Genomic DNA, 48,758 nt, shown 5'->3' on the forward strand with positions numbered 1-48,758 from the left:
CCACACCGCCCCCCCCCCCCCCTCCACTCCCTTACGCCCCCCCTTCTTCCCCCCCCCCCCCGCCGTCGTACCCCCTGGGCGCCAGCGCCAGGCCCCGGGAGAAATCACCGGACCCTAACGCTTCTGAAACGGTTCTGAAACACCGCGGCGCGAGAGTTGATGCATCAGCCGCACCAGCAAGGAGCAAGCCATGAGCGTCTCTCTCACCCGCATCACCGACCTCCGCAGCCTCACCCTGGGGGACACCGTCCAGGCCTCCCGCTTCGGCAGCCTCCACTACCGCGGACGCGTCGAGGCCACGGCCCCCGCCCTGGGCGTGGTCTGGATCCGCGACGACGCCACGGGTTGCCGCGCCATGCTGCACGGCAACGTCTTCGAGGTCTCCCTCCTGCGTCCGGCCCTGCAGTTCGCCGCCTGACCCCACTGCCTCCGGGCGCCGCCGCGTCCGGGTGGGACCGCGGCGGCGCCCGGTAGTCTCTACGCATGGCCGACGAGACCCAGAGCACGCCCGTCCGCGACTCCACCCCGGCCGGCGCCCAGCCCGCCGACGCGCCCGGCGAGGACCGCCCGGATGCGGTGGACGACTTCGCCACGCGCCGCCACCGCACGGCGTCCGGGCTGGCGTACACGACGACGACGGGGCGCCTGGTCCTGCGGCGCGAGGAGACCAAGGACGGCAAGGCGGACGGCTTCCGGCCCAAGGCCGAGATCTTCCTCGTCGCCTATACCGCGGATACCGGGGAGGATTCCGACGCCGGGGCCGCACCGGCCGCCCCCAATTCCCGGCCCGTCGTGTTCGCCTTCAATGGCGGGCCCGGGTCCTCGAGCGTGTGGCTGCACCTGGGGCTGCTGGGCCCGCGCCGCGTCGACTCGGGGGACGCGGGGGCGATGACGGACGCCCCGTACGGGATCGTGGACAACCCGGAGTCGCTGCTCGAGCACGCCGACCTGGTCCTCATCGATCCCGTGAACACGGGGGACTCCCGCGTCGTGGACGGCGGGCAGGCGGACGAGTTCCACGCCTTCATCGAGGACCGCGACCTCGTGGCCGAGGTGATCCGGCTCTGGGTGACCCGCAACAACCGCTGGCTCTCCCCCAAGTACCTCGTCGGCGAGAGCTACGGGACGCTGCGCGCCGTCGCGGTGGCGCGGCGGCTCTTCGACGCGTACGGCATGGCGGTCAACGGCCTGGGGCTCATCAGCACCGTCCTGAACATGGCGACGCTGAGTTTCGACCCGGGCAACGACGCCCCCTACGCGCTGCACCTGCCGACGTACGCCGCGATCGCCCACTACCACGGGCGGCACGCGCGGCCGCTCGCCGAGGTGCTGCGGGACGCCGAGGACTACGCCTCGGGGGACTACGTGCTGGCGCTGCACCAGGGGCGGCGGCTGTCCAAGCGAAAGTACGACGCCGTGGTACGGCACCTCGCCGAGCTGACGACGCTGTCCGAGGGCTTCATCCGCCGGACGCGCCTGCGCTGGGACTACATGGAGTTCGCGACGGAGCTGCTGCGCGAGCAGGGGCTCATGGTGGGGCGGATCGACGGCCGCTTCGCGGCGCGGCCGCCGCGGCTGCAGGAGTCCCACACGTGGGAGGACCCGAGCCTGCGGGCGATCGCGGGGCCCTACTCCGCTGCGGTGAACCACTACGTCCGCGCCGAGCTGGGTTATGAGAGCGACCTGCCCTACGAGGTCCTGACGGGGCGCGTGCAGCCGTGGAGCTACCGCACGTTCGAGGGCGCGCCGGTGGACGTGACGCGGGACCTGGAGCGGCTCCTCGTAGACCTGCCCGGGCTGCGCGTGCACGTGGACTACGGCTACTACGACGGCGCGACGCCGCACGCGGCGGCCGAGTACGTCTGGGCGCACCTGGACCTGCCGCCGGGCGCCGAGGAGCGGTTCACGCACCACTACCACGAGGCCGGGCACATGATGTACCTCAAGCCGGAATGCCGCCTCGCGCAGCTCGAGGCCTTGCGGATCTTCGTCGGCGGGGCAAGTCGGGGCTGACGCCGCGCCGGCGTGACGAACGCCGTTGACGGCGCACCGATCGGCGCAACCGCGGGCTGATAGCGCTTTCGCGCGTTAGCGTGTCGTGACCTTCCCTGCGTTGCATTCGTCATGATGGGTAATATTGTGGAGTCACACCGGCGGCCACCGTCGCCGGAGCACCTAGTACCACGGAGAACGTGGATCAAGGAGGCAACATCATGGGCTTTATCGGTTGGATTGTTCTCGGACTGATTGCCGGCGCGATCGCGAAGGCCATCATGCCGGGCAAGCAGGGCGGCGGCTGGATCGCCACCCTGTTGCTGGGCGTCGTCGGCGCCATCCTCGGCGGCTGGATCGGCAGCGCCATCTTCAACATCGGCCTCGAGGAGTTCTGGTCCTTCCAGACCTGGATCGTGGCGATCCTCGGATCGCTGCTCGTCCTGGCCATCTGGGGCTTCATCACCAAGAGGCGCGCGGCCTAGCCCGTCCCGCCTGGACCATCACGCGGCGGCCGTCCCCTCCGGGGCGGCCGCCGCCGTGTTAACAGGGGATTTTGCGCCGGACCACCCGGAAAACCGGGAAGGGGGTTGCGGCGACCCTCCGCCCACATCGCAGGAACTCGTTGCATGGGGCGCTACTGAGCCCAGCATTGCGCACTTCACAACGGTTTATTCAACGAATATCGTCGTTCAGGCCGCATGCTGCCAGCGTTCTCCCAGAATGTTTACAAGAATTTTCGGTGAAGCTATTGACCCCCTCGGGGGAGGCGGGCAAGACCGGGCACATCGGATCGGGGGATCCGGGGAAGGCGTCAGTTGGGAGGCGCCGCGGGGCTGGGCCAATTCACTCGACACACGCACCGCACGGGTGGCCGACGGCAAGGGGAGCCGTCGGCCGGCTCGTTTTAACGGGGCTTTCCGGCGCGGCTACAGTGAAGCCATGGCCTGGACCCGGACGCAGGAACACTACATCGAACGCACTCCCGAACAGCTCTGGGACGTGCTCGCCGACCCCGCGCGGCTGCCCGAGTGGAACCCCGCCGTCGCGTCCCTGACGCCGCGGCCGGCGAACGGCCCGGCACCTCTCGGTCCGGGGACGGAGCTGGACCTGGTCCCGAGGCCCGCGCCCATCGGGGAGATCCACCGCCGCACCGCGCCGGCCGCCGTCGTCACCCGCTGCGACGCCCCGCACGCCTTCGCCTGGCGCCAGCAGCAGCCCGGCGGCGGACTGCTGCTCTCGTGGGAGCTGACCCCCGCGGGCACGGGCACGCTCCTGTCCCAGCGGGTGTCCGTCGACGGCGCGGCCTCGGCCCTCTTCGCCGAGACGGCGGCCCGCCCCCTCGCCTCCCGCTTCGCCGAGAACTGCGCGCGCCTCTACCGCCTCGCGGGCGGGACGGTCACGCAGCCGCTCAAGGTGGTCATCGCCGGCGGCACGGGCTTCCTGGGCCGCCGCCTGGCCGCCGATCTGCTCTGCCGCGGCCACGAGGTCGTGGTGCTCTCCCGGCGCCCGGACGACTCCCTGCCGTTCGTCCAGCGCGCGTGGGACGGCCGCGGACAGGGTCCCTGGGCCGCGGAGCTCGCGGGCGAGACGGCGCTCGTGAACCTCGCCGGGAAGCTCGTGGACTGCCCGCCGACGACGGCGAACATCGAGGCCCTGCGTGCCTCCCGGGTGGACTCCACGCGGGCGCTCGTCGAGGCCTCCCGGCGCCTGGACGCCCCGTTGCGGCGCTGGGTGCAGGCCAGCACGACGGCGGTCTTCGGCGACTCCGGGGACGCCCGCCTCACCGAGGACTCGCCACTGCCCCGGACGGAGGCGGACGGCGCGCTGCCGCAGATGACCGGCGTCGCCCGGCCGTGGGAGGAGGCGGCGGCGGGCGCGAACGCGGAACACCTGTCCGTCCTGCGCACCTCGATCGTGCTCGAGCAGGAGTGCCCGGCCTTCGACCGCCTGGCCCTCCTGGCCCGGGCCGGGCTGGGCGGACCGGTCGGGGACGGCGCCCAGTGGTTCAGCTGGATCCACCTCGAGGACTGGCTCGGGATCGCCCGGGCCGCGCTGGGACTGGAGGCGGGCGTGGAACTGGGCTCCGGCGTCGTCATCGCCGCCGCACCGGACCCGGTGCGCAACGCGGATCTCATGGCGGTGCTGCGCTCCCGCCTGGCCCCGGGCCCGCTCAAGCGCTTCTCGCTGCCCACGCCCGCGCCGCTGCTGCGCGTGGGCGCGGTCGCGCTGCGCACGGATCCGGCGCTGGGGCTCACGGGACGCCACGCGACCTCCTCCGTGCTCGGCCCGGCCGGGTTCCGCTTCCGCCACCCCGAGCTCGGCGCCGCCGTCGCGGCCATCACCTCCTAGCCGCCATGGACGCCGGCCTGCGCCACCTCGTTCTCCCCTCGCCGATCGGACCGCTGACCCTCGTGGCCGACTCCGGCGCGCTCGCCGCCGTCTACATGGAGTCCCACGAGCGCCGGCCAGGACCGGAGCGGCTCGGCCCCGCCGCCGGCACGCCGGCCGGGGGCGGCGACGCGGGCGTGGTCGGCGACCCGGCCGCGGGCGACGTCCTCGCCGAGGCCGCCGCCCAGTTCGCGGCCTACTTCGACGGCTCCCTGACGGAGTTCTCGCTGCCGCTCGCGCCGCGGGGCACGGACTTCCAGCTGCGGGCGTGGGAGCTGTTGCGGGCCATCCCGTACGGGAGCACGCGCAGCTACTCGGACCTGGCCCGCGAGCTCGGCAGCGTCCGGCTGACGCGCGCCGTGGGGACGGCGAACGGGCGCAATCCGCTCTCGATCGTGGTGCCGTGCCACCGCGTCATCGGCGCGGGCGGCTCGCTGACCGGCTACGCGGGCGGGCTGGACCGCAAGCTGTTCCTGCTGCGCCACGAGGGCGTGCTGCCGCCGGAGGACCCGGCGCTCTTCTGAGCCGGGCGGCGCGGCGCTACCCTTGTGGAACGGGCCCGCCCCCCGCGGACCCCGATCCCCCGGAGGTCGCGCCATGGGCCGGTTCGGCATCGTCTACCACCACCGTTCCGCCGCCTGCCGCGACTACGCGCAGCTGCTCGCGGACCACCTGCACCTGATGGGCCACCTGCGCCACGCGCTGCCCGTCACGGACGCGTCGGCGCACGAGCTCGTGTACGACGACGCGGTCGTGCTCTTCTCCCCCGTGACGCTCGGCCGGATCCACGGCGCGGCGCTCGTCCAGGCGGTGGCGCCCTACCGGCCGTGCGGGGTGGCGGCCGTGAACGACGGCGCGTTCCCCAACGGTGTGCTGGGGTTGTTCTCGCTCGAAGTGCGCGCCAACTCGGAGTTCTTCTCGCTGCCGCGGACCACGCCGGACCGGGCCGCGGTGCTCCCGGTGGCCCGGTGGCTCACCGGCCTGGCGCCCGCCCCGTGAACTCGTCCATGCTCGAGTAGACCCGGAAGACCTTGGCCGCCAGGAAGTCCCACGCGGGCCGCGGCAGGACGCCGCGGGCGGCACGGCCGAGCTTGACGGTCCACGGCAGCGTGAGGATCGGCATGCCCTGGACGAGCGCGTCCCAGATCGCCTCCACGACCGCGGCCGGTTCCTGCACGGGCGTCAGGAGCATGCCGCGCGCGCCGGCGAACATGCCCGTGGAGATGTAGCTGGGGCACACCGTGGTGACCTTGACGTGCCGGTGGCCCTCCTGTTCGAGCTCGATCCGCAGCGAGTCGGACCATCCCAGGGCGGCGGCCTTGGACGCGGCGTAGACGCTCATGCGGGGGTTGGAGACGAACGCGGCGGCGGAGGCGATCGTGACGATCCGCGCCGGGGTGCGGCGGGCGATCATCGCGGGCAGCAGCGCGCGGGTCAGCTGGATCGGGGCGTAAGTGTTCACGCCCAGGGTCGCGTCGATGTCGGCGGCGCTGTGCTCCCAGAAGAGGGCACCGCGGACGATTCCCGCGTTGTTGACGAGCACGTCGGGCGCGCCCACGGCGAGGACCTCGGCGGCGGCGCGGTCCAGCGCCGCGCGGTCGGTCACGTCCAGGGCCGTGGGTACGACGTCGGAGCCGGGCTTCGCGGCGCCCCGGACCTCGGCGGCGGTCGCCTCGAGCAGGGCCGCGTCGCGGTGGTCGAGGACGAGCCTATGTTACCGATGCGTCACGTGTCAGGAGGAGCGGTCGTTGACGCAGGGCGTCGGCCGCGGGGAGCCGGGCGGCTCAGCGCCGGGTCGCGCGGCGCCAGAGCAGGACGCAGCCGGCCACGCTGACAAGGGTCAGGCCTGCGCACCACATCAGCGCGGCGGCCGGATGGCCGCCCGGATCCATGGAGAACAGCCACGCGCGCACCGACTCGATCACCGGGGTCACCGGCTGGTGCTCGGCGATCGGCCGCAACCAGGCCGGCATGGTCTCGATCGGCACGAACGCGCTCGAGATGTAGGGCAGGAACACGACGATGAAGCTGAAGCCGTTGGCGGCGTCGACGCTCTTGGCCAGCAGCCCCAGCACGGCCATGACCCAGGACATCGCGAACATAAACGCGGCCAGCATGCCGACGGCCGCGAGCCACTGCCCCGCGGACGCCGTGGGCCGGAAGCCGATCGCCAGTCCGACGCCGAAGACGAGCGCCGTGGAGACCATGTTGCGGACGACGCTGGCCACGACGTGGCCGGTGAGCACCGCGGAGGCCGCCATGTTCATGGTGCGGAAACGGTCCACGATGCCCTCGTTCATGTCCTTGGCCACGCTCATGGCGGTCATCGAAGCGCCGAACGCGGCCGAGAGGATGATGGTTCCGGGCACGATGTAGTCGATGTACCGGCCGCTCGGATCCAGGGCGCCGCCGAAGATCGCGGTGAACAGCAGCAGCATCATCACCGGCAGGATCACGGCCATCAGCAGGGCCTCGACGTTGCGGACGGTATGCAGGACGCTGCGGTGGACCATCGCCGCGGAATCGCTGGTCAGGGTCGCGACGCTCATCGCGGGGCTCCTTCGCTCGTGGGGATCGTGCCTTCGTCCGCCCCGCCGGGGACGGCTGGAAGCCGGGGTGGTCCACCGGGTGCGGCCCCGGCGTCGTCCTCCGCTGCCGCCCTCGCGGCGTGGCCCGTGAGGGCGAGGAAGACGTCGTCGAGGCTCGGCTTGCGCACGGCGACGTCCGCGACGGGCCGACCCGAGGCCTCGATCCGGTCCAGGGCGGCGCGGAGCCCGTCGAGCCCGCCGCCTGCGGCGAAGGTGCCCCGCCCGCCGTCGGAGAACTCGACCTCCACCTGGTCGCTGCCGATGCGCGCCTTGAGCTCGCGCGCCGTCCCGTTCGCGACGATCCGGCCCGCGTCGAGGACGGCGATCGAGTCGGCGAGCGCGTCCGCCTCCTCGAGGTACTGGGTCGTGAGCAGCACGGTGGCGCCGTCGGCGGCGAGCTCGCGGACGAGCGCCCAGACGTCGGCGCGGCTGCGCGGGTCCAGGCCCGTCGTGGGCTCGTCGAGGAACACCACGGGCGGGGAGGTGACGAGTCCGACGGCGATGTCGACCCGCCGGCGCATGCCCCCGGAGAGCGCGGAGACGCGGCGGGAGGCGGAGGAGGCGAGGTCGAAGCGCTCGAGCAGCTCGTCGGTGCGGCGACGGGCGGAGCCGCGCGGGAGGCGATGCAGCCGCGAGAACAGCATGAGGTTCTCCCGCACGGTGAGCAGCTCGTCGATGGCGGCGAACTGCCCCGTGGTGCTGATCGAGGCGCGGACCGCGGCGGGTTCCGCGGCGGCGTCGTGCCCGTTGACGGCGACCGTGCCGGCGTCGGCGCGCAGGAGCGTGGACATGATGTTGACGAGCGTGGTCTTGCCGGCGCCATTGGGGCCGAGGAGGCCCTGGACGGTGCCGCGCGGGACGGCGAGATCGACGCCGTCGAGCACCGTGGTGCGGCCGAAGCGCTTGGTGACGCCGGCGAGGTGGATGGCGTGCATGGGTCCTCCCGGGGGCCGCATTGGCTAACTGTGTATGCCATAGAGTGTTGTTGTGTACGGTATACGCGGTTTTGCGTTCCGGTCAAGGGCGGGGCATGAGAAGCTGGGGTCATGAGCGCGCAGGAACTCCCCCACGAGGTGCGGGTGGCGCATGGCCTCGAGGAGGCGGCGCGGCGCGGACCAAAGCCCGGGCTCTCGCTGGAGGCGATCACCGCCGCCGGCATCCGGCTCGCCGACGCGGACGGCCTGGCCGGGGTGTCGATGGCCAAGGTCGCCAAAGAACTCGGCGTCACGACCATGGCCCTGTACCGGTACGTGGAATCCAAGGACGCGCTCGTGCGGCTCATGGCGGACTCGACCGTGAGCACGCTGCGCGACTACCCGGCGGGCCCGGCCTGGAAGGACGGACTGCGGCAATGGACGCTCGACGTCATCGACAACGCCATGTCCCACCCGTGGGTCGCCGAGCTGCCCATCACCGGCGGCCCCCTGCTGCCCGGCTCGCTGACCTTCCTCGACCGGGCCCTGGCCATCCTCGACGGGCAGCCGCTGGACCTGGGCGAGAAGCTCTCCACCGTCATGCTGCTGAGCGGCCACGCGCGGACCGAGGCCGTGATGTGGTCCCAGATCGCCGCGAGCCGCGCCGCGGCCGGGGTCTCCGACGTCCAGGCGGACACCGACTACGCCGAGCAGCTCGCCTTCGTCGTCTCACCGGAGCGCTTTCCCACCCTGCACCGCGAAGTCTCGGCCGGCGGTTTCAGCGAGGGCATCGGCGACCAGGACGACGACGCCGAGATGCGCTCCTTCGGCCTGGAGCGCATCCTCGATGGGCTCGAGGCGCACATTGCCCAGCGGCACGCGGGCGGCTGAGGGCCCGCTCCCCGAGGCCGGCCCCGGCCGGCCCGCTCGGTGGGGGCACGGCGAGCCCGTTCGTCGGGCGCGCTGGGAACGGCGGCCGCAGGGGTGGGCGCCGGCGCCGCGGTGGAACGTCGATGTGGACAAGGCACTGGCGTCGCCTCGCATTGTCCAAGCTTGGTCACATTCCTAGGCCCGGGCCTGCCGAACGGACATCGGCCCTCCGCGCCGCCCGGCACGTTCGGCAAAGGCGTCCAAGGCATCCAGCATCTCCGGGGACCGCCAGAATCGTCCGCGCTTGTACTTGTCCACTCCGATGAGGATCCCGGCATCCACCAGGAGGTCCATGGCCCGCTTCATCCGCATGTAGTCGAGCCCGAGCTCTGAACTCACCACCGAGGCATTGACCACTGGTCGGCGGGCCAGGAGCCCCAGGACGTCCCACACCGCCGCGTCGCGTCGAGCGCTGATCCGTTCGGCCCAGCCCTGCGTGATCTCCACGACGTCCTCGGCGAGTCGGGAACCATTTGCCACCGCCCTCAGGGCGGCCTCCGAACACAGGGAGACGACCGGTTCGGGGTCGCCTTCCCGGTAGGCGTCCAGGGACGCGTGGTAGGCGCGTACGTCTGCGAGGAGGCCGGCGGACACCGGCGTCGAAACCGTCCTCGTGACCTCGTGATGACGCAACATGGCGTGGATCAGGGCGCGGCCGGTCCTTCCGTTGCCGTCGGTGAAGGGGTGGATGGTCTCGAACTGGGCGTGGACGATGGCCGCGTGGACCATGGGGGGCACGTCAGAACGCCGGGCGTAGCGCATGAGGTCGTCCATCAAACCCCGGACCCGAGCGTGGTGCGGCGGGACGAAGTCGGCTCCGACGGGACTGGCATTGCTCGTGCCGATGCAGACCGCCTGCCCCCTCCACAAGCCGGCAACGTCTGCGTCGCGCGTCTCTTCCATGAGCGCGCGGTGCACGGCGAGAACGCTCTCCGGCACGAGCCGGTTGGACGTCGAAAGCGCCGCCTCCATGGCCCTGACATTGCGCACCACCAGGCGCGCGTTGAGCTTTGAGTCCACGCCCAACTCGGCCTCCCCCAGGCTCCGGGCGCTGGCCGTCAGGTTCTCGATCCTCGAGGACGCTGCCGACTCGGTGCGGAGCATGATGGCGGCGAACGGACCGACATGGGCCCCGTAGCGCTCGTCGAAACGGCTGACCTCGCGCCCGGCCTCATCGGCAAGCGCCACCACGGAAGGCGACGGGGTGTAGCGGATCTCCGCGATGTCGGGAGGCAGAAACGCACGGTACCTTTGACCGCGCATGCCCGAGTGGAACCGGCTCGCGGACTGTTCGTCGAACCCGCCTTCCCAGACCAGCTCCTCCCATTGCGCGCCAGGCCAGGAAACGTGCTCCGCCATGTAGAAGCCTCCTCCGCCCGAGATCTGTCGCATCCATCCGTAGGCGTTGAGAGCTCCCCACGATTCTAACGCTTAAACGAATATCTGTAAGGATATTATCCGGACTTTGACAGATCACGGCTGGCAGCGCGGCGTCCGACCCGGAACCGGCGTCACTCCACCGACCGCGCCCCGGGACGTGCTCAGCCCGGGTCCCCCGCGTCGACGACGCAGAAGCGATTGCCCTCCGGATCCTCCATGATCACGTAGTCGGCGTCCTCCGGTCGCCCCGCCCAGTCGACGTCCCGGGCGCCCAGGGCGAGCAGCCGGCGTCGTTCCCCCTCCTGGTCCTGCGCGTAGAGGTCCAGATGGATCCGCGGGGGCAGCGCGCGCTCACGTGGCACCGCGTCGAGCGAGACGTTCGGCCCGGTGCCGGAACGCGGGGACAGCAGGACGAAGTCGACGTCCCGCGGCTCGCGCACCACGTCGTCGAGGGCCGCGGTCCAGAACGCGGCCTGGGCCTCGAGGTCCGCGACGCGGATGACGATCGATCCGATGACGAGCATGCACGCAGTGTAGGCGCGCGGCGTCCTACTCGGAACCGGCGGCCACCCGGGACGCGACGGCCCGGTTCGCGGCGCCCCGGGACCGCGAGTGCGCGTAGTACAGCGGCAGGGCGGTGAAGGCGAGCCCGCCCACGAGGTTGCCGAGGACCGTCGGGATCTCGTTCCACACCAGGTAGTCCATGACGGTGAAGTCGCCGCCCAGCAGCAGGCCGGAAGGGAAGAGGAACATGTTGACGATCGAATGCTCGAACCCCATGAAGAAGAACAGCATGATCGGCATCCACATCGCGAGCGCCTTGCCCGGCAGGTCCTTGGCGATCATCGCCCCCGCCACGCCCAGCGAGACCATCCAGTTGCACAGCATGCCGCGCACGAACAACGTGAGCATGCCCGCGGCCCCGTGCTCGGCGTAGCCCAGCGTGCGCCCCTCGCCGATGTGGCCGATCGCCACCCCGACCTCGTTCGGCGGCGTGGAGAAGCCGTAGGTGACCACGATCGCCATGAGCACGGCGACCGTGAACGCGCCGATGAAGTTCCCCACGAACACGAGCCCCCAGTTGCGCAGCACCGCGCGTACCGTCACGCCTGGCCGCTTGTCGAGCCAGGCCAGCGGGCCCAGGACGAACACGCCCGTCAACAGGTCGTAGCCGAGCAGGTACAGCATGATGAAGCCGATCGGGAACAACACCGCACCGAGCAGCGGGCTGCCCGTGGTGACGGAGACCGTGACGGCGAACGCGGCCGCGAGGGACAGCAGCGCGCCGCCCATCACCGCGCGCAGGAGCGTGTCCCGCGTCGACAGGAAGATCTTGGAGACGCCGGCGTCGATCATCTCGGTGACGAGGTCGGCTGGTTTCACGTAGGACATCGGGGCTCCCAGGGCGAGGCGACGGTGGGCTGCCGGGCGTTCCGGCACACCACCGACCCTAGGACCGGCGGATTTCGGCGCCGTGAGCGCCTCCGCCCCCGCGGGTAACGTTTGGCGCACCGCCCCCGGGCGGACCCGTGAGCCCGGCGCCGGGGACGGGCTCGAAGGAGGCCATGCCCGCTGACGGGGGCATCGGCGTCGTCCTCCTCAGCGCAGGATCCGCACGGCCCCCGGCAGGACGTCGACGCGCACCGGCGCCGCGCCCAGCTGCCCAAGCGGTTCGCCGTCGGCACCCAGCGGCATCGCGGGCCCGCAGGAGAACGCCACCGAGCGCCCCCGGAAGACGTGGACGTTGCCGAGCCCCACATGCGCCCCGGAGTAGACCTTCGGGAAGGAGCGGAGCATGTCCAGCCGGCCGATCGCGCCGATGACGACGACGTCGAGCTCGCCGTCCTCGACCGAGGCCGACGGCGCGATCCGCATCCCCGAGCCGTAGAAGGCCGAGTTCGCCACGACGACGCAGGCCGCCCCGAAGGCGTGGGCCACGCCGTCGACCTCGACCACGTACCGCGACGCCCGGAACGTCGCGAGGGACCGGATCGCGGCGAGGGGATACTGCAGCCTCCGGGGCAGGCGGCGCATGCGGTTCACGAGCTCGGCGGTGCGGGCGTCGACGCCGGCGTAGACGGATCCGGCGACGATCCGTTCGGCGCCGTCCGGCTGGACCGCGCGGAGCAGGTCGGTCGGCACGGCCGCTCCCTCCAGCAGGATCCGCGCCACGGACGCGGCGTCCCGGGGCAGCCCCAGCATCCGCGCGAAGTCGTTGCCGCGGCCCGCCGGGACCACGCCCAGCACGCCTCCGCGCCGGGCGACCTCGCCGGCGATCGAGGACAGCGTCCCATCCCCTCCGGCGCAGACCACGACGTCCCCGCGATCCAGGGCGGACTCGACGCCCTCCCCCACCTGTCCGGGGCCGGCCAACAGGACGACCTCGACGGACGCGCCACGCGAACGCAGGTGCTCCGCGACCTCCTCGGCGGCCCGCTGCGCGGAGCCCGCACCCGCCGAGGGGTTCACCAGGAAGGAGAAGGAGCGGGTCGCCCGCGGCGCTTGGGTCACGCGCAACAGCGTCACACACACCCCGGCACGGCACAATTCCCCCTTCGCGGCGACGGACCATGCCCATCTCCTGGCCTGGGGGCCGAGAGGCATCGAGGCTCGGACTGGCACCCTGCCTCCCGCAACGGTCGTGCGCAAGTGCCCCGAAGGACTTCAGTGCCCGTAGAGAGCCGTTCCCCCGGCCCTGCGCCCCTCGTCCGGGAACGCGATTAAAAACGAAGGGACTTCCCGATTCCTACGAATCGGAAAGTCCCTTGTCTCGGTGGAGGTAAGGGGATTCGAACCCCTGACCTTCTGCATGCCATGCAGACGCGCTACCAACTGCGCCATACCCCCGAGAGTGCGTCCGTCCACCGTTTCCGATGTCCGGGCCGGTGCACTAATTTACAGCACGTACGCCCCAGGGCGCCAATCGGGCCCCGCGGATCTCATCCCACAGGCCGATCCGCCGCCGCACGGCCCCGCCATAGACTGGCCGGCGGAACACATTCGTTGGGGAAACAAAGGGGAAGACGTGGGCAGCACCACTTCCGTGGAGGGCATCGACGCGCCCGCCCAGGCGCGGGACGCGGACCGGGCACAGGACGCGGACCGGGCGCAGGGCACCGGCCGGCCGAAGCCCCGCATGCCCCGCCTGGTCCTCATCGCCGTCTCGCTCGCTGGCCTCGCGTTCTTCCTGACGTTCGTCCACCAGGTCCGGGACATCGTGGCGCCCGTGTTCCTGGGCCTGAACCTCATGATCATCGCCTACCCGATCCAGCGCTGGCTCACGGCCCGCATCCAGCGCTACGTCGCCGCCGCCCTGACGCTCGTGCTCGTGCTCGTGGTCCTCGCCGTGTTCTTCGGCGCGACGGGCTGGGCGGTGACCGAGCTCCTGCGGGAGCTGCCCCGGTACAACGCCGAGTTCGCGGGCCTCTGGCGCGACCTGGCCGGCTGGCTCGCGACGCTCGGGATCAGCGAGACCGCCATCATGGACCAGTTGCGGGCCATCAACGCGACGAGCATCGTCGGCATGCTGACGCCGTTCGTCGGGCAGGTCGCCTCCGCCGCCACGGTCCTCGTCACGGTCGTCATGGCGGTGTTCTTCCTGGGCATGGACTCCACCTCGATCGACCGCCGCCTCGCGATGGCCTCCACGACACACCCCGGCTTCACGCGGGCGCTCACGAGCTTCGGCCACGGGGTGCGCCGCTACTGGGTCGTGACCACGGTCTTCGGCCTGATCGTGGCGCTCCTGGACGTCGTCGTGCTCGCCGTCATCGGCGTCCCCCTCATCTGGGTCTGGGGCGTGCTCGCTTTCCTGACCAACTACATCCCCAACATCGGGTTCGTGATCGGCCTGGTCCCGCCCGCGCTGCTGGCCCTGCTCGACGGCGGACCGGGCCCCTCGCTGGCCGTCATCGCCTCCTACAGCATCCTGAACTTCTCCGTGCAGTCGATCATCCAGCCCAAGTTCACGGGCCAGTCCGTGGGCGTCACCCCGACGGTGTCCTTCCTGTCCCTGCTCTTCTGGTACTGGGTGCTCGGCTGGCTCGGCGCGCTCCTGGCCCTCCCGGCGACCCTGCTGCTCAAGGCCCTCCTCGTGGACGCCGATCCCCGGGCGCGCTGGTTCAACGCCCTGATCTCCTCCAACCCCGCGCGGGAATCCGGGTACGACGCCGGGGCCGCGCCCCCCACCGTCCACCCGCCCGGGCACGGGGAGACCGGGGACCGTGCGCCGGCGGGCCACACCCTTCCGGAGGCCGCCGACGAGCCCGCGGACCCGGCCCCGGCGGCAGGAGAAGAGCACGCCCAGGCGGGCTCCGGCGTCGTACCCGGCAGGGGTTCCCACGACGCGGCGCACGGGTGAGAATGGCCGTGGCGCCGACCGCGCCGCTCCTCCCAGAGAAAGCGGAACCATGGCCATCGGGCTGAACCCCTACCTGCAATTCGACGGCACCGCGCGCGAGGCCGGCGAGTTCTACCACTCCGTGTTCGGCGGCGAGCTGAGCGTCATGAGCTACGCCGAGGGCATGGGCGACGAGAACCCCGAGACGAAGGACCTCGTCATGCACTCCTCGCTCTACGTCGCGCGCGGCTACCACGTCATGATCGCCGACAAGTCGCCCGAGATGCCCGCGCCGCAGAACGGCACGGTGTCGCTCAGCACGAACGGCGAGGACCCGTCCGAGGACCAGGTGCTCAAGGACGCCTGGGTGAAGCTCGCCGAGGGCGCCGAGATCCAGATGCCGCTCGAGAAGGCGCCGTGGGGCGACTACTTCGGGCAGCTCGTGGACAAGTTCGGCGTGACGTGGATGTTCAACGTCGGCGCGGAGCAGGCGTCGGACGAGGGCGAAGGCTAGGGCTATAGCTCGAGCTAGCCGCGCACGGGCGTCCCGCGGCGCTTCTCCACGGCGCCGGAGACGAGCGCGAGGGCCAGACCCAGCACGGCCAGGCCGGCACCGAAGAACGCGGGCGCCTGATAGCCCAGGCCCGCGCGGATGACCTCCGCACCGAGCGCGGCCCCGAGGGCGTTGGCGACGTTGAGCGCCGAGTGGTTCAGCGACGCCGCGAGCGACTGCGCCCGTGGGGCCGAGTCCATGAGCAGCGCCTGCAGCGCGGGCACCAGCAGCGAGCCGAGGCTGCCCATGATGAACACGAGGACCAGCGCCAGGACCGGGAACGGCGAGAGGTAGCCGAACGCCGTCATGATGAGCACCATGAGGGACAGCGAGACGTAGAGGCTACCGTGGACGGACCAGTCGGCCATGCGGCCGCCGACGAGGTTGCCCGCGACCATGCCGATCCCGTAGAGGCCGAGCACGAGCGGGACCGTGTTGATCGGCAGGCCGGTGACGTCCGTGAGGATGGGGCTGATGTAGGAGTAGACGGCGAAGAAGCCGCCGAATCCGACGACGCCCGTGGCCATCGCGAGCCAGACCCGGCCGCTGCGCAGGGCCCCGAGCTCGCGGCGGATGCTCGCCTCTTCGTGGGCCGGGGCGAACGGGACGTGGCTGCGGATCAGCACCCAGGTCAGGGCGCCGACCGCGCCGACGACGACGAACATCCACCGCCAGCCCAGCTGCTGCCCCAGCCACGTCACGACGGGCACGCCGAGGACGTTGGAGACGGAGAGGCCGAGCATGACCCACGCGATCGCCCGGCCGCGCATCGTCGCCGGGACGAGCGTGCTGGCGAGGATCGCCGCGATACCGAAGTACGCCCCGTGCGGCAGGCCGGAGAGGAAGCGGGAGAACAGCATGACCTCGTAGCTCGGGGCGACGATCGAGGCGACGTTGGCGAGCGTGAAGAACGCCATGAGCCACAGGACCATGGTGCGCTTGGGGACCTTCGCGCCGAGGGCGGTGAGGACCGGGGCCCCGACGACCACGCCGAGCGCGTAGGCCGTGATGAGCCAGCCCATGTCCTCGTTGCCGACGCCGAGGTCGGCCGCGCCCTCCTGCAGCAGGCCCATGATCGTGAACTCCGTGGTCCCGATGCCGAAGCCGCCCATGGCCAGCGCCAGCACCGCGAAGAACAGCGGGCGTCCGTAGAGCAGCGTCGAGACCGGAGGGGTGCGGGGCGCGCCGGCGGCCTGGGCGGCCGACGCGGCGGACCGCTCCGCCGGCGCGGTGGCCTGTGCGGCCGGGATGCCGCGGTCGCCGCCGGCGGGGGCCACGTCGGCGGGCGGCACGGCCTGGGACCCGGGCGCTGCGACGTCTCGATCGGGCGTGTTGGGTGAGGACATGGGGACCTGCCTGTGGATGGTGCGGGGACTGGCGTGCGGGCCTGGCTGCGGCAGCTCCGGCACATCCGTGCAACAGTCTAGGGCCGCCTCCGCATTCCCGCCCCCTCTGCGCTGCGGCTCACGGACTCGCTGCCACGCGCGCCAAGGCCACGCGCGGCGAACTGCAACGATCGGACCAATCGACGTCCATTGGACGTCGATCCGTCGAGTTCCCGCAGTTCCGTGAGGACTCCCCCCGACGCGCGCCGGGGACGCCCCGTGGTCGGGGGCTAGAGCTCGTCCAGCGGGATCGACGGATCGGCGAGGCGGTCGGCGTCGACGCTCCGGCCGATGAGCGCCCGCAGCGCGTCGTTCACGTCCCAGATGTTCACGTTCATCGCGGCCGCGACCGTCCCCGCACCGCTGGCACCGGACGCCGCACCTCCACGACCGGCCCCGGCATCGGACCCCTCGGCGCCATCGCCGTCGAGCCAGAACACGATGAACTCCCCGGCCTCGAGCTCGCCGCGCACCACGGTCCGCGCATCCGGCCCGCCGCGGCCGACGTACTCCATGCCGAGGTCGAACTGGTCGGTGAAGAAGTAGGGCTGCCAGTCGTACACCTCGTCGCGGCCCAGGATCGTCGCGGCGGCCAGCTTGCCCTGGCGGATCGCGTTGTCCCAGTGCTCCACGCGCAACCGTCCCAGCGTGGCGTGCTGCGCGTTGGCGACGTCGCCGACGGCCAGGATCCCGGGCTCGGACGCGCGCAGCCGGGAATCCACGACGACTCCGTTGCCCACCTCGAGCCCGGCCCCTTCGGCGAGCTCCGTGAGGGGCACCGCGCCGACGGCGAGCAGCACCGCGTCGGCGGGGACATCGCCGTCTGACGTTTGAAGCCCCGCGGCCCGGCCGTCCCGCTCGAGGATCCCCGTGACCGTGCTCCCGAGGCGCAGCTCGACGCCCTGGTGGTGGTGCAGCTGCGCGAAGTAGGCGCCGAGCTCCGGGCCCATGACCTTCGCGAGGGGCACGTCGTCGGGCGCCACGATCGTGACCTCCATGCCCGCCTGCCGCGCGCTCGCCGCGACCTCGAGCCCGATCCAGCCCGCGCCGACCACCGCGAGGCGACCCCCGGCGTCGAACACCTCCTTGAGCTTCTCCGAGTCCTCGAAGCGGCGCAGCACGTGCACTCCCGGCAGCTCCTCGCCGGGCAGCCCGGGGCGGCGCGGGACGGCACCCGTGGCCAGGACGAGGTGCGTGTACTCGAGGCCGGTCCCGTCGTCGAGGACCACGGTGCGGGAGGCGGCTTCGAGGTCCGTCGCGGTGCGGCCGAGCCTCAGGTCGATGCCGCGGCCGCGGTACCAGGAGGCGTCGTGCACGATCGCCTTCTCCCGCTCCTGGCGCCCCTGCAGGTAGTCCTTCGAGAGCGGCGGGCGCTCGTAGGGCGGGTCGGGTTCGGCGCCGATGAGGGTGATCCGGCCGTCGTACCCGCCTTCGCGCAGGGCCTCGACGGTGTGGGCGGCGGCGAGGCCGGCCCCGATGACAACGGTGTGTTCCTGCGGCGACATGGCGCCCTCCTTGGTCCGGCGGCGCGCAGGCCGCCCTCTCGCCAAGCTATGCCGGGCGCCCCGGCCGGTCAAGCGGAGCCGGGCGGTCCTCCTCGAGCCGCAGTTCCCGACCGGCGAAGCGGGCGCGCAGGGCGCGGTCGTGCGTCGCGAGCACCACGGCCCCCGGGTAGGCGTCGAGGGCGTCCTCGAGCTCCCCGACGAGCGCGGGCGCCAAGTGGTTGGTGGGCTCGTCGAGCAGGATCAGGTCCACGGGCTCCGCCACGAGCCGCGCGAGCTCGATCCGCCGCCGCTGCCCGTAGGAATCTCAATGATGTTGTCAACGGATTCCTGCGGGTCGGTTAGGGCCCCGGTCACAATGAGGTGATCCACCAATGGGGCTTTGGAATCACGGGTGGGGATCCCCCCTCTGGATCAAGCGATCTCCTGTAGGGTTTCCGACCTGACACGTAGGGCGGCGGCGCAGAAGGAGGGGCAAACGTCAGGGGTTGCAGTAGTCACAAATACTTGGGGGTGCGGACGTTGTATCGGCTATGTCGCGGGTGTCGTGGTAAGGGCATTTGAGGCATCCAAACGTCTCAGCACGCGTCTCGCTGGTCGGCGTACCGCATGCACTGCACTGGAGCCCCGGTACCCGGCCGACTCGCCAGAACCCTGGAGTGCCGCAGGCTGGGCACAAGGAGCGAAGCTTATGGGCAAGGTCTTCGGCCGCGAGGCCGATTACTTCCATGCGTGTTGGGTTTGCGCTGGCACGCATGTCGGTCTCGATTAAGACCAAGCCGTTTGAAGATCGAGTCAACGCTCTCGAAAAGGCGCGCTCCAGGTCCTGCCAGCTCGCGATTCCCTTGCAGATGTACGTTCCGTCCTTGCCGTCAGGGCGAACGACCAGATGGTGTCCAGGAAACTGCACTTCACGGGCGAACGCCTGGGCGGCCGCCCACTCGCCGGTGAGCAGGTGATGGAAGTTTGTTTTCCCTTCGCCTATTCCCACCACCTCGAGATTGCGCTCGTTGTCCATCCAAACGATTAGTTCGATGTTCCACGGGAACATGCCGATGTAGGGATCCGGCCCAAAGGAACCCTCGCTGGCGATACCCAGCAACAGGCCCGATAATTTCATGCCCACCGATGCCTTCTTACGGGCAGTTTCCGATTGTGTTCCTGCGCGGGAAATGTCACGTGTGAAAGTACCGAGCAAGTCCGTGTCGTAACCCGTGACATGTTCAACCCGGCACCCAAGTGCATGCTCCAGCGCGGGTCCTAGCACCCGCTCCTTCCCATGTTGGGTCAGCAGAGCGACGCGTTCACCGGCATAGATTGCATGCGGGATTGGATCATCAGATTCGGCCTTGGTCACAACTCACCTTTCATGGAGCAGCAGAGGCTGAAGTGGCCGGCACCTCATCCCAGGTGCCGAGGCCGGGACAGTCCCCCAAACCTTCGAAGACATCCTAATAGACGAATTACGTTTCATGAATAGCAATGCGTATGTATGCGGCGATTTGTGAAATGCTGGCAGCACGAGCTTGCATCTGCGGCCAGTGAGTCCAGGGGACCCGGCAGGGTTCATTACTGCTCTTGTTCACTCCGTCGGGAAATAATCAGAGAGTCCTAATGTGGTAGACCCCATCATCCTTTTCTTCATTCTTGGGGCGCTGGCCGGGCTGCTCCGGTCGGAGCTGCGCCTTCCGGCGGCAATCTATGAGTTCGTCACCATCGTGCTGCTGCTGGCCATTGGCCTTAAGGGCGGTGTGGAACTCGCCAAGCAGCCCTTTGGCGAACTGCTACCCCAGATCCTGGCCGTAGTGGCGATGGGATTCTTCCTTTCCCTTCTGGCCTTCCCGGTGCTGCGCTACCTCGGACGCTTCAAACGTGCCGACGCAGCCTCCATTGCCGCCCACTATGGCTCCGTCAGTGTAGGTACCTTCGCCGTAGCCATCGCCTACCTGGGCACTCGACAGGTCGTCTTCGAAGAGCACATGCCGCTGCTTCTGGTGATGCTGGAAGTACCAGCCATCATCGTGGGCATAGTTTTGGCGCGGGGAGTCTCCAAGGAGACCAGGTGGAAAACGGTCGCTCACGAGGTCTTCCTCGGAAAAGGCATTGTCCTGCTCCTGGGTGGCCTGTTCATCGGCTGGATCGCCGGACCCGATGGCCTGTCCTCCATCGAACCCCTGTTTGTGGACATGTTCAAAGGGATCCTTGCCTTATTCCTGCTGGAAATGGGGCTGCTGACAGCAACGCAGCTCGGAGGCCTGCGCAAATACGGCGTGTTCCTAGCGGCTTTTGCCATCATCATGCCGCTGTTCTCAGCCGTCATAGGTGCAGGGCTGGGCTGGGCATTAGGACTGTCGGTGGGCGGAACAGCTATTCTGGCAACACTGGCGGCAAGTGCCTCCTACATCGCGGCGCCGGCGGCCATGCGCATTTCCGTACCGGAAGCCAACCCCACGTTGTCGCTGGCGGCATCCCTAGGGATCACCTTCCCGTTCAACGTGGTGGTGGGGATCCCGCTCTACCACGCCCTGTCCATCTGGATCCATACCTTCGCGAGGGGATAAAGCCATGGAAAGCCACCGACGCAAGCTCCTGACCATCGTCACCGAGGCCGTCCTCGAATCAACCCTCGTCCGCGACATCGAGCAACACCACGCCCACGGATACACCATCACCGACGCGCGCGGGAAAGGCAGCCGGGGCGTCCGCGGAGCAGGCTGGGAAGCGAACAGCAATATCCGTATCGAGGTGGTCTGCGACGCCGTGATAGCGGAAGGCCTTGCTGCACACCTTCGCGAGCACTACTACGAGGACTACGCCATGATCCTGTTTCTGAGCGACGTCGAGGTCCTGCGGCCGGCCAAGTTCTAGGCCTTCGTGCCCTCCGCGGGCTGCCCCTTTTCAGGCACGAGCACAGCAAGGAGTTCGTCAAGCTGATGGCCGGCATCAACAGGGTGCCGGAACGGGCGGCCGAACACCACAGAATAGATGTTCCGCCTGCCTGCCCGTGTCCTGGTGATGTAGCCGGCCTCGACAAGGTCAGCAACAATCTTCTGGGCGGCACGCTCCGTGACCCCCACCGTGGCAGCCAGGTCACGTAGCCGTATCTGCGGATCACGGGCAATGGTCAACAGTACGTGGGCGTGGTTAGTCAGGAACGTCCACCCGATGCCGCTGCCTGACACTTCGCTTTCCTTTGCTTCAAAATCTTCAGTCGCCACCCCTTGGACAATAGCGGATCTGGGCACGACGAAAGCGCCGCCGGTCCCAATCCACAGCAAGCACCCACAACGCTTATGATCGCCAGGCGCAGGAATCGTCTCGTTACCAAGCCGCCGGTCGTAGACGGCTAGATCAGGCTGTAAGTGGTGGTGCCAGCGATACCAAGGTGTAAGTAGTGCCGTCGCGGAGCATGGCCCAGAGGACATTGAGCCGCCGTCGGGCGAGCGAGAGCATGGCCTGGATGTGAGATTTCCCTTCCACCCGTTTTCGGTCGTAATAGGCACGTGAGGCCGGGCAGGATTTAAGCGCCGAGAGCCCGGAGAGGAAGAAGACGCGGAGCAGCCGGCGATCGTATCGTCTTGGCCGATGGTGGTTGCCGCTGATCCTTCCGGAGTCCCTCGGCGCCGGCGCCAATCCAACAACACCGGCGAACCGGTCCGCAGACTGAAAAACCGTCATATCTCCGCCGGTGGCACCAAGGAATTCGGCGGCAAGGACAGGGCCAAAGCCGGGCATGCTCAACAGCACCTCGGTATGCCGGTGTTCAGTAACCTTCTCGCTGATCAGCGCATCCAGTTCTTCCAGTTCCTCGTTCAAACTTGCCACTTCGCGGGCGAGGGCTGCGACAATCACCTCCCCGATGCGTTGGGCAGGAACGACGGTCTGCTGGGACTTCGCGGCTTCTACCGCAGCCGCAGCAACCGCTGCCGAGGAACGAGCACCGTGTTTCTTCAACCACGCCTGGATTCGCGCCTGGCCGGCACGGCGGATCCCATCCGGAGTCCGGTACTTGGTCAGCAACATCAGCGCGGCTTTGGATCGGCTGTAATCGAAGGTCCGCTCCAGCGCGGGGAAATACTCCAGGAGCTGAGCTTTGAGTCGATTAATCGACCTCACCCGATCCGCCGACTTGTCAGCCCGCCGGGCCGTTAGGAGTCGCAACCCGACGCTGATCTCGTCACCGGCGCGCAAAGGCTGCAGGTCAGTCCGCATCCGGGCCTGGTCGGCGATCACAGCGGCATCCTTGGCATCTGTCTTGCCGTCACCCCTATAAATCTTCGAGGCGTGGTGCACCGTCCGCCCAGGAATATAGAGAAGGTTCTGACCATGACCGACAAGCAACGCGATGAGCAGCGCCGGTCCGCCATGATTCAAGTCCATCGCCCACACCAAAGGACCACCGTCCGACAAGTCCAGGACCGTGCCCAAAAGTTGGATGAGCGCCGCTTCGTCGTTGGGAACCTTCTGCGAGAGCAGCCTGTTTCCCTCGCCATCGATCACAACGCAGTGGTGATGGGCTTTGCCGGCGTCGATGCCGGCCCATAATTGCACCAAGAACAGCCTCCAGTCTGTTGGATGAGAAGAGCCCAGCAGATAACCGCGCCGTCGTGTCCTTATCCGGCGATCATGTCGCGTCTCTCAATCAGCGGTCGGGTCATCGCGGGGTGGCGGGCGGCCAATCCTACGGAGCCGTCACGTGCAAGCGTGCGGTCCACAGCAGCCAAGCCATACCCGCCTCCCCTGGGTAGCCACGACCCTACAATGACCGCGGAACTGAGCCCGGTAACAACATAAGGACATCTCGCCGACGCGCAGCCGCAACTCGTCGAGCGTGAACAACCCCAGCGCGAGCAACGCGTCGACGTGCTCCGCGGCCGTTCCCTCCCGCCCCCGCGCGTACGCCGCGACCATCGGCATCCGCGCGGGCCACGGGGCGCCCGCCTGCCGCAGATACCCCACCGCGGACGGTACGACGCCGGTGCCCTCCTCCGGGATCAGCTCGCCTGCGAGGACGTCGAGGAGCGTCGACTTGCCGGCGCCGTTCGGACCCGTGAGCAGCAGCCGGTCGCCGGGGCCGAGCTCGAGCCCGTCCAGTTCGAGCCGCGGCCGCCCCTCGCCGGGGACGCGGATCCCGCGCAGCGACACGAGCAGCCCCGGGCCGGCGGGGATCCGGACGGAGGGTGCGGCCCCGGCGTCGTCCTCCGCGGTGGACAGGGGAGGACGGAAGACGAGCGGCTCGGCCGGGGCGGGCACCGGGTCGGCCAGCAGCCGCTCGATGCGGCCCTTGGCGGTCTTCAGGCGGGACATCGCCCCGTGCCCGCGCGAGCGCAGCCGGAACGCGCCGTGTCCGAACGCCGCCTTCTCCATCTTCTGCGGGATCGCCGCGAGCCGGGACGCGTTGCGCTCCACGAGCGCTTCGTGCCGCGCGAGCTCGGCCCGCCAGCGCTCGTAATCCAGGATCCTGCGGCGGCGCTCGGCGGCCTTCCCCGCGAGGTAGCCCGCGTAGCCGTCGCCGAAACGGGCCACGCGGCCGGACTCGACCTCCAGGACGACGTCGGTCAGGCGCTGGAGGAACACGCGGTCGTGCGTCACGGCGACCACGGTTCCGCGATGGCCGGCGAGCCGCTCCTCGAGCCAGCCGATCGCGGAATCGTCGAGGTCGTTGGTGGGCTCGTCGAGGAGCAGCAGCTCGGGGTTCGCGGCCAGGACGCCGGCGAGCGCCTCGTCGAGGGCGTCGGCGACGGTGCGTGGTGCGGAGTTGCCCGCTTCTCGGTCCTCGGGCTCGGCGTGTCGCCGGGACACGCCGTCCGGAGTCGCCTCGTGGGCCGAGAAGTGGGCAGCTTCGCCCGGCCGCTGGGGGAGGTAGCCGGTTCCCTGCGCGGAGACGGTGACGGTCCCGTTGCCGGGGAGGTCGAGGCCGGCCATGAGGCGCAGGAGCGTGGACTTGCCGGCGCCGTTGCCGCCGATGATGCCGACGCGTTCGCCGGGGGCGATCGAGAGCGTGACGTCCTCGAGGACGGTGCGGCCCGGGAAGGAGCGCCCCACGTGGTGGAGGGAGAGCTGGGATGAGGTCATGGAAACCGCCTGGGGTCGGTGCGGAAGGGGATGTCCAGCGTCGTGCTCCGTGGACGCACGACGGCAGGGCCCGCGGAGCCAAGCTCGACGCGGTCCCGTTCCTAGAGGTACAGCGAACCCATGACGTCCACGGTAGGCGAAGTGATTGGGATTCGTCAACCACCCCTCGCGCGACACGATCCACCCACGCGTCGTGACGAGCCGCTCAGAACAACCCGGGGACGGATCGTGGTGCGGGGAGGGCGGGACGTGCGCTGCCGGGCGGGGTTAGCCTTGTGACATGGGCGCATTCCCGCGCGACGGCATCACGTGGCCGCCCCCGGCGGTTAGTCCGTCCGCGCCCGCCGCAGCGTCGAGCGCAGCGCCGTCCGTCGACCCGACGGCGACGCCGTCCCTCGACCCGACGACGCCCGCGATCCTCCCCGCCCCCACCGATGCGCCGCTCATCGGCGACTCCCTGCAGGCCCAGCCGCCGTGGCTCGCGGTCATCGTGCTCGGGCTCGTGTTCGCGTTGACGGCGCTCGGCATCGCGCGCTGGATCGTCGAGAAGGCCAGGGCCCGGAACGGCCGCGCGGACCTCGACGCCCACCACACCGTGCACTGGGACGGCGATCCCTCGGCCTACTCCCCCGGGTCCCCCGGCCCCCTCGACTGGCCGCTCGCCGCCGGCGCCGTGTTCTCGATCTGCCAGGGCTCGCCGTGGAACCGGCTGCGCAGCACCGCGGTGGAGCAGTGCCGCGCGGGCCTGGTCGAGGCGTGGGGCGTGCGCACGCGCGCGGAGCTGCTCGCCACGCTGCACTGGCTGCTCACGGAGGGGCACCGCTACCCATACGGCAACCAGCGGGACGCGTGGCTCGCCCTCGATCCGGCGGCCGCCCGCGCCGAGGAGGAGCGGCTGACGGGACTCGCGGCCGGGCCGGACGGCCGCGGTTCGCCGGCCGGGGCGGAGGAGCTGTGGCGCTTCCGCCGGGTGCGCGCGCGCAGCCGCGGGATCGACCGCGCCGACTTCACGGCGTGGGACCTGCTGCGGCTCGTGATGCTGGCGCGCTCCGGCGCCACGGTCGGGCACTTGTCCGACGACGAGGCGCGCGACCTGCTGCTCATGGTCGCCCCGGAGCTGCGCGCCGCCTACACGGGATGGACGGACCTGGGCGGGCAGTTCATGCTGGCCCGCTGGTACTGGAACGGGATGGGCGGGGAGGCCGGGCGGGCCTCGGACGTCCACGACGCGCACGCGCTGACGGCCCTGCAGGCCCCACCGGCCGGGCCGTGGGCGCGGGTGCCCTGGGAGGCGCCGTCGCCGCCGTCGCGCCTCATGCTGGTCGACGCCTTGCTGGCCGAGGAGCTCATCACCCCGCTCACGGCGTCGGAGGCGGCCGACGCGGGGCCGTGGGAGCTCGCCCTGGACGCCGCGGTGAACGAGCGCCTCGGCCGGCACCGGCAATGGTGAGCGCGGGGACGCGGAGGGGAGGCCGGGCGTGGACGCGATGATCCCGGGCGGCTGGACCGTCGGCCTGCTGCTCATGCTCGGCCTGCTCTTCGCGGCGCTGCGCTGGATGAATTCGGGGCATGCCAAGTACGGCCCGGATCCGGACCGCGGCGGGAGCGGCTATTCCCCGGCCGACCTGCGCCCGCTCGAGCCCCGCCCCCTGGACGGCCCGTCCGACGCGCGCGAGCGCTGGCTCCTGGGCCTCGCCGCGCCGTTCGTGGAGCTGCACGGGCTGCACCACGGCGCCTGGGCGCTGGCGCCGCCCGGCCCGGACGCCGCGTGGGAGCGCCGCCTCGGCGAGGTCGTGGACGCCGCGGGGGCCCGGGGGCACGGCGGGTGGCGGGCCCTGCTGGACCGGGCGCGGACGGAGTACGACGCCGCAGCCTCCACCGGCGGCCTTCCCCCCGATCCGGCGGGGCTGGCCTGGGCGGCGGCGCGGCTCGCGTTCGTGTACCGGCTGGGCGTCGCGGCGGGACATCTGGAGGAGGAGCAGGCCCGGCAGGGCACGCAGGTGCCAGCGTCCGGCGTCGTCCGGGTCTTCGGGGACTGGCTCGCGTTCGGCGACGCGTTCACGTCCGGCGTGGAGGGCTTCGGCACCATGCAGGACCGGATGCGTCTCAAGGCCTACACCCGGGCGCTGTACGGTCCGGGCGGGCCGTGGGAAGAGCCCGCGTGGCCCGCCGCCCCGGGCGGGATCTGACCCGGAAGGAACCCGCCCCCAAGCTCTGGCCCGGCGCCCGGAACGAGCGGACAATGAGGTGCATCCCCTCACCCCGAAAGCCGTGTGAATCCAATGCACACCCACGAACATCCGGCCCGCGCCGCCGTCGTCCTCGCGGCCGCCGCCCTCGCACTGGCCTCCTGCAGCCCCGGCACCGACGCCGGGGAGACGAGCCCCGCGGCGACGGAGGCGGCCACCGACACCGGGAGCCCGCCCGCCACCGAGGCCGCCACCCAGACGGCGACCGACACCGCGACGGCCGAGCCGACCGACGCCTCCGAGGCACCCGACGCCGGCGACGGCGCGGCGGCCCTCACGGCCGCGATCGGGGCGGCGCTCGCGGCCGTGCCGGGCGACCTGATCGAACTCGACCAGGGCACCGAACGCGGCACGCCCGTCTGGGAGGCCGTGGTCCTCACCGGTGCGGGCGCCGCGACGGAGGTCTACCTGGACCGCGCGACCCTCGACGTGCTCAAGCAGGAGTCGACCGAGGTGCCGGAGCTGGCCCGCGGCGGCGCCCCCGCCATCGCGGCCGCCGATGCCGTCGCGACGGTCGCGGCGGCCCGGACCTCGGCCGAGCTGAGCAAGGTCGAGCTCGACGACGAGCGCGGGCGGATCGTCTGGGAGGTCTACGCCGCCGCGCCGGGCGCGGCGGTCGAGGAGCTCCACGTCGACGCGGCGACGGGAGAGCTCCTGAGCCGCTGACCGTTACGCCCGCTCCCCCGCCTCAGCCGGGGGCGGGGGCGCGGCGGCGGGCCTTGCGTGCGGACCAGTAGCCGGAGACCGAGACCTGCTTCTTCTCCAGCGCGCGGTCGTTGAACACCCCGCGGAGCTGGCGGATCGACCCGGCCTCGCCGTGCGCGAACACGTGCACGCGCCCCTCGGGCCAGTCGTAGTCGCGCACCGCCGCGGGCAGGAGCGGGGCGGCGCCGGGCGCGGCCCCGTTGCGGAAGAGCCAGCGGAGTTCGACGCCGGACGGGGCCTTGAGTTCGATCTGGTCCTTCTCCGAGTCGACCTCGAGGAACGCGACCCCGCGGGCTCGTGGGCGCAGGGCCTCGAGCGCGGCGCCGATCGCGGGCAGGGCGGTGTCGTCGCCGGCGAGGAGGTGCCAGTCCGCGGTCGGGTCCGGGGCGTAGCGGCCGCCGGGGCCCTTGAAGGAGATCCGGTCGCCCGGGCGGGCGCGGGCGGCCCACGGACCGGCGAGCCCCTCGTCGCCGTGGACCACGAAGTCGATCGCGAGCTCGCGGGCCGCCGGATCGGACCAGCGCACGGTGTAGGTGCGGGTCACGGGCTGGTCGGACTTGGGCAGCTTCCGGCGCAGCTTCGCGAAGTCGTACGGCGCCGTGAGCCCCAACTCGGGACGGGTGAAGTAGACCTTGACGTACTTGTCCGTGTACGTGTTGTCGCGGAAGGAGTCGTAGCCGGGGCCGCCGGCGACGATCCGCACCAGGTGCGGGCCGAGCCGCTCGACGCGGCGGACCGTCAGGACCGTCTGGCCGCGGTACTTCTTCGCCCGGGCCTCGGCCTTCCTGAGCTCCTTCTTCGACGGCTTCGTGGATGCCTTCTTGGCGGCCTTCTTGGCGGCCTTCTTCCGGGCCTTCTTCGCCGGGCAGCCGTCCTTGCCGCCGGACTTCTTCTTGCTCTTCGTGCCCACGGCGGGTCCTTCCCAGTCCTCAAGGCGCCGGCAGGGTCACGTGCGCGGCATCGCGTGGAACCATCGTCCCGCAGCGGGGTCCGGGATGCCACGCTTGGGGGCGCCGCATGACGTCTGTCCCGGTGGCGCGACGTCCGGCTCCGGGGCGGCCGGACTTCCTCCCACTTCTCCCGGGCCTGGCGGACCAACTCCCGGCGTGTCCGCGCGACACGCCGCGCCGCCCGATCGAGAACTGGGAATTCTTCACAGCCGCCCCTTGACCACCCCCGACTCCGCGCCTAATCTACAACCATATGGTTACACATCCTGCTCCGGGCATCACGCTCAGCGACGACGAGGTCAACCGGATCTTCCGGGCCCTCGCGGACGCGACGCGCAGGGACATCGTCCGCCGCACGCTGACCGGCGAGTCGACGGTCTCGGAGCTGGCCGCCGCCTACGCGATGTCGTTCGCGGCCGTCCAGAAGCACGTGGCCGTCCTGGAGGCGGCCGGCCTCGTCACGAAGCACGCCCAGGGCCGCGAACGCCTGGTCCGGGGCAATCCCGAGACGCTCCAGCGGGCACGGACCCTGCTGGACGAGTACGAGCGGATCTGGCGCGGACGGATCTCCCGCCTCGACGCGCTGCTCGCCGACGACTGAACCCGGCCCCCGAGGCCGCACACGAAAGGCACGTCATGCCCATCACCACGATCGACAAGGACCTAGAGTCCCTCACGATGACCATCGTCGCGGACTTCCCCGTGCCGCTGGCCCGGCTCTGGGACGCGTATGCGGATCCCCGGCAGCTGGAGCGGTTCTGGGGTCCGCCGGAGTGGCCGGCCACGTTCACGCGGCACGACATGGTCGCCGGCGGCCGCTCGAACTACTACATGACCGGCCCGGACGGCAGCCGCGCGGGCGGCTTCTGGGAGTTCACCGCGGTCGACGCGCCCCATTCCTTCGAGGTCCTGGACGGCTTCGCGCACGAGGACGGGACGCCGAACACCGACATGCCCACGATGCGGATGCGCTACGCCTTCGAGGAGACCCCCTCGGGGTCGCGGTCCACCATGACCACGTCCTTCAACACCTTGGAGCAGCTGGAACAGCTCCTGGAGATGGGCATGGAGGAGGGCACGGTCTCGGCGATGGGCCAGCTCGACGCCGTGCTCGCGGACCTCGCGTCGTTCGCGGCGGGCCGGGCCACGGAGGCGCAGATCCTCAGCGACACGCAGGTCCGCGTCAGCCGGGTCATCCGCGGAACGGTGCGGCAGGTGTGGGACGCGCACCAGGACGCGGAGCTGGTCAAGCGCTGGCTCCTGGGCCCGGACGGCTGGACGATGCCGGTGTGCAATCTCGCCGACGCGGTCGGCGACACGTACCGCTACGAGTGGGAGAACGCGGAGTCCGGCGAGCGCTTCGGCTTCACGGGCGAGCTCGTGGAGTCGGAGGCCCCGTACCGCTCCGTGACCACGGAGAACATGATCGGCATGGAGGGGCCGGGGACGCTGAACGAGATGACGCTGACTCCGGTCGAGGGCGGCACGCTTCTGGCGATCGTCGTCACCTACCCGGACGCGGCGACGCGGGACATGGTCCTGGCCACCGGCATGACGGACGGCATGGAGACCAGCTACGCGCGGCTCGAGTCGGAGGTCCTGGCTTCCGCCTAGCGGGACCGCGTACGACGCCGGGGGCGCCGCCTACCGCTGGTGGGCGGCGGCCGGCGCCTGCGCGCTGGTCCTGGCGGCGTCGGCCTGCACCGCCCCGTCACCCGACGAGCCTCCCGCCTCGCGCGCCGGCTTCGCCCTGACCTCGGCGGACATCGAACTGGCGGCCGACGTTCCGCTCGGCGTGAACCTGCTCTTCGCCGCCCCGCCGGAGGACCCGGTGTGGGGCGATCCGGTGGCCGTGGTCCTCCTCGACGAGGACGGCGAACCCGTCGATTCCGGCCTCTCGGCGGGTTCCGTCGCGATCCATGCCGGCGATTCGAACGGCACGCACCGGGTCGGGAACCTCGTGGCGGAGCTGACGGCCGGGTCCCCGGAGGCCTCCTTCAGCGGCGTCGAGATCCACTACCCGGACCGGGCCGAGCCCATCGTCCGGGACGTCGGAAGCTGGCGGATCACGAGCGGCCGGGACGCCCGGATCTTCGAGGCGGTCGAGGAGTACGGGGTCGCCTATCCCGGGTGCGGGCGCATCGACGTGGTCCTGGGCAGCGTGGACGGGGAAGCGGCCGAGGTCATCGGCGTGGACACCGGGGCGGAGGGCGTCTCGATCGCCGACTGGAGCGCGTCCGGCACCGGCGTCGAGGGCGATCCGGTCCGGCTCGGCGTCGAGCTGTCCTGCGACGACGGCGCGGACCTGCACCTGCTCACGCCGCGCGTCGCGGTCCGGGACGCCGAGGGCCGCGAACGCGCCACGACCCTGGACCCCTTCACGATCGGGCTGACCGGCCTCGAGGACGACGACGTCGAACGCATCGCCGCGCGCTGAGGTGCCGGGCCTTCCTCGGACGATCGTTGACTATCGGGAAAAGCCGATACCTTGGTGGCATCTCAATATTCCGATACCCTGATGCCATCGTGATCATCCGATCCCCGTGAAGGGCGGCACAGTGAAGCGCACTGCCAGATTGCGGACCCCGGGCGACATCGGCTTGGCGATCCAACAGTCGCGCTTGGCCCAGGGGATGACCCAGACCGACCTTGCCCGGGCGCTCGACGTCAGCCAGAGCGCCATCAGCGAAATCGAGAGCGGCAAGTCAACGATCCACCTGCAACGCGTCCTGGAACTTGCCCGATTGACCGGCCTTGACCTGACAGCGTCCTGGGAGGACGACGATGCGCCTGGCCGTTGAGCTTCAGGGGACGCAGGTTGGAGTCCTGAGCGGTGACGCCCGGGACTTCGACTTCGCCCCGTCTGATGCCGGCATGGATCGCTTCGGCACGAACAGCACGGCTCTCTCCGTTGTGATTCCCCTGGCCCCGGACCAGCGCCGGGATCATGCCGGGCGCCGCCGCAATTGGTTCGCCGAACTCTTACCCGAGGGCGACCAGTACGACTACATGCTGGCCCAAGCAGGGCTTCACCGAGGCGACACCCTGGCCTTCCTGGCACGGTATGGAAGGGACGTGGCCGGAGCCCTGCAGATCTGGGACCTCGACGATCCGACGGAACCGAGGACGCCGGGGCTCAAGAGCGCGACCGACGCGGAGGTCCGCGCCCTGCTCGAGGACCCGACCGGCTCGCCGCTCGCCAATGAAAACGTCAGGGGCAAGTCGTCCCTGGGCGGCGTCCAGCCGAAGATCGTCCTCGTCAAGACAAGCCGGGGGTGGGCGCAATCGCTGGGTGGCTACCCGACGACACACATCATCAAGCCACGCCTCGACGGCGAGAATTCGTCGGTCATCTTCGACGAGGAGTACGGATCGCGACTCGCCCGCCGGGTCGGACTGGCGGACTTCAACACGACGGTCACGGAATTCGACGGCCTACCAGCCCTCGTCATCGAACGCTTCGACCGTGCCGCGGGCGAGCGGATCCACCAAGAGGACTTCAGCCAGGCCCTCGGAGCTCGACGCAACGAGAAGTACCAGGAAATCGGCGGCGTGGTCAGCCTTCGCCGCGTTGGGCAAACGTTGACACGACACGCGGCTCCTGGCGAACTCCGTCGACTGGCGAGGATGCTGGTCCTCGCAGTGGCGACCGGCAACCTCGATATGCACACGAAGAACATCGGACTGCTCCATCCCACGGAAGGCGACGTCAGACTGGCGCCGGCGTACGACGTCGTTCCCCAGAAACACCTGCGGAACGACGGCAAACTGGCCCTTGCAGTCAACAAGAAGTACAACCACTCCGATGTGACACGGGAGGATCTCGTGGCCGAGTGCGGGGCTTGGGGACTCCGGCGCCCCGGACCAGTCGTCGACGAGACCCTGGAGGAGATCCGGGCTGCCGTGGCCGCGGAAACCCCCCTCGACGGGGCCTTCCCGTCACTGCAGGAGCAGATCGCCGCCGACATCGACGCGCTTCGTGCGGGACGCCCGATTCCGGGGCGCCGGAAGGGTGCGTAGGCGCGCTTACTCGGCGACGTGGATGATCTGGATCAGGTTGCCGCAGGTGTCGTCGAGGACGGCCGTCGTCACGGTGCCCATGGTGGCGGGCGGCTGCGTGAAGACGACGCCGAGCTCCCGCAGTCGCTCGTACTCGGCCTGGACGTCGTCGACGGCGAACTGGGTGAAGGGGATGCCGTCGCCGACGAGCGCGTCCTTGAACGGCCCGACGGCGGGGTGGCCGTCGGGCTCGAGCAGCAGTTCGGTGCCGTCGGCTTCGCCCGGCGCGGTGACGGTCAGCCAGCGGGCGTCGCCGAGGGGGACGTCGTGCTTGAGCTCGAAGCCGAGCTTCTCGGTGTAGAAGCGGAGGGCCTTCTCCTGGTCGTCGACGAGCACGCTGGCCCATTGGATCCTCATGGTGTGTCCTTTCCTGGCAGCCACCGCTCGAGGACGTTCTCGAGCGGCGCGGTGTCGATGTCGTGGAACTTGTAGCGGCCTTCGCGCCGGGTGCGCACGAGGCCGGCCTCCTCGAGGACCTCGAGGTGCTGCGAGATGGCCTGGCGGGAGAGCGAGATGCCGTGCTGGCTCACGAGCCGCCCGCAGATCTCGAACAGGGTCTGCCCGCTGCGCTCGGCCAGTCCGTCGAGGATGGTCCGCCGCGTCGGGTCCGCCAGGGCCTTGAAGACGTCACCCATGGCCACACCATAGGCAAGTGGAGACTTGCCTGTCAAGGGCGTCGCGCTACCCGTCCCGACGCAGGTCCGCGACCTCCGGCAGCGCCCGGAAGCCGGCCGAGGCGTACGCCGCCACGGCGGCCGTGTTGGCGCTCTGCGTGCAGACCAGGGCGCTCGAGGAGCCGAGCTCCCGTAACGCGGCGACCGCGGCACGCGTGGCGGCCGTCCCGTATCCACGCCCGCGGTGGCCCGCGTCCACGCCGAGCGGCTCGATGAGTCCCGGCCGGCCCGGCCCTGCGGACCACACGGTGACGCCCGCGACCAGGGAGGCATCGGCGTCGTACGCCAGAAGGCAGCGGGCGTCCGCGTAGAGGGGGCCGGCCGCCATGGCCAGCCACCGGGCCTCGGTGAAGGTGGAGCCGCCGAAGGAGGCGCGCTGGACCGCGGCGCGCTCGGCGGCCTGCGCCGGCCCGGCGACCTCGATCCGCAGGCCCGGATCCCGCGCGGGCGCCGTGAGGTCGTGCCGCAGCGGGGCCCAGGACTCGTCCTCGCGCCAGCCGGAGGCGGCGAGCGCCTCGCGGACGCGCGCGCCGCCGGGGGCCTCGATGAACGCCTCCCCCTCCGGCAGGACGCCGGCGCCCGGGGTGGAGGCGTCGAGCGCCAGCCGCTCGGCGAGCGCGGCGTCGTCGCGGGCATCGGGCGCGATCGCGAGCCTGAGCAGCCCGGGGCCGTCGAGCAGCCCGACGGCGAGCAGGCGCCCGTCCCGGCTCCACGTCCGCAGCGCCGCGGCCGTCGCCGCTGCGCCGAAGCGCCAGTACCAGCCGACGTCGCCGGGGTGCAGCTGGATCGGGCCGTCGTCGGTGGCCCACGCGCCGAGCTCGGCGGCGATGCCGGGCAGGGCCGCGGGGGCCGGGGTGTCCAGGTTCAGGGCCATCCCCCGATCAAACACGATGGGCGCGGGCCGCGGAAGGGGCGGAGGGGACGACGGCGGGGCCGCGCCTCCCAGCCGACGCCCGGTTCCGCTAGCTATCGTGGACGTGGGCCGCGCACTGGGCGGCAAGGCTCGGCTTGATTCCCGTTATCCACAGGGCTAGCTTCAGGTGTCATCCCTCGACGCTTGGGTATGGACGTGAGCGCACCAGACATCGATCAGGCAGTCATGGCCCAGTTCGCACCGCTTGCGGGCGACGCCGATCTAACGCTCGTTCTAGGCGCGGGAGCATCGGCGCCTTCGGGCCTCCCCACTTGGGATCAGTTTGCCCGCAGCCTCGCGACGATCAGCGGTGTCGTGGCCAAGGAATCTGCCGCCGACATCTTGCTCAGCAAGCAGGACCCGACCATCGTCCTCGAAGCTGCCCGGGCAAGTTCGGGCAAAGATTGGGAGCTACACCTCAACAAGGCACTCTTCGGCGGCCCGGTGACGGATCCCAGACCGTCACCACTTCATCTGGCCGCGGCCGGTCAGTTCTTGGCAGCTCCCCGCTCGACGTTGCTGAGCACGTTGAACTACGACACGCTGCTTGAAGAGGCCCTGCTGGACAACGGGAATGCCGAGGTCCTCATTGGAATCGGCGGCAGCACAACATCCAGCGCGCCAATCGTCCATCATCTACACGGAGCCCTCTGGCAAGGCGCGGCCTATGATCCCGTCGTCAGCTTTCGCGACTATGCGGAGCTCGTTGAGAACTCGGATGCGTGGCAGCGCCAATACCTGAGCCAAGCCTTGTCGCGAGGTCCGCTCCTGCTGGCGGGTACTTCCTACCGGGATCCCGCCATCAGGCACTGGCTGCACTTGATTCTGCGTGACGAGAGCCCCAAGTATCCGGCGTTGGTCACCATCGTGCGCGAAGGGTTGGGACTCGACCGAGCATCCTTTGCCCTCGTCGACAGGGCGCTGGCCTCCGAATGGGAGTCCATCGGCCTCTCAGCGCTACGGATGCACGACCTGAGCGATGTCGCCCACGTGATTCGTGAACTTCGATTCATCGGCCAGGAGGGCTACAGGACTCCTCAAGAGAGAGCGCGCCAAGTCTGGTCCAGTCACGCGCGGCGCTTCGATCGGCTTCAGGACGAGTACTCCGCTCTTCTCGCGGAGCACACGGACCTCGTGGCCGATACCTTGGGAACCAAGGCCCATCGCGGAACACTGTGGCTCGCCAATGGCCGGAGCAGGCTGGCTCGTTGGGCAACCGTCGGGAGCCGATATCGCGGCATCCGGGATCTCAAGCTGGTCCCCACCGGCCACGACAGCCCATGGGTTGCTGGAGAGGCCATCGGCTCCGAAGAGGTCAAGCTCAAGGACATCCATCGGGACCACCGCGTGACGCCGTCATGGCGCTCCGTTTTGGCGATTCCGATCTTCGTCGGTGACGGCCAGACCTCGGATTTCGCCACAGCAGTCCTGACCTTTGGCCTGTCCACGCCCGCGGCAAGACTCGTCGAACGCAGTGCCGACTGGGAGTCGCTGGCAGAGGACCTCAACAACACGTGGGGAGCGCGCATCGGCGATGTTTCGTTTCCAGTCCGAGTCAACTGACCTTGACTCTAGATCAAGGAGGGGACATGACGACCAAGAAGACCAGCGTTTCCGTCAACGCCCGGACGGGTTCCTACACCGTCCATGTCGCCAAAAGCGCCCAGACCGGGAAATTCAGCGCCGCCTCGTCCGCCCAGGGACGCATTGGCATCAGCAAGCCAGCCAACAAGTCCTCCAAGTAGGATTTCCCCCTTTCAAGGGCTGCCAGACAGAACCAGTCCCGGAGCGTGCGAGAGAACAGGACGTTGGCGTCGACAAATATGAGAGTGGCCCCCGGCTGCATATGGCACAGCATCTGCAATGGGACTGCTGCACCGGCGGGGCCAGGGCGATTAGTCCCGCCGTGGACGATTTTGCCAAGGCGATCGGTGTGCGGGCCGACGATGTGGCGGTTCCGCTGTCGCAGCAGGCTGACTCTACGGGTACGAGCGTGGACGACTTGGCCAGGCGACTGAAGGCGCAAGCCGACGAAGCGGCCGCCCAGGGTGCGCAGACACAGGTGTTCACACCCGAGATCGAGTTCGCCTGCGACGCGATCGCCGGCCTCGCCTTCTCCGACGAGGAACGCCCCTACGAGGCCGCCAACGTCTTGAAGACCCTGGGAGAAGCGGTGGGGGCCCGCAACCAGCAGGTGGGCTACCAGCAGAGCGCGAAAGACATCGACTCGACGATCGCGAAGGCAAGCCTCGGGCAGGACGTGCGGATGGACCTGCTGGTGCTGCGCTTGGCCTACTGCCCGGCCGCCAAGGGGCTGACTTAGCTGCTGCACGCGCACTCCTGACGGGCGGCCGGTACCTCCCCACGGACTTTCTACGAGCGAAGCCTGCGGGATTCTCGAGACGCCGCGACACCTCGCCGCCAACGCCCGATTCTCTCCATGGGAGTGGCGCTTCGACGGGGTCGGCCTATGGAACGGGCGACCACCAACCGCGTGCACGCTGAGCTAACAGTCGCAGCCTAGTCGACAGATTTCAGCAGGGAGCCACAAAACCGCCGTGGATTCGCGCCATTTCATGTCGCCAGGCCGTGCTCGTGTTAAAGCTATTGCCCAGGTCCGGTAGTTCGGCCATGTCCTCCCCGGAAAGATCGCTAAGCGTGCCGCCGGCGGAGAGGATGTCCAGCGAAAGACCGGCGATTGTGTCGACGCTGATCGCCTGGAGTACGGCCTGCTCCACGGTGGGTGCCACGCTGGTGATGCCATGCGCCCTCAGTACGAGGACCGGATAGTCGCCCAAAGCGGTGAGCATCTCGGCCGCGAGTGCGTGATTACGTACGAGCACGCCCCGCGGGTACACGGGCACGCCCGCCGCCGCCAGGCGGGTGCCGGGGATGTCGAATGCGCCGACGATCGGCCTGATTCGGATGCCCGCGAGGTCGGCAGCGACGATGCGTGAAGGATGTGCGTGCACAACCGCCGCGATGTCATCGCGGGCACTTAGGGCCGCTGTATGCAGCGGCAGCTCGTTGGGCACGTGCCAGCCGTCCAGTTCTCCTGGTCCAGCCGCGGTTCCGTCGAATCTGATGAGGCGGATGTCCTCGGCTTCAGTGAATCCGAGGCCTCGTTCTCGAGGGCCTCGGCAACGCACAAGCAGGCTCTCGTCGTCGATGCGCAGGCTGACGTGTCCGAGAATCCCGTCGGCGAGGCCGCGGTGTGCAAGCACCCGGCACGCGTTAGCGATGAGTGCGCGTTCTTCACCGAATTTGCCGGTCATGCTCTTTCCTTTGCGGTCGTTGGATGTGGTCGGTCTGCACGGGGTGAGCGGTCCGGATTAGCCGGATGATCGGTGTGCAGCCATTGGTGTCCCTTGAGTGTCCCTTGACACACCTGTAGCCTACGGTAGATTGGTCTGGCCATTAGTTAGATCGGAGGAGCCCAAAGTGCCCAAGGTTGTGTACATCGGGAGCGGCGATGCCGCGCACGTAGTCGAAGCGACGGTTGGTGAAAGCGTGATGAGTGCGGCAGTGCGCTCTGGCGTTCCCGGCATCGTCGGCGAATGTGGAGGGCAGCTGTCCTGTGCCACTTGCCATGTTTGGGTCAAAGACGAGTTCCGCGGGCGTGTCGGTGGCCCGAGTGAGCTGGAGGCCGACCTTCTCGACCTCGGGGTGTCGGACTTCACGGACGCGAGCCGTCTTGGCTGCCAGATCACCATCACCGAAGAGCTTGACGAACTCGTCGTCGAGCCACGCCCTGAAGCATGGCACTGAAAGAAGAGGGATAGAGATGTTGCGTCCAGACATAAACGACCTGCTCACGCAGACCGGCCCGGGGACCCCGATGGGTGAACTGTTCAGGCGCTACTGGCAGCCGGTCCTGCATACGGATGAGCTGCCCGAGGACGGATGCCCGCCCGTGCGGGTCAAGATCCTATCTGAGCGGCTCATCGCCGTTCGTACACCTGAGGGCAGCTACGGACTCATGGACGAGTTCTGCGCACACCGCGGCGTGTCGATGTTCTTCGGTCGAGTTGAGGACGGAGGCATCCGCTGCCCGTACCACGGCTGGAAGTACAACGCCGAAGGACAGGCGATCGAGGTGCCCAGCGAACTCAACAATTCCGAGTTCTGCAAGAACGTCAAGCTCCGCTCCTACCCGCTTGTTAAGGTGGGCGATCTTCTGTGGGCCTACCTGGGGGACCCCCAGAAGCAGCCCCCGCTTCCGACGTGGGAGTTCGCGACCGTGCCGTCGGGACAGACCTTTACGTCGAAGCGCTTCCAAGAGAGCAACTGGCTCCAGGCGCTCGAGGGCGGGATCGACTCCAGCCACGTGACGTGGCTGCACGGCGGTGGTCCGACGGGCGCTGGGCTTGAAGCCGACCCGCTCTTCGCTGGCGCGAAGGGGAACCAGTACAACAAGGGCGACCTCAAGCCCTTCTTCGAAGTCGTCGAGAACGAGGGCGGACTGCTGATCGGCGCACGCCGCAACGCGGAAGAGGGCCACTACTACTGGCGGGTCACCCCCTGGGTGCTGCCCAACTTCACGATGGTTCCGCCGCGTGGCGACCACCCCGTGCACGGCCACTTCTGGGTGCCGATCGACGACGAGAACTGCTGGGCCTGGAGCTTCGACTACCACCCCACGCGCGAGCTCACCGAAGCTGAGGTGTCAGCGATGGAGGCGGGCGCGGGCGTGCACAGCAAGAACATCCCCGGAACGTACCGCCCGGAGGCCAACAAGGACAACGACTACCTGATCGATCGCGACAAGCAGAAGACCGGGGAGTTGTTCTCGGGCGTCGAGGGCATCGCCATCCAGGATTCCTCGCTGCAGGAGAGCATGGGGCCGATCGTCGACCGCACCAAGGAGCGCCTCGTCGCGACGGACGCGGGAATCATCAAGGCCCGCCAGAAGCTGCGCCGGGCCGCCGAGGCGTTGCGCGACCACGGCACCGAGCCGGTGGGCAACGCGCCCGAGCACCAGAACATCCGTTCCGTGGCGATCGTGCTCCCGGCCGACCAGCCGTTCGTCGAAGGGATCGGGGACGGGTTCGAGGCACGCGTGGGCGTGCGTCAGACCTCGGTGTGATCATGGCTAAACCAATCTCGGTCAGCGCCTGCGCTCGAGCGGCCACGATGGAAGAGGCCGCCTACCGTATCGACTATCCACTGGCATACGCCCGCTCGACCCGTGTGGTCGCATTCGATGAGATCGCGGAGGAAACCGTCCGGTCGGTCTCCGGCGGTCCTTGGGGCCAGGCTCAGTTCTATACGGCGTCCGACTCCGGTGGGGAGCTCATCACGCTGGAGGGCCAGCGGCGCCCGATGCTCCTGGAGATCGACCAGTCCGACTCTGTCGTCATGGTCGCGACGAATTCCGTCGTCTCGGCGGCGGCCGCCGCCGTGGGGGCAGCGTGTCGCGAGCGGTCGATCATGACGGCGGGGCTTCTCCTGCTTGACGCGGGCCCCCTCGGGGGCGAGGCGCTGAGCGCGCTCCGTCCGTATGCCCGCATCCTCTTGGTTCCCGCGGATAAGGACGACCTCTTCGAGCTATTGAGGGCGATCAGGGCATGAGAACAATCCCTCAGCTCCAGGCAATGAAACAGGCGGGCGAGAAGTCCGTTTGTTTCGTCTGCTGGGATTACCAGATGGCGCGAATAGCCGACCGCGTTGGCGCCGACATCGTCTCGGTCGGCGACACGGTTGGCGTCAACATGTGGGGGCAGCCGAATCCGCTGGAGGTCACGTTCGACGAGCTGCTCGTGGTCGCGAAGGCGGTACGCCGCGGCGTGAAGAACGCCCTTCTGAGTTGCGACTTCCCCTTTGGCCCGCTGCAGTTGGGCGGCGCTCTGGACGCGGCCGTCCGACTGGTGAAGGAGGCGGGGGTCGACCTCGTCAAGCTCGACGGCGCGGCCGATTTCCCGGAGGAGGTCGAAGCGCTCACGCGAGCGGGTATCCCGGTCTTCGCGCAGTTTGGGATCACACCGCAGACCTCGTTGAAGTACGGGCTCGACTACTCGAGCGCTCACACTGTCCAAGTTCCGGAGGAGATGACCGCGGAGCTCGTCGCCGAGGCCAAGCGGTTGGAGGCCGCCGGTGCCGTGCTGCTGAACTTCACGAATTCCGGTCCGGTCGTGGGGCCCGCCGTGGCCCAGGCGGTCTCGATCCCCGTGCTCGGCGGTTTCGGCGGAGGGCCGTGGCTGGACGGCAGGATCCGCATGGCCACCGCCGCGCTTGGCTACAACGAGAAATGGCTGGATGCCGAGCCCGACACGTACGCGAATATCGCCCGCATCGCTTACGACGGGCTTGCCGCCTGCGCAGAGGACGTCCGCGCAGGACGCCAGATCCGTGGCGGCATCAAGAACCCGGGCGCGAGTTGACGAAACGAAGGAGAGGGCATGCCTGTTGTTGAGTTGGGCGGAATCCGCACCCGCTACGAGCTGGTCGGCGACGGTCCGCCGATCCTGATGTTCAGCCCGGGCGGCTTCGACTCGAGTCTGGAGAACTGGACCACGTTCGGACGCTACAAAGAGTTGGGATTCATCGACGCCCTTTCGCGGCAGTACACCTGCGTCGTGTTCGATCGGCGCGAGTCGGGCCGGTCCGGTGGCCGCCTCGAACGGCTGTCGTGGCCGAAGTACGTCGACCAGGCGGCCGGCCTGATCGACCATCTCGGACTCGACAAGGTGCACACCATGGGCGGGTGCGTCGGATGTTCGTCCGCCGCCCTGCTTGCGGTTGCACATCCAGAGCGCGTACGCAGCATGGTGCTGTTCTCGCCGGCTGGAGGGGTGACCTACCGGGCGGCCCAGCACATGCGCTTCACGCAGCATCTCGGGTTCGCCCTGGAACACGGCTTGCGGGCCGTGGTCGAGCACGCGCAGTCCACCACGGCGGGGTTCAGCAAAGATCCCCGGGTCGGCCCCTGGGCCGCGGTGCTCCGCACGGACGAGGGATTCGCCGAGCGGTACGCTGCCACGAGCCTCGAGCGGTACCGAACCCTCGTTTCTGGATCTGCGCGGATGCTGTTCGACCGCGACACCGTTCCGGGACCGGAGCCGGAGGACCTCCAGCTGCTGGAAGTCCCCGCGCTCGTTGTGCCCGGGGAGGACCTCTCGCACACCCGATCGGCCGCGCGCTACTTCGAGGAGTGCCTGCCGCAGGCCGAGTACTGGGATGTGCCGGTTGTCGAGCAGACGCCCGAAGCGTCGACGGCCCGCGTGCGCGAGTTCCTCTCGCGGCACTGAGGCAGGCGGCCTCGGGGAGGAGTGCTCACTCCTCCCCGAGGCCGTTTTCCATGCGCGCAATCTGCGCGACCCGTTCGGCGTGGACTCCGCCCTTGAACGGCGTCGCAAGCCAGCGGTCGAGAAGCGCGAGCGCAGTCTCGTCGTCGACGACCTTCGTGCCGATCACCATCACGTTGGCGTTGTTGTTGCCGCGCGATATATCGACGGAGAACTCGGACCACACGAGACCCGCCCGGATCCCACGCACCTTGTTGCAGGCGATGACCTCGCCCTGGCCGCTGCCACCGACGATGATCCCGATGTCGGCCTCGCCCCGGGCGACCATGCGGCCGACCGCGGCGCACAACGGCGGATAGTCCACGGTTGCGCCGCGCCTCGGCGCCAGGTCTGAGACATGGTGCCCCCTGGCGCCCAAGACGGCCACGATGCGGTCGATGAGCCGCACCCCGTGGTGGTCTCCTGCGATGGCGATGTGCGCGAGGCCCGGCATCAGCCCTGGAGCTTCCGCGTGTCTTCGGCGAAGAGGTCCTCGATCGCCGGACGGGTGCGGATGATGTGCTGGCTCATCGCATGGTCGATGAGAGCCTCGAGCGTCGCCCGATTTTCTTCGATGCCGTAGGGCAGGGGGTCCGATCCCGTGATCTGCATGACCCGCGACAGGATCTGATCCTGCCGGCTGTCTCCGGGACCAGAGCGCAGGCCCTCGATGTAGCGCATCTTCGCTTCGGTGAAATCGGTGAACAGAGTCGAGGCCAGACCGGCGTGCTGCGCGAGCAGCTCGTCGCGCACGACGACGAGGTGGTTGATGGGGAACACGCCGCGTTGACGGAGCACCTCGGCCGCCGCGTCGTCGGGGTCCGGGATCTGTGGGACCACGTCGGGGTGCGTGATGCCGGCGCCGACGACGGCGTCGAGTTCGCCGGCCAAGAGCATCTCCTCGAGCGATGCCCCCTGGGGTGCGCGGAGGACGTTCCCCGGAGGCGTATACGCCGCCACGTGCTCGTCGCCCGAGCACACCCAGGTGACCGAATCAAGATCGAGCCCGGCCTCGGCCAGTGCCGCGCGGCCCCATACCCCCGTCGTCACCGTGTAGCCACGGTTCACACCGACGCGCCCGCCGGCCAGCTCGGCGACGGGCCGGCCGCTGTTCTTGCGCAGGACCTGGGTGGCGCCGTGGTGGAAATCGCGCACGAGGAAGATCGGCAGCGCAGTGAACGCGACGCCATGCTCCCTTGCGGTCAGGTAGGTGGTCAGGGCCATCTCGGCGACATCGAATTCAAGACCGCGCACCATCTTCCGGAAACCCCTCACCAGGACGGGTTCGTCGACGAAGTCCAGACGGGTGCCGGACGACGAAACGGCGCCCTGTATCAAGGCGCGGTTAGCGCCCTGGGGGCGGGTGAGTATCGACAGGTGCATGGGTCCTCCGCGTCATCGAAAGGTCTATGAGTTGGATGCTAGTCTTGGTCTTACCATTCTGCCAATCTCCAGCCCAAGGACGTGCCCATGATTGATTCAGTGCTCGCCGCCGTGCGCACAGCACCGGAGGTGACCGAGATGCGCGAGTTCCCCAAGCCGCGCATCGATGCCGATTCGGCCCTGCTCCAGGTCGAGGTGGCCGGCATCTGCGGCACCGACGCGAAGCTGTACTTCTCGCCTCCCGATACCCCCTCGACGCAGGGGCCCGTCATCATGGGGCACGAGAACGTCGGCGTGATCGTCGAGGCAGGGGAACGGTTCAAGATCAGGCACGGGCTCACCGAGGGAGACCGGGTCTTCGTGGAGCACTACGTGGCCTGCCACAACTGCGAATGGTGCCGCATCGGCGAGTACCGCCACTGCGAAGCGACCGACTGGCGCACGAACCCCGACGCGCGCCGGTTCGGCTACACGTCCTCCGACATGCCCGGCACCCTGTGGGGTGGATTCGCCGAGTACATGTATCTGCCATGGAATGCCGTGCTCCACAAGGTCCCCCAGACGATGTCGGCCGAGCTGGCGGGATTGATCATGCCGCTGTCCAACGGCATCGAATGGGCGCTGCTCACCGCGGGCATCGGCTACAACGACACCGTGCTCATCCAAGGTCCCGGCCAGCAGGGGCTCTCGCAGGTCGTGGCGGCGAAGCAGGCCGGCGCCTCGCGGATCATCGTTTCGGGCACCACCCGCGACAGGGAGCGGCTGAACCTCGCGCTCGAGCTCGGGGCCGATGACGTCATCGACATCCTGGTGGAGGATCCGCGCGAAAAGGTCATGGACCTGACCGAGGGGCGCGGGGTCGACTACGTGCTGGACTGCACGTCACGAGCCGGCACGGCGCCCTTGCTGCTCGGGGTCGACGTCCTCACGCGACGCGAGGGCACGCTGCTGGTGCAGGGCGAGCTGGCCGCATTCCCGGACTTCCCGTTGAAGAAGATCACCGAGAAGTCGATCACGATCAAATCGGCCCGTGGCCATTCCTACCGCGCCTGCGAACTCGCCGTCGCGCAGATCGCATCGGGGCGGTTCCCGCTCGAGAAGCTCGCTACGCACAGGTACGGCATCGACCAGGTCGACCACGCGATCCGGGTGCTCGCCGGCCAGACCGACGAAGACGCGATCCACATCTCCATGATGCCCGAGATGATCGGCCAGTCCGGCGGGCGGACGAGCGCGAAGGCGGCAAACTGATGGCGGGCCTCGTCGTGACGGGCACGCCCCGCGCGCCCATCGACCTCCTCGACGCGCTGGCCGGGTACGGCGTCGCCACCGTGCACGAGGCACAGGGGCGCGACGGACTGCTCGCATCCCCGATCGCCCCGGTCCAGAGCGGAACACGCGTCGCCGGGTCGGCCGTGACGGCAACGGTCGCCCCCGGCGACAACACGACCATCGCCGTGGCGGTGGAGCAGTGCCAGCAGGGCGACCTGCTCGTCGTCACTCCGACGGCGCCATGCGACATGGGCTATTTCGGCGACCTGCTCGCCACCTCGCTGAAGGCGCGGGGCGTGCGGGGCCTGGTCATCGACGCCGGCGTGCGTGACATCGCAGACCTGCAGGCGATGGGCTTCCCGGTGTGGTCGCGGCATGTCTGCGCGGAGGGCACGACGAAAGGCAACCTCGGGGACGTCAACGTGCCGATCTCCATAGCTGGCCAGATCGTCAATCCCGGAGACGCGGTACTCGCCGACGACGACGGCGTCGTGGTCGTGCCGCGCACGCGCCTCGCCGAGGTGCTGGACGCCGCGCGGGAACGCGAAGAGAAGGAAGAACTCTCCCGGGCACGGTACCTGGCGGGCGAAATCGCGCTCGACGTCAACAACATGCGCCCGATGATCGAGGCTGCGGGGATCCGGTACGTCGACTACCGGACGTGGAAGGAAGGACTGGGATCGTGATCATCGACGTCCACGGGCACTACACGACAGAACCCGAGCCGCTCCACCGGTTCCGCTCGGCGCAGCTCCGGGGGGAAGCGCCGAGCGCGGCAGCCCTCAACGGCCAGGTCTCGGACGAGGAAATCCGCGAGAGCGTCGAAGAGCACCAAATCCGGGTCCTGCGCGAGCGCGGCGGGGACCTCATGCTCTTCTCGCCCCGCGCCTCCGGGATGGCACACCATGAACCAGATGCCGGTATCGCGAATGCGTGGGCGCAGGCGTCGAACGACATGGTCCACCGTGTCAGCCAGTTGTTCCCCGCCCACTTCGCCCCTGTCGCACAGCTGCCCCAAACACCGGAGGGCAACCTCGAAGGCGTACTCGCGGAATTGAAACGCACCGTGGAGGGGCTCGGGTTCGTGGGGGCCAACCTCAACCCAGATCCCTCTGGGACCTGGGCGGGCGTGCCGTTGACGGACCCCTCGTGGTTCCCGATCTACGAGGCCGCCGAGGACCTCGGGGTGCCCCTCATGGTGCACGTCTCGACGGCGTGCAACCCGAACTTCCACACGCTCGGCGCGCACTACCTCAACGCCGACACGAGCGTCTTCATGCAGTTGCTGCCGTCGGATCTGTTCACGCGGTTCCCTGGCCTCAAGCTCGTCATACCCCATGGCGGCGGAGCGGTTCCCTACCACTGGGGGCGCTACCGCGGACTTGCGATGCGCCACGGCTGGCAGGATCCCTCCGAGCTCCTGCGCAACGTGTTCTTCGATACGGCGGTATACCACCAGCCCGGATACGACCTCCTCGTGGACCTGATCCCGGCATCGAACGTGCTCTTCGCCTCGGAGATGCTCGGGGCCGTGCGCGGCGCCGACCCCGAAACCGGCGTGGAGTGGGATGACACGCTCGCGTACCTGCGCTCTTCTCAGCGATCGCAGGCCGATTGGGATGCGATCACGCACGGAAACGCGCTGCGCGTCTATCCGCGGCTGGCCGTGCGCCTGGCGGGGAGCAGTTGATGGGCCGCCTGCAGCTGACCTTCGCGTGTGGCGACTACGACCGCACCCGGGGGATCGAGGACGGCAGCGTGGCCGTCGACGGCATCGACCTCACCTACCTGCGCCTGCCCGTGGAGGAGACCTTCTTCCGCATGGCCCGCCACCGCGAGTTCGACGCGGCGGAGATGTCGCTGTCGACCTACGTCTCGACGCTCAACGCCCTCGATAGGGGAGACCAACCGCCGTTCGTCGCACTACCGGTCTACACCTCCCGCCAGTTCCGCCACGGAGGGATGTTCGTCAACGTCGACGCGGGGATCGAGAAGCCCTCCGACCTGCGCGGCAAGCGGATCGGCATGCCCGAGGTGCAGCTGACCGCGTGCGTGTGGCAGCGAGGGATCCTCGCCGACCACCACGGCCTTCCGCTGGACGGGTCGACGTTCTTCACCGGCGGCCAGGAGAGGCCCGGACGCATCGAGAAGGGCGAGGTGGATGTGCCGTTCGACGTCCAGCCGATCCCCGGGGACCGCACGCTGTCCGAGATGCTCGCCGCCGGCGACCTCGACGCGATCCTGTCGCCGCGGATCCCGAGCACGTTCCGGGGATCGGGGGGGCCGATCGCCCGGCTCTTCCCCGACACCAAGGAGGCGGAGCAGGCGTATTTCCGGGAAACGGGGATCTTCCCGATCATGCACGTCGTGGTGTTGCGCCGGGAGTTGTACGAGCGCCACCGCTGGGTGGCGCAATCACTGACGAAGGCGATGACAGAGGCGAAGGCGCAGGCGGCGGCGCGCATCTACGACTCCTCGGCGCTGCGGTTCATGGAGCCATGGTTGACGCTGCATCTGGAGGCGGCGCGCAACCTCCTGGGCGAAGACTACTGGTCCTATGGGCTGGGTGGCGCCGACCGAGGGGTGCTTGCCACGTTCCTGCGCTACCACCACGAGCAGGGCCTGTCCGCGGCGCGCAGGGACCCAGAGGACCTGTTCGCCCCCGAGTCGCTGGAGTCCTTCGTCATCTGACGTGTTCCGGCCGGGGCGCACGGAAGGCGCTCCGGCCGGACCACGTCGTCACGCCGTGAGGTGGGCCTTCAGCGGGATGCCCGTGTCGCGCGCAGCTTCCGGCGGGATGTTGCCGCCCGTCTCGAGAATGCGCCTGGCGGCCATGTAGTCGCGCGGGGCGTTGACCGACTCGATCGATGCGAGCTGGCCATCGCGGTAGTAGAGCGCGGAGAAGCGCTCGCTGTCCGGGTCGCCCCGGAGGACCACTTGGTCGTAGCCCATCGTGAGGCCGGCCATTTGGAGCTTGAGGTCGGCTTGATCCGACCAGAACCACGGCACCGCCGTGGCGGCCGGTTCCCGGTCCAGCAAGGCGGCCGCCGCGGCCTTGGCCTGCGCGATGGCGTTGGGGACCGACTCGAGCCGGACAGGGCCGTGGACCGGGTGGGTGCTCACCGCGCAGTCGCCTGCAGCGACGATGCCAGGGATGCGTGTGCGCCCGAAGGCGTCGACTTCGATGCCACGGTCGTTGGCCAGCCCCAGCGACGCGGCGAGCTCCGTGTGGGCTACCAGGCCGATGCCGACGACCACGGCATCGGCGTCGATCACGCGGCCATCGGCGAGCTCGACGCCGTTCACCCGGTCGGTTCCCCGGAAGCCGGACACCGCGGCATCCAAGACGATGCGTGTTCCCCTGCGCTGGTGGGCCTCTGCGTAGAAGCGGGACATCTCGGGGGCGACGGCTCGTGCCATGAGGCGATCCTGTGCCTCCAGAACGGTGACGTCCTTTCCGCTGGCGGTGGCCGCCGCGGCGATCTCGAGACCCACGAAGCCGCCGCCGACGACGACCACGCGGGAGGCGTCGTCGAGGGAGCCCTTCAACGCGAGAGCATCGTCGATGGTGCGCAGATAGTGGATCCCCGCGAGCTCGGCACCGTTCACCCGCATCCGGCGCGGTGTGCCGCCAACGGTGAACGCGAGGCGGTCGAAAGCAATCGTCCGGCCGCTGCGAGTCACTGCCGTGCCCGGTGCGGCGGCATCGTCGTCGAGCGCGACCGAATCGACCCACTCGCCGCAGATGAGCGTGATGTCGTTTGCCGCGTAGTAGTCGGGGCCGCGGAGCGCCAACTCGTGCTCTGCGGCCTTGCCGCTGAGGAAGGCCTTAGAGAGCGGGGGGCGCTGGTAGGGCGGCCGGGTCTCCCCGCCGATCACGGTGATCGGTGACGTGTCGCCCAGCTCGCGCAGGCTGGTGGCGAGTTGCAGGCCGGCCTGGCCGGCGCCGATGATCAGGGTGCGCGCGGACATGCGCGAGGTTGCGATGTGGTCCATGGTCCTCCTTCAAGGGTATGACCATTAGACCACAACGCGTGTCCGCGCTCACTTCTCCGCGACGCGTTGCGCCGTCCGCTCCAAGTGCTGGGCGAGGATCGTCTGCGCGCGCGGGAGGTCTCCGTCCGCAATGGCGTCCACGAGCTCGCCGTGTTCCTCGGTGCCCTTGAGGCCCATGTGGGGGGCGACCGTCTTCGCCGCCCGGAGGGAGGAGATCAGCGGGCCGTGGAAGCTGTGCATCAGTGCTTCGATGGCCGGGTTGTGCGTGCAGGCCGCGAGCCGCACGTGGAACGCGGCCGACATGTCCATGGAATGGGCGCCATCGGCCCTCGCGTCGGCCACGAGCCCTCGGAGCGCGGCGATGTCTTCCGGCGTAGCCCGTTCGATGACGAGCGGAAGGATCCCGAGCTCGAACACCTGGCGCGCCTCCGTCGCTGCACTCGCGGTGATGGGCGAGAGCGTCAGGAGGTGCGCGAGGTTGTCCCCCACGATCTCCGGCGAGGGGGAGGTCAAGAAGGACCCGCCGCGGGCCCCGAGGTTCACCCGGATCAGTCCGGTCGCCTCCAGGACGCGGAGCGCCTCGCGGACCGTCACGCGACTGACGCCCAGCTGCTGGCAAAGTTCGCGTTCGTTGGGGAGGCGGTCGCCCGGCTTCAGCTCGCCGTCCCTGATCAGCTGCTTAATCTGTTCGACGATGACGTGATAGGCGCGGTCCACGCTCACCTGGTTGAAAAGCTGTAGGGGTGTCGACTTAGCGGGGGTTGCGGACAACGCCGTCTCCTGTCGTTCAGGTGCGCCGGGGTCAGCCCGACGCACAGGTTGGGCGCCGGCGGCTGCCACGCCCCAGGCGGGGGGCACACCCCTGATGATACCGGCCTGTTGACGAAAGGCTCAAAGGTGGTATGGTCATGCCATTCAACTTATGAGTTCGATCACACTGGTGTGCTCGGATGAGGGCCCGCCCTCGGCCGGAGCCCGTGGATCAAGACGACGTGAAGGGCTTTCGATGGTGTCAGCGACACGAGGGAGTGTCAGACGAACGGTGTATCTGGTCCTGGCCTGACCGAAAGGAAAGGCGATGACCGATGTCATCGAGATGATTGATCCTGTGACGGGAGAGATCATCGATCAGCAGCAGATCGCGGAGCAGCTGCTCGCGGAAGCGAAGGAGAAGGGCGTCAGCCTGGTCGGCCCGGACGGGCTGCTCGCCGGGCTAACGAAGCGG

At 69.5% G+C, this 48,758-nt stretch carries 52 protein-coding genes, 1 tRNA gene and 3 pseudogenes; 32 read left to right on the plus strand and 24 right to left on the minus strand.

Features of this window, described 5'->3' with window-relative positions; genetic code table 11:
- The first annotated feature begins 190 nt into the window (after positions 1-190).
- The 6 genes from ACQ3I4_RS06495 to ACQ3I4_RS06520 all read left to right on the plus strand — a co-directional run bounded on the left by ACQ3I4_RS06495 (position 191) and on the right by ACQ3I4_RS06520 (position 5,382).
- The gene (locus ACQ3I4_RS06495; RefSeq protein ID WP_329862100.1) at positions 191-418 is read left to right on the plus strand and encodes a hypothetical protein; all 228 of its coding nucleotides are present in this window, start codon (positions 191-193) and stop codon (positions 416-418) included.
- Positions 419-483: 65 nt separating this feature from the next.
- The gene (locus tag ACQ3I4_RS06500; protein ID WP_329862101.1) at positions 484-2,013 is read left to right on the plus strand and encodes a S10 family peptidase; all 1,530 of its coding nucleotides are present in this window, start codon (positions 484-486) and stop codon (positions 2,011-2,013) included.
- Positions 2,014-2,213: 200 nt separating this feature from the next.
- A complete protein-coding gene (locus tag ACQ3I4_RS06505) occupies positions 2,214-2,477 on the plus strand; it encodes a GlsB/YeaQ/YmgE family stress response membrane protein (protein WP_329862102.1) in 264 nt (87 codons plus the stop codon).
- Positions 2,478-2,934: 457 nt separating this feature from the next.
- Positions 2,935-4,344, plus strand: a complete 1,410-nt coding sequence (locus ACQ3I4_RS06510; protein WP_329862103.1) for an SRPBCC family protein — start codon at positions 2,935-2,937, stop codon at positions 4,342-4,344.
- 5 nt (positions 4,345-4,349) lie between these two features.
- Positions 4,350-4,907 (plus strand): methylated-DNA--[protein]-cysteine S-methyltransferase, encoded by a 558-nt coding sequence (locus tag ACQ3I4_RS06515; RefSeq protein ID WP_329862104.1) that lies wholly within the window; start codon positions 4,350-4,352, stop codon positions 4,905-4,907.
- 73 nt (positions 4,908-4,980) lie between these two features.
- Positions 4,981-5,382, plus strand: coding sequence for a hypothetical protein (locus tag ACQ3I4_RS06520; protein ID WP_329862105.1), 402 nt, complete (start codon positions 4,981-4,983; stop codon positions 5,380-5,382).
- Here the strand turns inward: ACQ3I4_RS06520 and ACQ3I4_RS06525 are convergent.
- The 3 genes and pseudogenes from ACQ3I4_RS06525 to ACQ3I4_RS06535 form a co-directional block, all read right to left on the minus strand.
- A pseudogene (locus ACQ3I4_RS06525) lies at positions 5,357-6,082 on the minus strand (SDR family NAD(P)-dependent oxidoreductase); the annotation flags it as partial. The gene ACQ3I4_RS06520 and the pseudogene ACQ3I4_RS06525 overlap by 26 nt on opposite strands.
- Before the next feature lie 85 nt (positions 6,083-6,167).
- Positions 6,168-6,932, minus strand: a complete 765-nt coding sequence (locus tag ACQ3I4_RS06530) for an ABC transporter permease (protein ID WP_329862106.1) — start codon at positions 6,930-6,932, stop codon at positions 6,168-6,170.
- On the minus strand, positions 6,929-7,906 hold the full coding sequence (locus ACQ3I4_RS06535) for an ABC transporter ATP-binding protein (protein ID WP_329862107.1): 978 nt from the start codon (positions 7,904-7,906) through the stop codon (positions 6,929-6,931). The genes ACQ3I4_RS06530 and ACQ3I4_RS06535 overlap by 4 nt, the downstream gene beginning before the upstream one ends.
- Before the next feature lie 111 nt (positions 7,907-8,017).
- On the opposite strand from ACQ3I4_RS06535, the gene ACQ3I4_RS06540 reads away from it, so the two are divergent.
- A complete protein-coding gene (locus tag ACQ3I4_RS06540; protein ID WP_329862108.1) occupies positions 8,018-8,776 on the plus strand; it encodes a TetR/AcrR family transcriptional regulator in 759 nt (252 codons plus the stop codon).
- 174 nt (positions 8,777-8,950) lie between these two features.
- Here ACQ3I4_RS06540 and ACQ3I4_RS06545 read toward each other — a convergent pair whose 3' ends face one another.
- The 5 genes from ACQ3I4_RS06545 to ACQ3I4_RS06565 form a co-directional block, all read right to left on the minus strand.
- Positions 8,951-10,174 (minus strand): Fic family protein, encoded by a 1,224-nt coding sequence (locus ACQ3I4_RS06545; protein ID WP_329862109.1) that lies wholly within the window; start codon positions 10,172-10,174, stop codon positions 8,951-8,953.
- Between the two features lie 182 nt (positions 10,175-10,356).
- Complete coding sequence (locus ACQ3I4_RS06550) at positions 10,357-10,719, minus strand: VOC family protein (RefSeq protein ID WP_329862110.1); 363 nt, start codon at positions 10,717-10,719, stop codon at positions 10,357-10,359.
- Between the two features lie 25 nt (positions 10,720-10,744).
- On the minus strand, positions 10,745-11,587 hold the full coding sequence (locus tag ACQ3I4_RS06555; RefSeq protein ID WP_329862119.1) for a formate/nitrite transporter family protein: 843 nt from the start codon (positions 11,585-11,587) through the stop codon (positions 10,745-10,747).
- A gap of 207 nt (positions 11,588-11,794) precedes the next feature.
- Complete coding sequence (locus tag ACQ3I4_RS06560) at positions 11,795-12,706, minus strand: diacylglycerol/lipid kinase family protein (RefSeq protein ID WP_329862111.1); 912 nt, start codon at positions 12,704-12,706, stop codon at positions 11,795-11,797.
- Between the two features lie 263 nt (positions 12,707-12,969).
- Positions 12,970-13,042, minus strand: a tRNA-Ala gene (locus ACQ3I4_RS06565).
- 178 nt (positions 13,043-13,220) lie between these two features.
- Between ACQ3I4_RS06565 and ACQ3I4_RS06570 the strand changes: the two genes are divergently transcribed.
- Together ACQ3I4_RS06570 and ACQ3I4_RS06575 are read left to right on the plus strand one after the other, a co-directional pair.
- Entirely contained in the window at positions 13,221-14,555 is a 1,335-nt protein-coding gene (locus ACQ3I4_RS06570; RefSeq protein WP_430633139.1) for an AI-2E family transporter, read from the plus strand.
- Between the two features lie 49 nt (positions 14,556-14,604).
- Complete coding sequence (locus ACQ3I4_RS06575; RefSeq protein WP_329862113.1) at positions 14,605-15,048, plus strand: VOC family protein; 444 nt, start codon at positions 14,605-14,607, stop codon at positions 15,046-15,048.
- Positions 15,049-15,062: 14 nt separating this feature from the next.
- On the opposite strand, the gene ACQ3I4_RS06580 is transcribed toward ACQ3I4_RS06575, so the two are convergent.
- The 4 genes and pseudogenes from ACQ3I4_RS06580 to ACQ3I4_RS06595 all read right to left on the minus strand — a co-directional run bounded on the left by ACQ3I4_RS06580 (position 15,063) and on the right by ACQ3I4_RS06595 (position 19,331).
- Positions 15,063-16,199 carry an MFS transporter gene (locus ACQ3I4_RS06580; protein ID WP_329862120.1) on the minus strand — a complete coding sequence of 379 codons (1,137 nt, stop codon included), beginning with the start codon at positions 16,197-16,199 and terminating at the stop codon, positions 15,063-15,065.
- Positions 16,200-16,702: 503 nt separating this feature from the next.
- A complete protein-coding gene (locus tag ACQ3I4_RS06585; protein WP_329862114.1) occupies positions 16,703-17,977 on the minus strand; it encodes an NAD(P)/FAD-dependent oxidoreductase in 1,275 nt (424 codons plus the stop codon).
- Positions 17,978-18,023: 46 nt separating this feature from the next.
- Positions 18,024-18,266: pseudogene (locus tag ACQ3I4_RS06590) on the minus strand (ABC transporter ATP-binding protein); the annotation flags it as partial.
- A gap of 189 nt (positions 18,267-18,455) precedes the next feature.
- Positions 18,456-19,331 (minus strand): DUF6671 family protein, encoded by an 876-nt coding sequence (locus ACQ3I4_RS06595; RefSeq protein ID WP_430633140.1) that lies wholly within the window; start codon positions 19,329-19,331, stop codon positions 18,456-18,458.
- A 259-nt stretch (positions 19,332-19,590) separates the two neighbouring features.
- Between ACQ3I4_RS06595 and ACQ3I4_RS06600 the strand changes: the two genes are divergently transcribed.
- On the plus strand, positions 19,591-20,535 hold the full coding sequence (locus ACQ3I4_RS06600; RefSeq protein WP_019481130.1) for a sodium-dependent bicarbonate transport family permease: 945 nt from the start codon (positions 19,591-19,593) through the stop codon (positions 20,533-20,535).
- A 4-nt stretch (positions 20,536-20,539) separates the two neighbouring features.
- On the plus strand, positions 20,540-20,842 hold the full coding sequence (locus tag ACQ3I4_RS06605; RefSeq protein ID WP_019481131.1) for a P-II family nitrogen regulator: 303 nt from the start codon (positions 20,540-20,542) through the stop codon (positions 20,840-20,842).
- On the opposite strand, the gene ACQ3I4_RS06610 is transcribed toward ACQ3I4_RS06605, so the two are convergent.
- The 3 genes from ACQ3I4_RS06610 to ACQ3I4_RS06620 form a co-directional block, all read right to left on the minus strand.
- Complete coding sequence (locus tag ACQ3I4_RS06610; RefSeq protein ID WP_430633141.1) at positions 20,839-21,192, minus strand: helix-turn-helix transcriptional regulator; 354 nt, start codon at positions 21,190-21,192, stop codon at positions 20,839-20,841. The two genes, ACQ3I4_RS06605 and ACQ3I4_RS06610, sit on opposite strands and share 4 nt — an antisense overlap.
- Positions 21,193-21,325: 133 nt before the next feature.
- Entirely contained in the window at positions 21,326-22,528 is a 1,203-nt protein-coding gene (locus ACQ3I4_RS06615) for an IS110 family transposase (RefSeq protein ID WP_170838002.1), read from the minus strand.
- A gap of 138 nt (positions 22,529-22,666) precedes the next feature.
- Positions 22,667-24,049, minus strand: coding sequence for an ATP-binding cassette domain-containing protein (locus tag ACQ3I4_RS06620; protein ID WP_430633142.1), 1,383 nt, complete (start codon positions 24,047-24,049; stop codon positions 22,667-22,669).
- A gap of 280 nt (positions 24,050-24,329) precedes the next feature.
- Between ACQ3I4_RS06620 and ACQ3I4_RS06625 the strand changes: the two genes are divergently transcribed.
- The 3 genes from ACQ3I4_RS06625 to ACQ3I4_RS06635 all read left to right on the plus strand — a co-directional run bounded on the left by ACQ3I4_RS06625 (position 24,330) and on the right by ACQ3I4_RS06635 (position 26,964).
- Complete coding sequence (locus tag ACQ3I4_RS06625; RefSeq protein WP_430633143.1) at positions 24,330-25,499, plus strand: DUF1266 domain-containing protein; 1,170 nt, start codon at positions 24,330-24,332, stop codon at positions 25,497-25,499.
- Positions 25,500-25,536: 37 nt separating this feature from the next.
- Positions 25,537-26,238, plus strand: a complete 702-nt coding sequence (locus ACQ3I4_RS06630) for a DUF1266 domain-containing protein (RefSeq protein WP_430633177.1) — start codon at positions 25,537-25,539, stop codon at positions 26,236-26,238.
- A 93-nt stretch (positions 26,239-26,331) separates the two neighbouring features.
- Positions 26,332-26,964, plus strand: coding sequence for a PepSY domain-containing protein (locus tag ACQ3I4_RS06635; protein WP_430633144.1), 633 nt, complete (start codon positions 26,332-26,334; stop codon positions 26,962-26,964).
- Between the two features lie 22 nt (positions 26,965-26,986).
- On the opposite strand, the gene ACQ3I4_RS06640 is transcribed toward ACQ3I4_RS06635, so the two are convergent.
- The gene (locus tag ACQ3I4_RS06640; protein ID WP_430633178.1) at positions 26,987-27,745 is read right to left on the minus strand and encodes a siderophore-interacting protein; all 759 of its coding nucleotides are present in this window, start codon (positions 27,743-27,745) and stop codon (positions 26,987-26,989) included.
- A gap of 461 nt (positions 27,746-28,206) precedes the next feature.
- On the opposite strand from ACQ3I4_RS06640, the gene ACQ3I4_RS06645 reads away from it, so the two are divergent.
- The 5 genes from ACQ3I4_RS06645 to ACQ3I4_RS06665 all read left to right on the plus strand — a co-directional run bounded on the left by ACQ3I4_RS06645 (position 28,207) and on the right by ACQ3I4_RS06665 (position 31,973).
- Positions 28,207-28,554 carry an ArsR/SmtB family transcription factor gene (locus ACQ3I4_RS06645; RefSeq protein WP_430633145.1) on the plus strand — a complete coding sequence of 116 codons (348 nt, stop codon included), beginning with the start codon at positions 28,207-28,209 and terminating at the stop codon, positions 28,552-28,554.
- 35 nt (positions 28,555-28,589) lie between these two features.
- Positions 28,590-29,567, plus strand: a complete 978-nt coding sequence (locus tag ACQ3I4_RS06650) for an SRPBCC family protein (protein ID WP_430633146.1) — start codon at positions 28,590-28,592, stop codon at positions 29,565-29,567.
- A gap of 181 nt (positions 29,568-29,748) precedes the next feature.
- Positions 29,749-30,390: a hypothetical protein gene (locus ACQ3I4_RS06655; protein ID WP_430633147.1), complete on the plus strand. Its 642-nt coding sequence runs from the start codon at positions 29,749-29,751 to the stop codon at positions 30,388-30,390.
- Between the two features lie 121 nt (positions 30,391-30,511).
- Complete coding sequence (locus ACQ3I4_RS06660) at positions 30,512-30,754, plus strand: helix-turn-helix transcriptional regulator (protein ID WP_430633148.1); 243 nt, start codon at positions 30,512-30,514, stop codon at positions 30,752-30,754.
- Positions 30,738-31,973 (plus strand): type II toxin-antitoxin system HipA family toxin, encoded by a 1,236-nt coding sequence (locus tag ACQ3I4_RS06665; protein WP_430633149.1) that lies wholly within the window; start codon positions 30,738-30,740, stop codon positions 31,971-31,973. Before ACQ3I4_RS06660 ends, ACQ3I4_RS06665 begins: the two co-directional genes overlap by 17 nt.
- 6 nt (positions 31,974-31,979) lie before the next feature.
- Here ACQ3I4_RS06665 and ACQ3I4_RS06670 read toward each other — a convergent pair whose 3' ends face one another.
- The 3 genes from ACQ3I4_RS06670 to ACQ3I4_RS06680 are packed head-to-tail and all read right to left on the minus strand — an operon-like array spanning position 31,980 to position 33,560.
- A complete protein-coding gene (locus tag ACQ3I4_RS06670; protein ID WP_430633150.1) occupies positions 31,980-32,369 on the minus strand; it encodes a VOC family protein in 390 nt (129 codons plus the stop codon).
- Positions 32,366-32,647 (minus strand): ArsR/SmtB family transcription factor, encoded by a 282-nt coding sequence (locus ACQ3I4_RS06675; protein ID WP_430633151.1) that lies wholly within the window; start codon positions 32,645-32,647, stop codon positions 32,366-32,368. Before ACQ3I4_RS06675 ends, ACQ3I4_RS06670 begins: the two co-directional genes overlap by 4 nt.
- 46 nt (positions 32,648-32,693) lie before the next feature.
- The gene (locus tag ACQ3I4_RS06680) at positions 32,694-33,560 is read right to left on the minus strand and encodes a GNAT family N-acetyltransferase (protein WP_430633152.1); all 867 of its coding nucleotides are present in this window, start codon (positions 33,558-33,560) and stop codon (positions 32,694-32,696) included.
- A 195-nt stretch (positions 33,561-33,755) separates the two neighbouring features.
- Here ACQ3I4_RS06680 and ACQ3I4_RS06685 point away from each other — a divergent pair, with 195 nt between their 5' ends.
- The 3 genes from ACQ3I4_RS06685 to ACQ3I4_RS06695 all read left to right on the plus strand — a co-directional run bounded on the left by ACQ3I4_RS06685 (position 33,756) and on the right by ACQ3I4_RS06695 (position 35,922).
- Positions 33,756-35,162, plus strand: a complete 1,407-nt coding sequence (locus ACQ3I4_RS06685) for an SIR2 family protein (RefSeq protein ID WP_430633153.1) — start codon at positions 33,756-33,758, stop codon at positions 35,160-35,162.
- A gap of 26 nt (positions 35,163-35,188) precedes the next feature.
- Positions 35,189-35,344 (plus strand): hypothetical protein, encoded by a 156-nt coding sequence (locus ACQ3I4_RS06690; protein WP_430633154.1) that lies wholly within the window; start codon positions 35,189-35,191, stop codon positions 35,342-35,344.
- Between the two features lie 161 nt (positions 35,345-35,505).
- On the plus strand, positions 35,506-35,922 hold the full coding sequence (locus tag ACQ3I4_RS06695) for a hypothetical protein (RefSeq protein WP_430633155.1): 417 nt from the start codon (positions 35,506-35,508) through the stop codon (positions 35,920-35,922).
- A gap of 211 nt (positions 35,923-36,133) precedes the next feature.
- On the opposite strand, the gene ACQ3I4_RS06700 is transcribed toward ACQ3I4_RS06695, so the two are convergent.
- A complete protein-coding gene (locus tag ACQ3I4_RS06700; RefSeq protein ID WP_430633156.1) occupies positions 36,134-36,874 on the minus strand; it encodes a class II aldolase/adducin family protein in 741 nt (246 codons plus the stop codon).
- A gap of 166 nt (positions 36,875-37,040) precedes the next feature.
- Between ACQ3I4_RS06700 and ACQ3I4_RS06705 the strand changes: the two genes are divergently transcribed.
- The 5 genes from ACQ3I4_RS06705 to ACQ3I4_RS06725 all read left to right on the plus strand — a co-directional run bounded on the left by ACQ3I4_RS06705 (position 37,041) and on the right by ACQ3I4_RS06725 (position 40,846).
- Entirely contained in the window at positions 37,041-37,367 is a 327-nt protein-coding gene (locus tag ACQ3I4_RS06705) for a 2Fe-2S iron-sulfur cluster-binding protein (RefSeq protein WP_430633157.1), read from the plus strand.
- A 70-nt stretch (positions 37,368-37,437) separates the two neighbouring features.
- The gene (locus ACQ3I4_RS06710; protein ID WP_430633158.1) at positions 37,438-38,685 is read left to right on the plus strand and encodes a Rieske 2Fe-2S domain-containing protein; all 1,248 of its coding nucleotides are present in this window, start codon (positions 37,438-37,440) and stop codon (positions 38,683-38,685) included.
- Positions 38,686-38,732: 47 nt separating this feature from the next.
- Positions 38,733-39,170, plus strand: a complete 438-nt coding sequence (locus tag ACQ3I4_RS06715; RefSeq protein ID WP_430633159.1) for a hypothetical protein — start codon at positions 38,733-38,735, stop codon at positions 39,168-39,170.
- A complete protein-coding gene (locus ACQ3I4_RS06720; protein WP_430633160.1) occupies positions 39,167-39,979 on the plus strand; it encodes a 3-methyl-2-oxobutanoate hydroxymethyltransferase in 813 nt (270 codons plus the stop codon). Before ACQ3I4_RS06715 ends, ACQ3I4_RS06720 begins: the two co-directional genes overlap by 4 nt.
- 18 nt (positions 39,980-39,997) lie before the next feature.
- On the plus strand, positions 39,998-40,846 hold the full coding sequence (locus ACQ3I4_RS06725) for an alpha/beta fold hydrolase (RefSeq protein WP_430633161.1): 849 nt from the start codon (positions 39,998-40,000) through the stop codon (positions 40,844-40,846).
- 25 nt (positions 40,847-40,871) lie between these two features.
- Here the strand turns inward: ACQ3I4_RS06725 and ACQ3I4_RS06730 are convergent, their stop codons facing one another.
- Positions 40,872-41,336: an RpiB/LacA/LacB family sugar-phosphate isomerase gene (locus ACQ3I4_RS06730; protein WP_430633162.1), complete on the minus strand. Its 465-nt coding sequence runs from the start codon at positions 41,334-41,336 to the stop codon at positions 40,872-40,874.
- Positions 41,336-42,265 (minus strand): hypothetical protein, encoded by a 930-nt coding sequence (locus tag ACQ3I4_RS06735; RefSeq protein WP_430633163.1) that lies wholly within the window; start codon positions 42,263-42,265, stop codon positions 41,336-41,338. The genes ACQ3I4_RS06730 and ACQ3I4_RS06735 overlap by 1 nt, the downstream gene beginning before the upstream one ends.
- Positions 42,266-42,352: 87 nt before the next feature.
- On the opposite strand from ACQ3I4_RS06735, the gene ACQ3I4_RS06740 reads away from it, so the two are divergent.
- The 4 genes from ACQ3I4_RS06740 to ACQ3I4_RS06755 are packed head-to-tail and all read left to right on the plus strand — an operon-like array spanning position 42,353 to position 46,228.
- The gene (locus ACQ3I4_RS06740; protein ID WP_430633164.1) at positions 42,353-43,516 is read left to right on the plus strand and encodes a zinc-dependent alcohol dehydrogenase; all 1,164 of its coding nucleotides are present in this window, start codon (positions 42,353-42,355) and stop codon (positions 43,514-43,516) included.
- Positions 43,516-44,223: a 4-carboxy-4-hydroxy-2-oxoadipate aldolase/oxaloacetate decarboxylase gene (locus ACQ3I4_RS06745; RefSeq protein WP_430633165.1), complete on the plus strand. Its 708-nt coding sequence runs from the start codon at positions 43,516-43,518 to the stop codon at positions 44,221-44,223. Before ACQ3I4_RS06740 ends, ACQ3I4_RS06745 begins: the two co-directional genes overlap by 1 nt.
- On the plus strand, positions 44,220-45,227 hold the full coding sequence (locus tag ACQ3I4_RS06750; protein ID WP_430633166.1) for an amidohydrolase family protein: 1,008 nt from the start codon (positions 44,220-44,222) through the stop codon (positions 45,225-45,227). The genes ACQ3I4_RS06745 and ACQ3I4_RS06750 overlap by 4 nt, the downstream gene beginning before the upstream one ends.
- The gene (locus ACQ3I4_RS06755) at positions 45,227-46,228 is read left to right on the plus strand and encodes a hypothetical protein (protein WP_430633167.1); all 1,002 of its coding nucleotides are present in this window, start codon (positions 45,227-45,229) and stop codon (positions 46,226-46,228) included. Before ACQ3I4_RS06750 ends, ACQ3I4_RS06755 begins: the two co-directional genes overlap by 1 nt.
- A 48-nt stretch (positions 46,229-46,276) precedes the next feature.
- On the opposite strand, the gene ACQ3I4_RS06760 is transcribed toward ACQ3I4_RS06755, so the two are convergent.
- Both ACQ3I4_RS06760 and ACQ3I4_RS06765 read right to left on the minus strand, forming a co-directional pair.
- Positions 46,277-47,533 carry an NAD(P)/FAD-dependent oxidoreductase gene (locus tag ACQ3I4_RS06760; protein WP_430633168.1) on the minus strand — a complete coding sequence of 419 codons (1,257 nt, stop codon included), beginning with the start codon at positions 47,531-47,533 and terminating at the stop codon, positions 46,277-46,279.
- A 48-nt stretch (positions 47,534-47,581) separates the two neighbouring features.
- The gene (locus tag ACQ3I4_RS06765) at positions 47,582-48,250 is read right to left on the minus strand and encodes a FadR/GntR family transcriptional regulator (RefSeq protein ID WP_430633169.1); all 669 of its coding nucleotides are present in this window, start codon (positions 48,248-48,250) and stop codon (positions 47,582-47,584) included.
- Positions 48,251-48,629: 379 nt separating this feature from the next.
- On the opposite strand from ACQ3I4_RS06765, the pseudogene ACQ3I4_RS06770 reads away from it, so the two are divergent.
- Positions 48,630-48,758, plus strand: a pseudogene (locus ACQ3I4_RS06770) (IS256 family transposase); the annotation flags it as partial.

This window comes from Zafaria sp. Z1313 (assembly GCF_050563205.1).
GTDB lineage: Bacteria > Actinomycetota > Actinomycetes > Actinomycetales > Micrococcaceae > JAZDCJ01.

Coding starts and splice junctions, on each gene's coding strand:
- ACQ3I4_RS06495 (WP_329862100.1), top strand. CDS start 191: ATGAGCGTCTCTCTCACCCGCATCACCGACCTCCGCAGCCTCACCCTG.
- ACQ3I4_RS06500 (WP_329862101.1), top strand. CDS start 484: ATGGCCGACGAGACCCAGAGCACGCCCGTCCGCGACTCCACCCCGGCC.
- ACQ3I4_RS06505 (WP_329862102.1), top strand. CDS start 2,214: ATGGGCTTTATCGGTTGGATTGTTCTCGGACTGATTGCCGGCGCGATC.
- ACQ3I4_RS06510 (WP_329862103.1), top strand. CDS start 2,935: ATGGCCTGGACCCGGACGCAGGAACACTACATCGAACGCACTCCCGAA.
- ACQ3I4_RS06515 (WP_329862104.1), top strand. CDS start 4,350: ATGGACGCCGGCCTGCGCCACCTCGTTCTCCCCTCGCCGATCGGACCG.
- ACQ3I4_RS06520 (WP_329862105.1), top strand. CDS start 4,981: ATGGGCCGGTTCGGCATCGTCTACCACCACCGTTCCGCCGCCTGCCGC.
- ACQ3I4_RS06530 (WP_329862106.1), bottom strand. CDS start 6,932: ATGAGCGTCGCGACCCTGACCAGCGATTCCGCGGCGATGGTCCACCGC.
- ACQ3I4_RS06535 (WP_329862107.1), bottom strand. CDS start 7,906: ATGCACGCCATCCACCTCGCCGGCGTCACCAAGCGCTTCGGCCGCACC.
- ACQ3I4_RS06540 (WP_329862108.1), top strand. CDS start 8,018: ATGAGCGCGCAGGAACTCCCCCACGAGGTGCGGGTGGCGCATGGCCTC.
- ACQ3I4_RS06545 (WP_329862109.1), bottom strand. CDS start 10,174: ATGGCGGAGCACGTTTCCTGGCCTGGCGCGCAATGGGAGGAGCTGGTC.
- ACQ3I4_RS06550 (WP_329862110.1), bottom strand. CDS start 10,719: ATGCTCGTCATCGGATCGATCGTCATCCGCGTCGCGGACCTCGAGGCC.
- ACQ3I4_RS06555 (WP_329862119.1), bottom strand. CDS start 11,587: ATGTCCTACGTGAAACCAGCCGACCTCGTCACCGAGATGATCGACGCC.
- ACQ3I4_RS06575 (WP_329862113.1), top strand. CDS start 14,605: ATGGCCATCGGGCTGAACCCCTACCTGCAATTCGACGGCACCGCGCGC.
- ACQ3I4_RS06580 (WP_329862120.1), bottom strand. CDS start 16,199: ATGGGCGGCTTCGGCATCGGGACCACGGAGTTCACGATCATGGGCCTG.
- ACQ3I4_RS06585 (WP_329862114.1), bottom strand. CDS start 17,977: ATGTCGCCGCAGGAACACACCGTTGTCATCGGGGCCGGCCTCGCCGCC.
- ACQ3I4_RS06605 (WP_019481131.1), top strand. CDS start 20,540: ATGGAAAGCCACCGACGCAAGCTCCTGACCATCGTCACCGAGGCCGTC.
- ACQ3I4_RS06620 (WP_430633142.1), bottom strand. CDS start 24,049: ATGACCTCATCCCAGCTCTCCCTCCACCACGTGGGGCGCTCCTTCCCG.
- ACQ3I4_RS06625 (WP_430633143.1), top strand. CDS start 24,330: ATGGGCGCATTCCCGCGCGACGGCATCACGTGGCCGCCCCCGGCGGTT.
- ACQ3I4_RS06630 (WP_430633177.1), top strand. CDS start 25,537: ATGATCCCGGGCGGCTGGACCGTCGGCCTGCTGCTCATGCTCGGCCTG.
- ACQ3I4_RS06635 (WP_430633144.1), top strand. CDS start 26,332: ATGCACACCCACGAACATCCGGCCCGCGCCGCCGTCGTCCTCGCGGCC.
- ACQ3I4_RS06645 (WP_430633145.1), top strand. CDS start 28,207: ATGGTTACACATCCTGCTCCGGGCATCACGCTCAGCGACGACGAGGTC.
- ACQ3I4_RS06650 (WP_430633146.1), top strand. CDS start 28,590: ATGCCCATCACCACGATCGACAAGGACCTAGAGTCCCTCACGATGACC.
- ACQ3I4_RS06665 (WP_430633149.1), top strand. CDS start 30,738: ATGCGCCTGGCCGTTGAGCTTCAGGGGACGCAGGTTGGAGTCCTGAGC.
- ACQ3I4_RS06670 (WP_430633150.1), bottom strand. CDS start 32,369: ATGAGGATCCAATGGGCCAGCGTGCTCGTCGACGACCAGGAGAAGGCC.
- ACQ3I4_RS06675 (WP_430633151.1), bottom strand. CDS start 32,647: ATGGGTGACGTCTTCAAGGCCCTGGCGGACCCGACGCGGCGGACCATC.
- ACQ3I4_RS06680 (WP_430633152.1), bottom strand. CDS start 33,560: ATGGCCCTGAACCTGGACACCCCGGCCCCCGCGGCCCTGCCCGGCATC.
- ACQ3I4_RS06690 (WP_430633154.1), top strand. CDS start 35,189: ATGACGACCAAGAAGACCAGCGTTTCCGTCAACGCCCGGACGGGTTCC.
- ACQ3I4_RS06700 (WP_430633156.1), bottom strand. CDS start 36,874: ATGACCGGCAAATTCGGTGAAGAACGCGCACTCATCGCTAACGCGTGC.
- ACQ3I4_RS06710 (WP_430633158.1), top strand. CDS start 37,438: ATGGGTGAACTGTTCAGGCGCTACTGGCAGCCGGTCCTGCATACGGAT.
- ACQ3I4_RS06715 (WP_430633159.1), top strand. CDS start 38,733: ATGGAAGAGGCCGCCTACCGTATCGACTATCCACTGGCATACGCCCGC.
- ACQ3I4_RS06720 (WP_430633160.1), top strand. CDS start 39,167: ATGAGAACAATCCCTCAGCTCCAGGCAATGAAACAGGCGGGCGAGAAG.
- ACQ3I4_RS06725 (WP_430633161.1), top strand. CDS start 39,998: ATGCCTGTTGTTGAGTTGGGCGGAATCCGCACCCGCTACGAGCTGGTC.
- ACQ3I4_RS06730 (WP_430633162.1), bottom strand. CDS start 41,336: ATGCCGGGCCTCGCGCACATCGCCATCGCAGGAGACCACCACGGGGTG.
- ACQ3I4_RS06735 (WP_430633163.1), bottom strand. CDS start 42,265: ATGCACCTGTCGATACTCACCCGCCCCCAGGGCGCTAACCGCGCCTTG.
- ACQ3I4_RS06740 (WP_430633164.1), top strand. CDS start 42,353: ATGATTGATTCAGTGCTCGCCGCCGTGCGCACAGCACCGGAGGTGACC.
- ACQ3I4_RS06745 (WP_430633165.1), top strand. CDS start 43,516: ATGGCGGGCCTCGTCGTGACGGGCACGCCCCGCGCGCCCATCGACCTC.
- ACQ3I4_RS06755 (WP_430633167.1), top strand. CDS start 45,227: ATGGGCCGCCTGCAGCTGACCTTCGCGTGTGGCGACTACGACCGCACC.
- ACQ3I4_RS06760 (WP_430633168.1), bottom strand. CDS start 47,533: ATGGACCACATCGCAACCTCGCGCATGTCCGCGCGCACCCTGATCATC.